We start from the raw sequence: 57,671 nt of genomic DNA on the forward strand, positions 1-57,671 counted from the left end.
TCTAATTCGAGCTGAAGAAATTATGGCTTAAAAAGTTAGGCAAGGATCAGTGCGTTTAACTTGACTGTGGGAGTCATACCAACGCCCGCATAAGTGGCGAAATAAAGCTTGGCTATACTAAACGAAGAATGAGCGCAGCCAAGCTTTTGCGCCCACCCTCAATGCGATTGTTATATTGCCTTGTAAACCATTGGCTCACAAGGCTTTGGTTTATATTCACAATACCGATATTCAATGGTTACAATGTGAGCGACAGCTTGCTCTTTAGATACTTGAGTAAATAAACCATTCTTTAATACATAAAATAGCTCATTTTTATTAGCTGCTATTTTAAGTTGATTCCATTGACCAGCATCAACCAAGTTTGAATTGTGATTGAAGCGATATTGTATAGTTGCATCTTCGGCTAATATAATTGAACTGTAGGCTCCAAAATATAGCTTACTATTAATGTCGTTAACTTTTACTTGTTGGTACGCACTCGGATCTTGGTATGCAACAGGAGATATTAGATATACGATTGTACTTTCGGTACTAGGCAGAATAGGAAATTGATACTCAGCTGATTTGGATTTTAAAATTTCAGCAGGAATTCCAACGCAAGATATTAGTGCTGAAGCGACTAAAATAATGATTAGATTACGCATAGCTCCCTGCAATATATCGCTTGCCGTAAACGGCACAAAATAGCAGGCTAAAATTGGCGACGAAGAAGCACAAGCCTGCTATTTTGCGTCCTTTGGTTTGGGCATTTGTTATGTACTTTTATTCAGATTTTAAGCCAGACAACTTAACGCTTTCACCTTTTGAAATTGATTTTGCTTGGTCTAAAGTAAACTGAAACCAAAATTCAGTGCGATTCTCAACGAAATAACTAAAGCAAAACTCCACTTCATCAGCGTCAAAGCCACCAACAAACGATGGAGACTGAAACATATCGCTCGACTCTATTTCAAGCCATTGATGAGTTGAGCAGTCTTGGTTAACTATCTAAATACAAATAGATTTTAATTCATCTTCAATTGGTGTATCCATCACCGACCTATTAGAGTCAAAGCCCGCATAATGGGCGGATTAAACAGGCTAAAATTATAGCGAGGAATGAGCGCCAGCCAAACTTTAGACGTCCCACACATAATTGACATGCTATATAGCAATATGTACCAGAGCCGCATCTCGGAATTCTTGGTAGTTGTCAGCATACTCCCAAATAGAAAATAAGTGCTCTCCATTTGAGTCGACTAAACAATACATTTGGCAATTAGCATATTCTTTCGAGTTTTTTAAATCACTCCAAGCATGGAATGATGATTGCCCGTTTTTACATAGAACGATTCCTTTAGAATCGAACGTAAAACTAAACTTTAAACTCCGAAGGAAACGAACCAATAGAAAAAAATATTTGCCACAAAAATAAACCAAAGCGCTACATAAGAAAAATAAAAAAGTTAAAGTTTGCCAATCACCATCCGCAATTCTATTGCTTGATAAGTAAATCATAGATAAAGGACCTAGTGCATAAACAGGCAAAAGTATGACTCCACAAATATAAGCCATTATTTGAACAGAGTTAGAATGTTGAACCATATTTCCCTTGGTATATAACAATTTTATAGTGCGCTCGTGCCGCATCTTTCTGCCGACGTTACGCGCATGTATTAATAAGTCTATTAGTAACAAATAACTTAAGGCATCGCCAACTCTAATTTTTATTGGTACTAAAGATATTCAGAAAAAAGAAAATGCGCTAGTCGCACATCTTGGGCCATAAATAAGTTACCCCAAACTCCCGTTCAATTACTTATCCATCTGTACTTCAAACTCCTTAAAAATACTGTTCACATTCACTTTTGCGCCTAGCTTTGCAGCGATTAAAAACAGGCCTGCTAGTTTTCTGTGAACGAACAAGGCATCTACTGGCGGTGCGTGCCAATGCTCTGAGGCGGTACTCATTTTTAGGCCGAGTTCTTTAATGCGTTTTGGCAAGTCGCTATTTGCAAAGTCATACTCTCCTTGGTGGCGCAGTGGCTCGCAGGCGAGGAGAAATATATCAACGACATTATCTATGTATTCTTGAGCAAGCCCTTGTTGAAAATAGCCGATTTGCTGTGCTGCTGTTGCAACGCCTGCTCTGTCGTTACTAATCGCACCAGATAATAACTGTAAGTAACCATCACTAATATGCTGAGGTAGTTCGCGGGTAGCGCCAAAATCTAAAAGTACTAAGCGTTGATTGTCGATTTGATATTGATAATTAGCAAAGTTTGGATCTGTTTGAACTAGTTTAAAGCTAAATAATTCACGTAAAAATAGGCTGAGTAACTGTTCAACCGCTTTATTACGTAGCGCTTGCTCTGTGTTTGCCAGTTCATCTAGCTCTTGTCCCTCAACAAAGCTCATGACTAAAACTTGAGAAGAACTAAGCGAATCTACCACATTTGGTATAAGGTAATTGTCGTCACCCTTTAAACACTCTCTGTAGCGTTTCAAAAAATTAGCTTCTAATTCGTAGTCAGCTTCGTTTATAAGCTGTTGTTTTGCTTCATCGATAAGAGGCTGTATTTCTACCTCTTTGGGTAATAAGCCACTGAGCTTCAGAAGGTAAGCTAAGTTATCAACATCACTGGCAATGCCTTTTGCAATACCTGGGTATTGCACTTTAACTGCTAACTTTTCGCCCGATTCTCGATAAGCAATATGCACTTGCCCTATTGATGCCGCAGCAAATGGTCTAAGTTCAAAATGCGATAATTGCTCTAACCACGCATCACCCCAATGCTCACGCATTACTTTAACTAGCTGCTTTTGCGGCATAGCTGTCGCTTCAGCACGCAGCCTTGCTAAAATTGCAGATAGTTCAGGAGTGAGTAATTCACCACTATCCATGGATAACAGCTGCCCCAATTTCATTGCTGCGCCACGCAAATTTGCTAGCTGCTCTGCAAAGCGCCGAATATTTTGGGGCTGTAACAGTAACTCTTGTCGTGATGTTTGCTTGCCCGTCGCCCATGCTTTTGTGCCTTCAAACAGCATATTACCCGCGACTTTACCAGCTAAAGAGCCAAGCCGAGCAGCGCGTGAAAACCGTGATGTTGGAACAGACTTTTGTTTATTACTCATATTGCTTCACACTATTAACTTAATGCTTTGAATACGTTGATTGTTCTGGTTTAGATCCACTTTGAGCTTACTATATCCAGCCTTTTCGCCAAAAGTAAAAAGCCGCATGGCTTCCCGATGCGGCTATTTATTTAAAAGCAAGTCAATGAATCGCTTTATTGAGTGTTATTGCTTACCAGACATCAACTGTTCCATTAACTGACTAAAGTCGAAGCTAGCCGCTTTTTGTAGTGGTGGATATTTTGATAATGACTGAATATGCTCACCAAGTAAGTGTTGTACGGGCTCATTTAGCCATTGTTTAGCTTGCACTATGTCTGAGCGGTCGGTTAAACCATCAAAGCTTTCAAACGGATCCATACGTATGTTATAGAAAATTGGGAACTTTTGCTTTTCATAAGGAGCATAATAATTTTCGCTCGTTTCAAAGTGCAGCTTCCATTGCTTGTAGCGAATCGCTTTTATACTTGATTCGTAATAGTAGAAAAAGTGATCACGGGCGCTTTGGTCAGTTTTGCCAAGCCAGTAATTCAGGTTATTTACGCCGTCAATCGGTTGCTTATGCTCTTTCAGTGCTTTTTTCGCGATATTTGGTTCACCTGCTGCTGCAGCTAGCGTTGTGTAAATATCCATGTGCGATTGAATACCGTTTAATACTGTATTTGCAGGTACTTTACCTGGCCAGCGAACAATCATAGGCACACGTAGACCACCTTCATAGGTCGTCATTTTCTCACCGCGAAACGGTGTTGTACCACCATGTAATCGAGCACTGTGCTCCGGGCCATTATCTGTAGAATAAACAACAATAGTGTTATCAAGCACACCCATATCATCTAGTGCAGCCATTAACTCGCCCACTTGTTGATCATGTTCAATCAGACCACTGCCGTATAAATCATGCTCTGTGGTGTATTCTTCTGCTAAATAACGGCTCTCATCACTTAAACGCGTGTACATATGCATTCGGCTTGGGTTAAACCAAACAAAGAAAGGTTTATCTGCTTTTTTCGCTCGTTTAATAAAGTCTATGCTTGCGTCCATAAACTCTTTATCAACGGTTTTCATACGCTCACGAGAAAGCTGGCCAGTATCTTCAATTTTTTGTTTACCCACTTTGCCAAAACGTGGGTCAACAGTTTTGTCATCTACATTAGTTGCGTAAGTGTGTAAAACACCTCGCGTACCATACTTTTTGAAGAATTCAGGATCTTTTGGGTAGTCTCGTTGCTCGAATTCTTCTTGGGTATTTAAATGGTATAAATTTCCGAAAAACTCATCAAAGCCATGCACGGTTGGTAAGTGCTCGTTGCGATCACCTAAGTGATTTTTACCAAACTGCCCCGTTGCATAACCCTGCTCTTTTAAAACCTCTGCAAGGGTATAAGAGCCTGCTTTTAAACCAAGCTCTGCGCCTGGTCGGCCCACTGTAGTCATGCCACTACGAATTGGATATTGACCTGTAATAAGTGCAGCGCGCCCTGCAGTACACGATGGTTGCGCGTAATGATCGGTAAACATTGCCCCTTCGTGGGCGAGTTTATCGATGTTTGGCGTTTTATAACCCATGGTACCAAGTCCATAAGCACTTACATTTTGCCAGCCAACATCATCGGGGAATATAATTAGAATATTGGGTTTGTCTTTAGCAAAAGCGACAGAGCTTGCTAAATATAAAGCAGCGGATGCTACGGCGAGTAGTCTTTTCATAACAGCAGTCCTTCGTGTATTTTAATAAAATACTATGTAGTTTAGTTTTTAAACTTGTAGTACTTTTTTTAGTCTACTAAAAATACTGTGTACCGCAATTATTATTAATGCTAGGCATAAAAAAACCGTATTTTCTGATCAAAATACGGTTTTTAAAACGTTATGAACTTAAACGTTATTTAATAACTTCTAAGCCACCCATGTAAGGGCGCAATACTTCTGGTACAACAATCGAGCCGTCTGCTTGTTGATAGTTCTCTAAGATTGCTACCAGTGTACGACCAACTGCTAAACCTGAACCATTTAATGTATGAAGTAGCTCTGGCTTTTTCTCACCTTGACGACGGAAACGCGCTTGCATACGACGCGCTTGGAAATCAACCATGTTTGAACATGATGAGATTTCACGATAGGTGTTTTGTGCAGGTAACCATACTTCTAAATCATAAGTTTTTGCTGCACCAAAGCCCATATCACCCGTACATAAAATCACTTTACGGTATGGAAGTTCTAATGCTTGTAAGATTTGCTCAGCGTGACCTGTTAGCTCTTCTAGCGCTTGCATTGAGTCTTCTGGTTTTACTAGTTGTACTAATTCAACTTTGTCGAATTGGTGCTGACGAATAAGACCACGTGTATCACGGCCATAGCTACCTGCTTCACTACGGAAACAAGGCGTATGCGCTGTTAAACGAATTGGTAAGTCGCTTTCATCGTAAATTTCGTCACGAGCACTATTCGTAAGCGGTACTTCAGCTGTAGGAATTAAGCTAAAACCTGGTTGTTGCTGACCGTCGTCATCCACTAAACCTAAAGTGTGAAATAAGTCACCAGCAAACTTAGGTAATTGGCTTGTCCCGTATAAGCTTGCGCTATTAACAAGGTAAGGCACATACATTTCTGTATAGCCGTTTTGCTCTGTGTGCGTATCAAGCATGAACTGCGTAAGAGCACGGTGCATACGTGCAACTTGACCACGCATAACAGTGAAACGCGCGCCACTGATTTTAACGCCCATTTCAAAGTCTAGGCCGTTTACGTCTTGACCAACATCAACGTGATCTTTTACTTCAAAGTCGTATGACTTAGGCGTACCCCAGGTTGAAATTTCAACGTTTTGATCTTCGTCTTCACCTACAGGAACAGACTCATCAGGTAAGTTTGGAATAGCAAGTGCAATTTGCTTAAGCTCTTCAAGTACTGCGTCTTGCTCTGCTTTTACGCTGTCTAGTTGATCGCCAAGGTTACTGACTGAATCAAGCAGCTGTTGTGCTTTTTCGTGCTCGCCTTTCGCTTTTGCTTGGCCGATAGCTTTGGAACTTGCATTACGCTCGCTTTGAAGTTCTTGCGTTTTTACTTGTAATGTTTTGCGTTTTTCTTCAAGTGCAGTTACCGCTGCAGTATCAAGTTCGTAACCGCGTGATGCTAAACGTGCAGCCGCTTGTTCGATATCTTGACGTAAATATTTAGAATCTAACATGTTCGATTTTTAACCTTTTTGCATTACCAGCTGAAGGCCCAGCCAAGCCATAAATATACACACCACCACGTTTAAGGTGATATTGAGGGCCATTTTAAAAAAGTGACCTTGTTGCAAGAGCAACAACGAATCCATTGAGAATGTTGAAAAGGTGGTCAATGCACCTAAAAAGCCAATACCAATTAAGGTTTTAGCGGGGCTAACAGCGATTATTTCTTTTTCAATCAAGCCGTATAAAATGCCCATTAACAATGAACCAAGAATATTAACTGTCAACGTGCCAAAAGGGAATCCCCTACCGAGCAGTTTTAGCATGGTTTCGCTAAGAAAATAGCGTAAACATGCCCCTGAAGCGCCACCCATTGCAATCATCATGTAAAGTTTCAAACTATTCATAACGTTTAATATCACTTTGCTCGTTGCGCTTGGTTAAATATTCCAGCTTTTGTTTTATTTTTTGTTCAAGCCCGCGGTCGGTTGGGAAGTAATACAGGCGATCATGAATTGCCTCTGGGAAATACTTTTCCCCTGCTGCAAACGCACCTTCCTCATTATGTGCATACCGATATTCAGCGCCATAACCTAAGTCTTTCATTAAGCTAGTTGGCGCATTGCGTAGATGCTCTGGCACCGGATGGCTCGGCTCATTTTTAGCATCTTGCATAGCTTGATTAAACGCCATATAAACTGCGTTACTTTTCGGGGCACTGGCTAAGTATATGGTGGCTTGTGCAATAGCACGCTCACCTTCACTTGGGCCAACACGTTGAAAAATATCCCACGCATTGAGTGCGACTTCCATGGCTCGCGGGTCAGCATTGCCAATATCTTCTGTAGCAATCGCTAATAAGCGCCTAGCCACATAAAGTGGGTCGCCGCCCCCTGCTAAAATGCGGCAGTACCAATATAAGGCGCCATCAGGTGAACTACCTCGCACTGACTTATGAAACGCTGAAATCAAGTCGTAAAACTCATCGCCGCCTTTGTCGTATTTGGCTAAGTGAGTTGGTAAAACTTGGCTTAACACATGTTGTTCAACAAGGTATTTACCCTGCTGCTCCGTGGTTAAATCGACGGCTTGTTCTAACAGGTTAAGCACTTTACGCGCATCGCCATCACTTGCTTGGCAAAGCGCTTGCTTAGCGTTTTCGGCAATTTCAATGTGTTTTTGGCTGAGCTCTACGTCTTCACGTAAGGCTCGCTCAATTACGTTAAATAAATCGGCTTGTTCAAGTGCTTTTAATACGTACACACGAGCACGAGACAGTATCGCGTTATTAAGTGCAAATGATGGGTTTTCGGTGGTTGCGCCAACAAAAATAAAAGTACCGTCTTCGATATGCGGTAAAAATGCATCTTGCTGAGATTTATTAAAACGATGCACTTCGTCAACAAACAATAAGGTGCGCTGTCCTCGACCAGCAAGGTTTGCTTTTGCTTCGCTTACGGCCTCACGAATGTCTTTTACACCTGCTGTGACTGCCGACATTTGAATAAGGCTGGCATCGGCATGGTTTGCAATAATCTGCGCTAACGTGGTTTTACCAACGCCTGGCGGTCCCCACAAAATGAGGCTGTGGCATCGACCTGCAAGAATCGCTTGGTAAAGAGGTTTATCTGGGCTTAAAAGGTGCTGCTGACCTATGTAGTCATTGAGTGTTTCGGGTCGCATGCGCGCCGCAAGTGGGCGCACATCAGGACCAAAATTAAATCCGAGATTACTCAAGCCTTAATCACCTTGGCTTTGGTCGTCAACTTCAACGCCTTCTGGAATGGTAAATTCAAAGGTTTGAGTTGCAAGTGCTTCGTTTACCTTGGCATCTTTAAAGGTAAATAAAGACTGCTGACCTGAGGTATCTAATACAGTCAGTGATGCTAGGCCTTGCTCTTGAGCGTTAAAGCGAATGTCTAACTTTTCAACTTGGCTCTCAACGCCTTTGTTTGGCGTGACGCTAAAGCCTGCATCCGTTGCCACAACTTGGTATTTAGCCCACTGCTCTGGATCTTTTGAGGTCAACAATACAAACGGTGTTGAATCAATCAGGCTGTGAGTATTCATAATCGTTACTTGCTCAGCAAAGCTGTCGAAGTAATACGTTTTGTCGCCATTAGATACAAACAAGGTATCGTCTGGGCTTTGCTGTTGCCAGCGGATCATCATAGGTTGCTGAAGGGCAATATTCCCCTCACCTTGCATGATAGCTTCACCTTGTGAATCCGTCACTTGCTGTGAAAACTCAGCTTTAAAACTTTTAATCGCAGCCAGTTGTTGTTGCAACGCTTCGCTGTCGTCAGCAAAACTTTGACCGCTTAATAAACAGCCCACAATTAGGGCTAGGTATTTAATTTTTTTCATTAATTTGCTCCACCATTTGGCACTAAGACTTCGCGGGCACCGTTGTGTCCTGGTGCGCTAACAATGCCTGATGTTTCCATTTGTTCAACTAAGCGTGCTGCGCGGTTATAACCTACACGAAGCTTACGCTGTACACTCGATACCGACACTTTGCCGGTTTCAATGACAAATGATACTGCTTCATCGTAAAGCGGATCTGACTCTTCATCACCGTCTTCACTGGTTTCTCCTGGTAGTAAAATTTCTTCTGTGGCATCGCCACTTAAAATTTCATCAATATAATTTGGTTTGCCACGTTTTTTCCAATCGTCTACAACCGCATGTACTTCGTGGTCGTCAACAAACGCACCATGCACACGCACTGGCACACTGGTACCCGGCGGTAAGTAAAGCATGTCACCCATACCAAGTAAGTTTTCAGCGCCTTGCTGATCTAAAATGGTACGCGAGTCAATTTTACTTGAAACTTGGAACGCCATACGGGTTGGAATATTCGCTTTAATCAAACCGGTAATTACATCAACCGATGGGCGTTGTGTTGCTAGCACTAAGTGAATACCTGCAGCACGGGCTTTTTGCGCGATACGTGCAATCAGCTCTTCCACTTTTTTACCCACGATCATCATCATGTCGGCAAATTCGTCAATAACCACCACAATACTTGGCAGTTTATCTAGCTCTTCAGGGCCATCGGCCATGCCGTCGGTGTCTTTAAACAGTGGATCTAGAATCGGTTGACCCGCTTCTTTGGCATCCAACACTTTTTGGTTGTAACCTTTTAAGTTACGCACCCCAAGTGCCGACATCAGCTTATAACGACGTTCCATTTCGCCTACACACCAACGCAATGCATTGGCTGCTTCTTTCATGTCGGTCACAACTTCACATAATAAATGTGGGATGCCTTCGTACACAGAAAGTTCAAGCATTTTCGGGTCAATCATGATCATACGAACATCATCAGGGCCCGATTTGTACAGTAAGCTTAATATCATTACATTAACGCCCACTGACTTACCTGAACCTGTGGTACCCGCAACAAGTAAATGTGGCATTTTGCCAAGATCAGCACATACCGGCTCGCCAGCAATGTCTTTACCTAACACCATAGTCAGTGGTGATGGGTTTGATTCGAACTTAGGCGCGTTAATAACTTCACTTAAGCGCACAATTTCACGGTGTTTGTTAGGCAGCTCTAAACCAACATAAGTTTTACCCGGAATAACTTCTACCACACGTACACTTACAGCAGACAGTGAACGTGCTAAATCTTTCGCTAGGCCAGTGATTTTAGCTACTTTAATACCCGGCGCTAAATCAAGCTCAAAACGCGTTACAACCGGACCTGGGTACACGCCCACAACCGCAGCTTGAATGTTAAAATCAAGTAGTTTGGTTTCAACTAGACGCGAAATACCATCAAGCTCTTCTTGAGATAATGGGTTTTTCGCTTTGTCTGGGCGGTCTAATAAATCAAGAGACGGTAACGGGTTTGCAGGCGGCTGCTCTTCAAGCAGTGCTTCGAACTTTTCTTTTGCCGTTGGCGGTGGCTGATACGCAGGTTTTGGTTTAGGCATAGGGCGCGCAGGCGAAACAACCGTTGTAACAGGTTTTTCTGGCTCAACAACTGGGCTCTGATCAAGCGCATTCAGTGCCGATACGGTATCGAATGATTCATCATCAAGGGCACTAAAACCAATTTCTTGGTCAAGAATATCGTCTAGTTCATCAAAGCCTTTAAAATCATCATCGGCTTTTTCAGCAGGCTTTTGCTTAGGCTTAGTAGGCTTTGATTCTTCTTCATCTGCATCATTAAAGCTAATTGCTGGCTCGTTTTCTGGCTCTACAAAGTTAGCGTCTGGCTCTGTAGTGGCAATATCTTTAACGGCTTCTTTTTCACGATGTAACCAAGCAGAAAATTGCTCACGTAAAAAGTAGAATGCTTTCATTACCCACTTGCCGACAAAATCGACAAATTGCACCCACGAAATACCGGTTAATAGGGTTAAACCAGCAAAGAAAAAACACAGTAGTAAAATTGAGGTGCCGGTAAAATTAAAGGTAGGCATCATTGCTGTCGCAATAACATCCCCCACTACCCCACCAGATGAGAAGTTATAAATATCATCAAAATTAATGCTGCTGATAGCTGTCGCTGAAGTAATAAACAACGCAAAACCAATAACACGTAAGGCAAGCGTGGTGTAATCAAGCTGGAAAATACGGTGTGGCTGTTTAAACAATAAATAACCGAACAATTGAATAGCAACAGGCACTAAATAAGCAAGCCAGCCAAAAGTGAGTAATAGGATATCTGCAACCCAAGCTCCCGCTGTGCCGGTAATATTCTTAACATTAACAAATTCACCGGTTTGCGACCATGAAGGGTCCGCAGGATCAAAACTGATTAATGCACATAAAATAAATACTGCAGCAAAGGTGCTGATGATTAGCCCCGTTTCTAACAGTCTTTGAACACCATTTAGGCGCATAGCTCCCTATTCCTTATTATTCTTTACTGATCGATTAGCAGTGAAATACCTTAGCAGGAAATGCCGTTTGATGCACTTTATCTTAGCCTTGATGGACTGATAATGAACAAGTTTTTGTTACTCAATGTGTATTTTAACAGTTTAGGCAATATATGGGCGAATAATGACCCCTTCTTCACCTTTTACTTCTTCCATTACCACATAAGTTCGGCTTTCACTAACATTTGGTAGTTTTAGTAGAATATCACCCAGTACATTTCGATATTCCGACATATCATTTACACGTGTTTTTAATAGAAAGTCGAAATTACCCGACACTAGATGGCACTCAATTATTTCGTCGTGCTTTTTAACTGCAGCGTTAAATTCTTCGAAAACATCTGGTGAGGTTTTAGTGATGGTTACTTCTACATAAACCGACAAACCTTGGCCAAGCTTAGCAGGATCCACTACTGCTTTATATCCAAGTATATACCCCTCTCTTTCGAGCTTTTTTACCCGCTCCAAACAAGGGGTGGCACTTAGTCCTACACGCCTTGCCAGCTCTACGTTAGAGATCCGACCATCGAGCTGTAATTCCATTAAAATTTTACGGTCTATTCTGTCGAGTAATTGATGCATAAGCCAAACCAGAGTTTTGCACTGTTTAAAATATATTTTTAGATTATATCACTAGAATACCACTTAAAAAAGGTGAGACACACTGGCTGGTCATGAATATAATAGTCAAAAATTTTATCCCGTTCTATTAAGGCGAAAAACTATGATTATTGGTGTACCTAAAGAAATCAAAAACCATGAATACCGTGTAGGTATGGTTCCTGCGAGTGTTCGTGAACTAGTAAACCATGGCCACCAAGTGTTTGTTGAAACTGATGCTGGTATGGGCATTGGCTTCACTAACGAAGATTATGTTGCAGCTGGTGCTGAAATTTTACCAACAGCAGCAGACGTTTTTGCTAAAGCTGAAATGATCGTTAAAGTAAAAGAGCCACAAGCTGTTGAGCGTGCAATGTTACGCGAAGACCAAATTCTATTTACTTACCTTCACTTAGCACCGGATCTTCCACAAACTGAAGACCTAGTTAAAAGTGGCGCAGTGTGTATCGCTTACGAAACAGTAACTGATTCACGTGGCGGTTTACCTCTTCTTGCTCCTATGAGTGAAGTTGCTGGTCGTATGTCTATTCAAGCTGGTGCACAAGCGCTTGAAAAATCAAACCACGGTCGTGGTATGTTACTTGGTGGTGTACCAGGTGTTGAGCCAGCTAAAGTTGTTGTTATCGGCGGCGGCATGGTTGGTCGTAGCGCAGCGCAAATGGCTGTTGGCCTAGGTGCTGATGTTGTTGTTCTTGACCGTAACATCGACGTACTACGTGCATTAGACGCACAGTTCGGTAATAAAGTTAAAGCTATCTACTCTACTGCTGACGCACTAGAAAAACACGTACTAGAAGCTGACCTTGTGATCGGTGGCGTACTAATCCCAGGTGCAGCAGCGCCTAAACTAGTGACAGCTGAGCACATCAAAGCAATGAAGCCTGGTTCTGCAATCGTTGACGTTGCAATCGACCAAGGTGGTTGTATCGCAACTTCTAAGGCGACAACTCACGCTGATCCTACTTACATTGTTGATGACGTTGTTCACTACTGTGTTGCTAACATGCCAGGTGCTGTTCCACGTACTTCTACGTTCGCACTTAACAATGCAACATTACCGTTCATCATCAACCTTGCTAACAAAGGTTATAAGAAAGCGCTTCTTGACGATGCTAACTTCTTAAAAGGCTTAAACGTAATCAAAGGCCAAGTTACTTATAAAGAAGTAGCTGAAGCTTTCAACATGGAATATGTTGACCCACGTACAGCAGTTGAAAATGCTTAATTAGCATTGTGAAACAAAAAAAGCAGCGAAATCGCTGCTTTTTTTATGCCTGTTTGCAAATAAATTAGTTTATCTGCAAACAATTATATTTCTGATTAACGACGCTTAGTTTGTTTAGCGCGTTGATTGTGCTTTTTAACCGCCTTACGGATTTGGTTAATTTTTGCACGTTTGTCTTTACGCTTTTCAGGAATAACCGACAGCTTAGTTTGCGTTTCGCGGCCTAGTTGTACTGTTTTGCGTAAATAGTTAACCGTGTCTAAATCAAGTTCAGCCCAACCACCTTGTGGCAAGCGCTTATCAAGCTCTAACTTACCGTAACGAATACGGATAAGACGCGATACTTCAACATCTTGTGATTGCCATAAACGACGTACTTCGCGGTTACGACCTTCTGTTAAAGTCACATTGAACCAACGGTTGATACCTTCACCACCCATAGGTTTGATGTTTAAGAATTTCGCAGGACCATCTTCAAGCTCAACGCCTTTTGTTAGAGTGCGTAGCGTTTCGTTAGTCACTTCACCAAACACACGAGCTGAGTACTCACGCTCTACTTCGTAGCTTGGGTGCATTAAACGGTTAGCAAGTTCACCGTCGTTAGTAAACAGCATTAAACCTGCGGTATTAATATCTAATCGGCCAACTGCAATCCAGCGTTCGCCATCAACACGTGGTAAACGGTCAAATACCGTACGACGACCTTCTGGGTCTTTACGCGTACATAACTCACCTTCTGGTTTGTTATACATAAGCACACGACAAATACGGTCGGCTTTGTCTTCAATTTTTACTACGTGCCCGTCAACGCGAATTACATCGGTTGCTTCAACACGGTCGCCTAAACGTGCCACTTTACCATTTACGCTCACACGGTTGGCATCGATGTATTTTTCCATTTCACGACGTGAACCCACTCCAGCACGGGCTAATACTTTTTGTAACTTTTCAGTTTCTACATTACTCATTCAGATAGTTCTCTCACAGAAGGATCGCTCAATAACTGGTTGATTTTACTCTCCTGAAGTTCAGGTAACGGCGGTAATTCATCTAAACCAGCTAATGAAAAATAATCTAAGAAAGCGGATGTTGTGGCATACAACGCTGGGCGTCCAGGCACCTCTTTATGGCCAACAACCCTAACCCACTCTCTTTCTAATAAGGTTTTAATTATTCCTGAGCCAACAGCAACCCCCCGTACTTGTTCAATTTCACCACGGGTAATAGGTTGTCTATAGGCAATCAAGGATAACGTTTCTAGTAGTGCTCGTGAGTATTTAGGTGCGCGCTCTTGCCATAAGTTTGCCAGCCAAGGCGCTAAACTAGCGCAGGCTTGAAACCTGTAACCGCTGCCTACTGCAACAAGCTTAATGCCTCGGGTTTGATAATGCGTTTGAATTTGTTCAATTGCATTATTAATGCGCGGCATAGATACGCTTAAATCAGCTAATACTGTCTCTTTTAAATGACGTTTAGACACAGGTTTTCCAGCAACAAAAATCGCGGCTTCTATGATTTCGACTAACTGTTCATCACTGATACGTTTTGTGGCCATTGCTACTAAAGGTCATTTTAAATCACTAACGCTCTATTATGACAGAAGTCGGCCAAGGTTGGAAAAATTATTGTAAAAAAGCCAGTGTAAAACACTGGCTTTGGGGGATATTTACGAATGAATTTTGAAATTAGCTATTTTTAACCATTTCAAGGGCATCATCTTCGGCAACGTCGCTGCCATATTTGCTAATGTAATTAACAAACTCAGTGCGGCTTATACGCTTATCTTTGTTGCTATCCATATAGCCAAAGTGATTTGCGATATCGTCGTCATCGGCTTCTTCAATTGAAACATAACCATTTTTGTCGTTATCTAACGATTTAAAATCATTTTCGATTGGGTCAAATTTAGCGATTTCAGCTTTAAATGCTGATTCAGATACCTCACTATCAGCTGCCACCTTGCCTGTATTTAATTGCATGTATGCATTAAATTCAGTACGGCTGATTTGCTCGTCCATATTGGTATCGATGTTTGAAAAATGCTCCCAAATTGCATCATCGTCAGCTTCTACCTTAGAGATATAGCCGTCATTGTCATTATCTAGACTGCCAAAATCGCTGTCGATTTTTGCTAAAGAGTTACTTGCAGAACATGCTGAAAGACTTAGTGCTGCTAAAATTGTAGATGCTAAAGTTAACTTTTTCATAAGACATTTCCTTGTAGTCGATTAGATTCAATTAGACTATTTCAAGTTGAATGCCAAAATGCCTTATTGACTAAAATCAAGCACTTACAATCTAGTTAAGTTACTGTTAAGCCTATGATTTAGCAAGCTTTTCATAGGTTGCTGTAATTTTTTCATAAAAAAAGCGCTCCGAAGAGCGCTTTTTACAAATAACAAAAATGCCGTTATTAGATAGCTGCGTTTTGGTAACGCTTAACGAAGTCTGTTACTGCTTCGCCATTACATTTTAACGTGTTTAAGTTGCCAATTTTTTCACGCACAGGTGTTAAACCTTTTTTAAGTGCAGTGATGCAAAGTTGAGTTTCTTTTTGCTCATTTTTAGCAAACACTTCAACCGCTGCTTTTACTACTTCTTGTGATTGTGCTTTTTTTGCAATTTCACGAATGTCAGTACCGTTACATAAAATGCTTTTTGAAAAACGTGACATTGAAATGCCATGCTTTGCTGCTTCTTTACGTGCAGCGGTAAACCCTTCGTTTGCACTTAAGCTACATAACTTCGATTCAATACTGTTATCAGCTGAAAAGTAGTGCGGGTTGCTTGCTAATGAGCCAAATGAGATACATGCAAGAGAAAGCATCACTAATTGTTTTTTCATGGTTTACCTTTAAATAGTACATAATATGAACGGGTGGTTTGCGCGCATTATATAAACAAAAATAAGCAGATCAACTGAATTATTTATTTAATTTAATAATTAATAGTGAGTTAACAATGTTTTTAAATTAAGCAGCAATTGATCAACATTTACCCAATTTGATTTTCGTAATTAGCTCATGAATAAGCCCTAGTTTGATGATAGAATTGCGCTAAACACTGAAACAAAAATAATAGGTGCACCATGAAGGTAATCTCATTTAACATTAACGGCCTGCGCGCTCGTTTACACCAATTGCAAGCCGTAATTGATAAACATCAACCAGATATTATTGGCTTACAAGAAATCAAAGTACATGATGAGGCCTTCCCTCTCGAAGATGTGCAAAAAATGGGTTATCACGTTTATTTTCACGGTCAAAAAGCACATTACGGCGTGGCAATGTTATGTAAACAAGAGCCAAAATCAGTTGTTAAAGGCTTTGCAACCGATACCGACGAATCACAGCGTCGTATGATCAGTGTTACCGTGACACAAGAAAATGGTCGTGACCTAACGGTGATGAATGGCTACTTCCCGCAAGGGGATAATATTGCCCACGAAACCAAATTCCCTTATAAGCGTCAGTTCTATAAAGATTTAATGACTCACTTAGAAGATAACCACACGGCTGATCAAGATGTTATTGTGATGGGCGACATTAATATTTCACCGACCGATCTCGACATTGGTATTGGTGAACCAAACCGTAAGCGCTGGTTAAAAACAGGTAAGTGTTCTTTCCAACCTGAAGAGCGTGAATGGTTAAGCACTTTATTAAACTGGGGCTTTAAAGATACCTTCCGTGAACTTTACCCAGAAAAAACTGAGCAATACTCGTGGTTTGATTACCGCTCAAAAGGTTTTGATGACAACCGTGGTCTACGTATTGATGTGATCTTAGCAACTCCAGCTCTTGCTGAGCGTTGTGTTGAGTCTGGTATCGATTACGAATTGCGAGGTATCGAAAAACCATCTGATCATGCGCCAATTTGGTCAACATTTAACGCATGATAGACACATTGCAATGGCAGCTCCCTTTGTGGAGCTGTGTGGCTATAATACTCTGGCTCAGCTTTGATAAGCAAAGCGCATCACAATTATTGGCAACGCCAATAAGACAAGTTGGTGTGCTCGCATGTGCTTTAGTACTTGCGGTACTGTGGCGCATTAAAGCGGGGATATTGCCAGGCCTCGAATTGCATATTTTAGGGGTTACTGCAGTGACCCTAATTTTAGGTTGGCGACTGGCTATTTTTGCAAGTACCTTGGCGAGTTTGTTGTTAGTGCTGGTTGCACAATTGCCAATCAGTTTATTGCCTGTGCATTTGTTATTTACAGCGTTCATTCCAATTACGTTGAGCTATCTGTGCTTTGTAATTTGCTATACCTATTTACCAAGACACTTTTTTATTTATATCTTTTTATGCGCGTTTTTAACCGCTGCTGTTATCGCCTGTATTAAAATACTTACCAGCGGTGTGTTTTATTACTTGCTTGGTGATTACAGTTTTATTGAGATTTCAGAAAATTATCTGATTCTGTGTGCCATAATTTGGTTTCCTGAAGCAATGCTCAATGGCATGGCCATTACCTTGATGATCACCTATCGCCCTCATTGGGTTAAAACCTTTTATGATAAGGACTATTTAGACTCATGAGTCTTCACTATCACTGCCCGCTTTGCAAACTTGAACTTACTCTAAACGACAAAACTTACCGTTGTGACAATAACCACAGTTTTGATATCGCCAAAGAGGGTTATGTCAATTTACTTCCCGTGCAAAATAAAAAGTCGAAACAACCGGGCGATAACCTTGAAATGGTGCAGGCTCGCCGCGCTTTTTTAAGTGCCGGACACTATTTGTTTTTACAGCAGGCTTTAGCTGAGTTAGTGGCATCTATCGAACCAAGTTCTGTTATTGATTTAGGCTGTGGTGAAGGTTTTTATACTCAAGCTATAGCTGCACAGTCGAGTGCCGATGTATATGGTGTTGATATATCTAAGCCCGCGGTCAAATACGCCGCTAAGCGTTACGAAAATGCGCATTTTAGTGTCGCGTCGATTAGCCAAGCCCCTTTTGCAGATGCGCAGGCTGATGTGCTTGTTAGTGTGTTTGCCCCTTTATTTGCACAAGAGCTTGCCCGCCTTGCCAAGCCGCAAGCTAGTTTAATTGTTGCAAGCCCTGGGCCTTGGCACCTTAAAGAGTTAAAAGCGTTTATTTATGCTGATGTGAAACCGCATACAGAGATAGAACCACCAGCAGGCTTTAGCAAAGAGTCGATAAACTTGTTAGAGCAACAGGTGCTGTTGTCTGTCGAAGAGATTAAACATTTAATTATGATGACGCCGTTTGCGTGGAAGTTTCGTCCAGAACATTGGCAACAGATAGAGCAGCAAGGCCCACAAAAAGTAACGTTATCGTTTTATGTGAGCCAGTTTATTCGCGATTAGAAGTGTTCTTTAGTGAAGGCTTTATCCATTTTTTCGAACATATCTTTTAATAATTGAGCTAAGTCAGTGTAGCGTGGTTTTTCAGTCGTTAATTGTGACTGATAACCATGCGCCTTCATTTTACTGTGCAGCTCGGTATACCAACTTAGCATTGCTGGCTCTAAACGGGTTTCTGCACGGCGGCCTAGCCACAACAAACCTTGCAGCGGTAGTGATAAAAAGAAAAGCGCGATCGTGATAGCTTGTGGAAAATAATCACTACCTAAGTAATTAACTTGCATAAATACGGTCAGCATTGCCAATATTGGCATCACTGTAATTGCCAGATCAGTGGCCTTGATCACTCTAAATTCGGCAAACAATGGAGCGAGCTCTTGTCGCATCGGCCATTTTTTAGCGTACTGACGACCTGTTTGCACTTGTGACATGACACCTTTTTGCATCATCACTCCTAGGGTTTTCAACTTGTTTCACAACCGAGTGTAACACACTCCCGGATACAATCCCTGCAAAACCTGTCCTAGTTTTAATACCAAATTAATGGTTAGGAGACTAACGTTTAAAGTCTAAATGAGATAAAATGTTATCGGCTTAAGTCAACCAGACTTTAGTATAATTACAGCCTAGCTTTGTTAAGTGTAGCAACAAAATACTTATTTACTATACTGGCAAAGAATTCTAATTATCAAGCCTTAATATACACTGACTGATATCGTACTTTTAGGACCTAGCTATGTCGACGCCCCTTTGCTCACCACAACATGTTTTAGTACTGAACTGTGGTAGTTCAAGTTTAAAATTTGCCATTTTAGATGCCGCCACTTCTGACGAAGTTATTTCTGGTTTAGCTGAGCGCCTTGGCTCAGACACGCCTTCAATCAAATATAAATATAATGGTGAAAAACAACTTATTGAGCTTGCAAAGGGCCAAGCCCACGATGCAGCAATTGCTGAGCTTGTGAAGCTAGTTAATGAGCTAGGCCTTGCAGATAATTTAATTGCTGTGGGTCATCGTGTTGTGCACGGTGGTGAGCATTTCACTGGATCTGTGCTTATTGACGATGATGTACTTGCAGCTATCGAAAAAACAGCCGCACTTGCTCCACTTCATAACCCAGCCAACTTATTAGGCATTCGCACTGCACAGCAAGCGTTCTCAGCGCTGCCACAAATTGCTGTATTTGATACAGCATTTCACCAAAGCATGCCAAATATTGCTTACTTATACGCCCTACCTTACTCGCTTTATAAAGAGCATGGTGTAAGACGTTATGGGTTCCATGGCACGAGCCATTATTATGTTGCAGGTGAAGCTGCAAAATTATTAGGCAAAGAGCGCGAGCAAACCAATGTGATCAGTGCACATTTAGGTAATGGTTGTTCGGTATGTGCGATTAAAGATGGTAAGAGTGTTGATACCAGTATGGGTTTAACACCGCTTGAAGGCTTAGTGATGGGCACGCGCAGTGGTAGCATCGACCCGGGTTTATTCACGTTTTTAACTCAGCAACTAAATTATTCAGTGCAAGAAATTGATGACTTACTTAATAAGCAAAGTGGCCTGTTAGGTATTAGTGAACTATCAAATGACTGTCGCACTATTGAAGAAGCCGCCGTTGAAGGCCACCCGCAAGCGAACCTTGCACTCGATATTTTTTGCTACCGTTTAGCAAAACAAATCGCCGCATTCTTAGTGCCTGTGCAGCGCCTTGATGCACTTATTTTCACCGGTGGTATTGGTGAAAACTCAGATATCATTCGAGACAAAGTGATCACCCAATTAGGCTTTTTAGGCCTTGAGTGTGACGAAGCTGCAAACTTAGCGGCACGTTTTGGTAAAGAAGGCTTAATTTCAAAAGGCCAAACGCATGCTAAAGCGTTTGTGATCCCGACCAACGAAGAATGGGTTATTGCTAACGATGCAGCCCGCATTGCAAAGGAGGGTTAAGTAAATGGCACGTAGAATTATGTTGATCCCTATTTCGACTGGGGTTGGTTTAACATCTGTTTCTGTTGGTTTAGTGCGTGCGCTTGAGCAAAAAGCGCTCAAAGTGAACTTTTTCAAGCCAATTGCACAGCCACGCTCTGGCGATACAGGCCCTGAAAAGTCGACGCAAATTGTCACCCATGGCTCGCCTATTAATCCACCAACACCATTTGAGCTTAGCTATGCAGAACAAATGATTGGTGATGGTAAAGGCGACGATTTACTAGAAGAAATCGTAGAGCGCTTTGAAAGCACTATTAAAGAAGACGAAATTGCTATTATCGAAGGTATGGTGCCAACACGCCGTCAGCCTTATGCAGGCCGTGTAAACCGTGAAATCGCGCAAACACTGGGTGCTGATATTGTTTTTGTTTTAACGCCTAGTAACGATAGCAACGACCAAATTGAAGACCGTTTAGAAATCGCCTCAGGCAACTATGGCGGTGTTAACCACCCTCGCGTGCTAGGCTGTATTTTCAATAAAGTAAATGCTCCTTTAGATGACGAAGGTCGCGCACGTGCAGACCTTGTTGAGGCCCATGAGCCTGAGCAACTTGAAAACGAATTAAACCGTTTAGCATCACTGCCTATTTTCAGAAAACACCCATTTAAGTTATTAGGTTCAATCCCGTGGGATTTCGACCTAGTGGCGCCGCGTGTGCGTGATTTATGTGAATACCTAAAGGCTGAAGTTATTAATGAAGGCGACATGGCTCACCGTCGTTTACGTCGCGTTACTTTCTGTGCTCGTACTGTATCGAATATTTTAAGCCACTTTACCCCAGGTGCACTACTGGTTACTCCGGGCGATCGCTCTGATGTACTCGTTGCCGCTTGTTTATCGGCTATGAATGGTACCAAGCTTGGGGCTATTTTATTAACCGGTGGTTTTAAACCTGAAGATCGCATAATGAAATTATGCGAACAAGCGATGGATACTGGCCTGCCAATTCTTGCTACAGAAGAAGATACATGGCGCACATCTTTATTACTGCACAACTTCAATATGGAAGTACCGTGTGATGATGACCAACGTATCGATAAAGTAAAAGATCACAACGCCAGCCATATTGACTCTGACTGGTTAGACAGCCTGGCACAAAGTGTTGGTCGTACTCGTAAAATGTCTCCACCAGCGTTTCGCTTCTTACTGACAGATAAAGCTCGTCAAGCGAATAAAACGGTTGTTTTACCAGAAGGTAATGAGCCGCGCACAATTAAAGCTGCGGCAATTTGTGGTCAACGTGGCATTGCAAAAACAATTTTACTTGGTGACAAAGAAGAGATTTTACGTATCGCTGAGCAACAAGGTGTTGAGCTTAACGATAACGTAACTATTGTTGAGCCAGGTGATGTGATCAACGATTACGTTGCACCTATGGTCGAAATTCGTAAAAACAAAGGCTTAACAGAAGTGGTTGCTCAAGAACAACTACTGGATAACGTGGTGCTTGGTACTATGATGCTTGAGCAAGGCAAAGTAGATGGCCTAGTGTCAGGTGCTGTTAACACTACAGCGAATACGATTCGCCCGCCGTTACAGTTAATTAAAACTGCACCAGGTTCATCGTTGGTATCGTCAGTGTTCTTTATGTTGTTACCTGATCAAGTTCTGGTTTACGGTGACTGTGCAATCAACCCAGACCCAACGGCAGAGCAACTGGCCGATATCGCGATCCAGTCAGCTGATTCAGCGGCTGCGTTTGGTATTGAACCTCGTGTTGCAATGATCAGCTACAGTACGGGGACTTCGGGTTCAGGTGCTGACGTAGAAAAAGTGCGTGAAGCCACTAAACTTGCCCAGCAAAAGCGCCCTGATTTAGTGATTGATGGCCCGCTTCAGTATGATGCTGCAATTATGGAAAACGTCGCAATTAAGAAAGCACCAGACAGCCCGGTTGCAGGTAAAGCAACGGTGTTTGTATTCCCTGATTTAAATACCGGTAATACAACTTATAAAGCCGTACAACGTAGTGCTGATTTAATTAGTATTGGCCCTATGCTGCAAGGTATGCGTAAGCCGGTAAATGACTTGAGTCGTGGTGCATTAGTAGACGATATTGTTTACACCATTGCCCTTACAGCGATTCAAGCTAAGCAAGTTGAAAGCTTAGAAAATTAACCCTTCAAAATTTAGGCTAATTTATAAAACCTTTATAAATTAGCCTATTACCTTCTTTATACTGACCTATTCCCATATTTATCCACAGAATCTGTGGACAACCTCAACAGCGATATTGGGCAAAACCTCAGCAATCAAAATTATTGCGCTTTATCTTAACTTTGTTTACCTATACTATAAATTCAAAGGCTTCAAAGATAGGATCGCAGATGTCAAAACAAACGTTACAACTTCATAGTGAAGAACTTACCATTCATAGTTTAGATGTCGATGCAACGATTGACCCTGCCTTACTCCAACAAGCTATTTTCTTTATTGCAAAAACGGCTGATGAGCTGTCTATTGTCTGCCCAAGTAGTTTCCAGCTCGACAGTCTAGACCAAGAAACCGACTGGCAAGCACTGGAAGTCATTGGCCCACTTGGTTTTTCATTAACAGGTATTATGGCGAACATTTCTGGCGTGCTAGCAAAAGCGTCAATTTCGATTTTTGCATTATCAACTTACGATACCGATTATGTATTGGTGAAAAAGCAAAGTATGGCCAAAGCCATTACAGCTCTGAAAAAAGACGGTTACCATGTGCTAGGTGATGTTAAATAAGCCATGACTAACGAAGTTCAATACTTACCCGAACGCAGCCTCAGAAAAGCACGCTGCATGGCCATTAAAAGCCCATTTACTGGGCGTGTAAAAAGCATTAGCGAGCACCCTGAGCCATTTTTTCGTTTTGCCACCCTTGGCCCAGGGATTAGTGTTGAACTAACTAGCCACAACATCATCGCGCCATTCGATGGCACCCTATTACAAGTTAAAAATGCCGGTAAAGAATACATTTTACAGGCAAAAAACGGTTTAAAAGTTTTATTAAACTTATCGTTTTCATCGGTTGAAGAACATATCAACCACACCAATATTGCTAAATTAAACGGCAGTAAAATTAGCAAAGGTGAACGATTAGCCTATTTTGATTTACGCGAGCTGAGCAGTCCTATGCTTGGCACACTGTGCGTTCTCAATAGCCAACACCTTGGACCCCTATATTATTCACTATCTCAGGTCACTGCTGGGGTAGACACATTACTCACTGTAACTAAAAAGTAGAATTTATGACTATCATGTACGGTATCAGCAACTGCGATACAATTAAAAAAGCCAAAAAATATTTAACTGATAACAATCAAGAATTTACTTTCCATGATTACCGTAAAGACGGCATTAGTGCTGAGCTAGTTAATGAGTTTGCAGCGCACATTGATTGGCAAGACTTAGTTAATAAACGCGGCACAACTTACCGTCAATTATCTGATGAGCAAAAGCAAAACCTAGATAAAGAATCTGCATTAGCATTGCTGGTTGAGCAACCTGCGATGATCAAGCGCCCGGTACTTGTGCATAACGGCCAATACCACTTAGGTTTTAAAGCCGCTCAATACGATGAGATTTTTGCCTAATGACTCACCCTGTTATTGAACTTGCTCAAGCGCTTATTCAGCGTGAATCAGTAACGCCTGAAGATGCTGGTTGCCAAGCGTTAATGAACGAACGCCTTGAAAAACTAGGCTTTAATATTGAATCACTGTTTTTCACTGATACCTTGAATACTTGGGCTCGTAAGGGAGATGCGTCACCGCATTTTTGTTTTGCTGGTCACACAGATGTTGTACCAACAGGTCCTGAAAAAAATTGGCAGCACCCTCCTTTTTCTGCACAGGTAAAAGACGGTATGTTACATGGCCGCGGTGCAGCCGATATGAAAGGCTCTTTAGCTGCCATGGTGGTTGCCACCGAGCGTTTTGTCGCTAAACACCCAGATCATAAAGGGTCAATTTCGTTTTTAATTACGTCTGATGAAGAAGGCCCGTTTATCAACGGCACAACCCGTGTTATCGATACCCTTGAAGCACGAGGTGAGAAGATTGATTTATGCCTCGTTGGCGAACCATCTTCACGAGATGTACTTGGCGATGTGGTAAAAAATGGTCGTCGTGGTTCATTAACTGGCTTTTTAACTGTGAAAGGTGTGCAAGGCCATGTTGCTTACCCGCATTTAGCGCAAAACCCAATTCATTTAGCTGCTCCTGCGTTAACTGAGCTGAGTCAAACTGAGTGGGATCAAGGTAACGAATTTTTCCCTGCAACGAGTTTTCAGGTTTCGAATATTAACGGTGGCACCGGTGCTGGTAATGTGATCCCAGGTGAACTTGAAATTCAATTTAACTTTCGTTTTAGCACCGAAGTAACTCACCAACAGCTACAGCAACGAGTGGTTGATATTGTTGAGAAACACAACCTCAATTACGAGCTAAATTGGATTGTTAATGGACTACCGTTTTTAACCGATCATGGCCCGTTAGTTGATGCCACCGTGCACGCTATAAAGCAAGTAACTGGACGCGACACCGCACTTGAAACCACCGGCGGTACTTCTGATGGTCGCTTTATTGCACAAACGGGTGCCAAAGTCATTGAGCTTGGTCCGCGTAATGAAACCATTCATAAAGTAGATGAATGTGTTAGCACCGATGATTTAATTCAACTTGCTGATATTTACGAAGTGATTTTAGAGCAGCTGCTTACATGAACCAAACAGAGCTTAAGCAATGCGCCACTGGGTTGAGTAGCTCACATTTAGTTGAGCTACAAAATCATCGCTTGCATCGTAATATTGTCGATGATTTTTTAGCTCTGCAGCAAGGGGCAAAAGAAGCAGGTATTGATCTGACAATTGCCTCAAGCTTTCGTGATTTTTATCGTCAAAGTGCAATTTGGAATGCTAAATTTCAGGGCCTTCGACCAGTTTACACCCTTGAGCAACAAGCAGTAGATTTAAAAAGCCTAAGTGATACTGAAAAGTGCCACGCTATTATGCTTTACTCAGCACTCCCTGGGGCAAGTAGGCACCACTTTGGTACCGACCTCGACATTTACGATACCCGCCCTATTGACGATGATTACCAGCTGCAATTAACCCCTGATGAGTATTCGCCCACAGGGCCCTTTGCCAAGCTTGCTGCATGGCTTGACGATAACCTAGAAAAGTATGGTTTTTATCGCCCTTACCAAGAATACAAAGGTGGAGTTGCCCCTGAGCCTTGGCATATTAGTCATATTGGTGCAGCTGCTAAGATGATGCAGTATTTGTCAGTTGCAACATTACAGCAATGTATTGAACAAAGTGAGCTTAGCGGCAAACAAGCGATACTAGCCGAACTAAACACCCTGTATGAACGCTACGTATTAAATGTTAATAAGCCCTAATCTAGACTCTGCGCTTTTTAGCCATTAAAAACACCAGTACAGCGCCAAGAATTAAGGCGCTGGCTACAACTAAACGCGCTGTTAATTGCTCATCTAATACCACCACCCCAGCTAATGTGGCAAGCACGGGCACGGTTAGCTGTACCACACCTGCTTGGCTACTTTTAAGCCTAGGTAGTGCAATGTACCAAATGCTATAACCAAGCCCAGATGCAAGCGCTCCTGAAGCTATCGCCAAATAAACGCCAGTTGCTGTGATACCCTGCCAATCAACCACGGCTAGAAAGACTAAAATTGGCACAAGTATTAAACTTCTTAGAAAGTTAAAGCTGGTTGCTTGCAAAGGTGAGCTGCATGATTTTCCGCGAATACTGTAAACACCCCACGCCACACCACTTAACGCCATGAGCATTGCCGGCATGAAAGAAGGCACCGTGGCTGAGGGTAGCATTAAGTATATAAACCCCGCAAAAGCGACAAACAAAGCCCCCCACTGCACTTTACTGAGTGGTTCTTTATTTAAAACACTATGGCCTATCATGGTTAACTGTACTGCTGAAAATAAGATAAGTGCGCCTGTGCCAGTGTTTAAATCAACATAGGCAACTGAAAAGCACAGCGCGTAAATAAATAAACTAAGCGCACTGATATTGCTACCTTTGTCGGTTAAAGGTTGTGCTGATTGTGATTTTGATCTCAATAATGTTGTTTGCCATAAAAGTATAACAAGCATCATAAACGCCCCACTCGCTAAGCGAATGACGGTAAAACTTAACGGATCAATATCACCACTTTGCAATGCCATTCGGCACAGCAAAGAGTTAGCTGCAAACGCACAAAGTGCAATAAAGGTATACAGTACAGTGCTTAACAAATGCGGTGTTCCTTTAACATAAAAAATAAAAAGACCAGAAAGTTGTCTATTAACTTACGATTTTTTACATAATTTATCATATAAGGTTAAGCCGCGTATGCTAATCTGAGTACATTGTTTAAAAGGAGTGTTCAGTGCATCGACGTTTATTTATTGGAGCTGCTTTACTGTTATCTGGTTGCAGTACCATAGGTATTACTGATCTATTCCAAGATTATGCGACGCAGCTAAGACCTGTGCGCCAAGCTGTTTCTCAAAATAACATAGCAAGTGCTCAGCAGCTTTTGCCAAGTAACAGCCGAGGCCATAGTAACTATTTGTTAAATCAGCTTGAAACGGCCCGTCTTGAGTTTTTGGCTAAACAAAATTCTCAGGCCAATGAGACCTTTGAAGCTGTTTATCAAAATATGGAAAAAAAGCGTCAAGCAGCCAAAGTACAGCTAAGTGCAGGCCTTGAGCAAACAAATTCATTATTAACCAATGACTCAGTGATTGGTTATGAGCCAGCAGCCTATGAAATGACCATGCTGCATAGCTACAAAGCACTGAGTTATGTATTTGATAAACAACTTGAATCTGCATTAGTTGAAGTTAGACGCGCTAATAAAGTGCAAGAAGATGCACTAAAAGATAATCAAGCTGTACTTGATGAACAAGCGGAAAACTCCGCTGAAGGCTACCCTGATATGGCCGAGTTAATTGGTAATGTCAAAAATGGCTTTCAAAATGCTTTTACGTTTTATTTATCGGCCGTACTTTATGAGGCAGATAAACAATTTGATGATGCCTATATCGACTATAAGAAAGCGCTCGAAATAAACAGTGAGAATAGCTACTTACAGCAAGCAGTGTTACGCCTTGCCAAAAAACAAGGTTTTGATCAGGACTTTGAAGAATTTAGCAAACGCTTTGGCAAATTAAAACAAGCTCAAGCAAACACAGGCCAAGTAATTGTAATTGCAGAGCAAGGTTTAATACCAGCAAGGCAAGAGTTTAATTTACGGTTACCTATTTATACTTCGCGTGGCGATGCACGCTTTTATAGTGTTGCCATGCCAGTTTATCGCGCTGCGCCCTATGCGGCCAGTGATAAAACAGTAACTCTCGATGGCGAAAATTTGCCACTGACGCCCATTGTTAGGCTCGAAGCGCTAGCGGCGAAGACATTAAAGGATCAAAGTGCTGGCAGAATAACCCGACAAGTAATGCGTCTGGTAGCAAAAGAAAAGGTACGTGCAGAGTTAGCAAGAAGTGGCGGCGATGTTGGTAACATTTTAGCCAACATTTATAACGTTGCATCTGAGCAAGCTGATACACGAAGCTGGTTGACTTTACCAAGCCAACTTAGCATTGCTCAGCACCCAATGCCCACAGGTCAGCACACTTTAACTGTGCCAGGGCATGGCGAAATAACTTTTACGGTTGGTAAGCAAGGGTTAACCTTGATTTTTCTAACCTCCATAAATAACTACTACGACACACACGTTGTACAACTCTAGGAGCAATGATGAAATACTTAGTGCCACTATTAACCATTTTACTTGTTGCGGCTTGCTCCTCACGCCCTACCACTTCTGGCATTGGTGTTGAGCAGGCATCACAACAGTATAACCAACAACTGATTGTTAATAACCCTGAACTAGGCAAGAAATTAGCCATTACAGATGTAAAAACACGCCAAACGAACGGCTTAACTGATGTGGTTGTGACACTGGCAAGCCAATATAAAAAGTCTCAATACTTACAATATCAATTTACTTGGTATGACGCTGATGGCTTTGTTATTCGTGGCAACCACTCACCTTGGCAACCTATTACTTTATTTGGATTTGCTAAAACTCAATTACCGGGCCTAGCCCCGACAGCAAATGCTGTCACCTTCTCGCTTGCAGTGCGTGAAGTGTCAACAGAAGCACAAGAATTTGAAGATTAAGGATACTACAATGAAATTACTTTCTGTTAAGTCGGCTGCGGCCGTTGCAATGACAAGCGCTTTGTTACTATCTGGCTGTGCTAATAAAGCCGTTGTTAGCTATGGTGATGCGCAAGCTGTTGAAACCACAGATATCAATTTTGGCTCAACGGATCTACAAAAAGTAGCAAGCCAAATGACAGACTCGTTACTTGCTTCACCTGTGGTTGGTACCATGACAGCAAATACTCGCCCTATCGTGTTTGTTGAGCGTATTAAAAACAAAACGAGCGAGCACATTGATACTGAATCAATTACCGATTCAATCTCAACTCAGTTATTACGTAGTGGTAAGTTCCGCTTTGTTGATATGACCCGTGTTGAAGCTGTGCGCGAACAACTTAATTTCCAAAACGTTGATCCACTTGTCGATCCAAATACCGCTATCGCTTTTGGCCAGCAAGTTGGTGCGCAATATATGTTATACGGCAACTTATCGAGCATTGTTAAATCAAATGCTGACAAGGCTGATGTGTATTACAAATTCACTATGCGTTTAATGGATTTAAAAAGCGGCCTAGTTGAGTGGGCTGATGAAACTGAAATCCGTAAAACACGTGAGAAATCAACCTTTGGCTGGTAGCCAGGAGGGTTTATGAAATACCTAGTAGCAATCTTAGCAAGCTGTTTATTACTGAGCTCACCTAGTTATGCTGACTACCAGCGTAACAAAGCAGTACCAGTACAACAGGTGTTATTTGGCTCAGTACAATCAGTACGAACCATTACCGAACAAGAACTGGTCAAAGACAGAACCAACGGCTGGGAAACCTTTGGCGGTGCACTTATTGGCGGTGTAATCGGTAATCAGTTTGGTGGCGGTAGTGGCCGTACTGTAGCAACCATTTTAGGTTCGATGATTGGTGGCTCTGTTGCTCACAACCGTCAACAAAACAGTCGCGTAATACAATATCAACTTGTTGAATTAATGATCAAAGTAGAAAGCGGCGAACAATTTATGGTTGTGCAAGATAAAGACAACCAAATGCTGTTTAGCCAAGGTGATAAAGTACGCTTGGTGTACCTCAATGATAACACGGTGCGTGTTGATAAAGCGTATTAAGAAAGCGAGCCTCGGCTCGCTTTCTTTAGCTTTGTCGATAATCAGCGAAAAATCGCTGCATCTTACTCATGGCTTCTGTTAAATCATCTTTGTTTGGTAAAAACACCAATCTAAAATGATCAGGATCAGGCCAGTTAAAAGCGCGACCATGCACTAATAAGATTTTCTCCGCTTTGAGTAAATCTAAAATCATGCGCTCATCGTTTTTAATATTAAAGTGCGCCGTATCCACTTTCGCAAATGCGTAAAGCGCCCCTTTAGGCTTTTTACAGCTAATACCATCAATTGCATTTAAACCACGCCATGCAATATCACGCTGAACGTAAAGCCGACCACCTGGGTTTATCAGGTTATCGATTGACTGCACACCACCTAAAGCTTGTTGAATAGCATATTGTGCTGGTACATTGGCACATAAGCGCATTGATGCCAGCATATCTAGGCCACGGCTTAAGTCGTCCATCATGCTAGTGCGACCGCTTAGCACCATCCAGCCCATTCGCAATCCCGCAGCGCGGTACGTTTTTGCTAGGCCATTAAAGGTGATAATTGGTACATCATCACACAGTGCGCCAATTGAGCTGTGGCTGACACCGTCGTACAAGATTTTCTCGTAAATTTCATCGCTCAATAACAATAATTTATGCTCGCGAGCAATGTTGATCAGTTCCATCAACAGATCATCGCTATATACCGCACCGGTTGGGTTATTTGGGTTAATAAGCACCAATGCTTTGGTCTTTGAGGTGATCTTCGATTTAATATCAGCAATATCAGGAAACCAATCTTGTTCTTCATCACAAAGATAATGCACAGGGTTACCCCCTGCTAATTTAACCGATGCAGTCCATAGCGGATAATCCGGTGCAGGAATAAGCACTTCATCGTCATTATCAAGTAGTGCTTGCGTGGTCATTTGAATGAGTTCGCTGACCCCATTACCGATATAAATATTATCGACATCAAGGTTATATAAGCCGCGTTGCTGATAGTGCTGATAGACTGCCACACGGGCTGAGTAGAGGCCTTTAGAGTCACAGTAGCCTTGGGCTGAATATAAGTTACGAATGATATCTTTGTGCATATCTTCAGGCATATCAAAGCCAAAGGCAGCTGGATTACCAATGTTTAGCTTTAATACTTTTTGCCCTTCGTCTTCCATTTTTCGAGCTTGTGCAAGCACAGGCCCACGTATGTCATAACAGACACCGTCTAGTTTGTGACTCTTTTTGATTTGTGACATGGTTACCTCTACTAATTAGCCTTAAGACTAACCTAGTAAGGGGCCACCACGCCAGAGGATTTTTGCGGTTATAACTGAAATAAATTCAAGTTTTTAGCGAGTAGCGAACCAAGCTTGTAATTTTTCTACAGAGCCAGAAACTTGCTGATCGATACTTGCACTGTTTTGCTGTGCTATATCAGCATTCCCTTCATTGAGTGCATGCTCAATTGATTGAGCGAGCTCAGATAGACTTTGGGCTCCAAATTGGGCAGCATTTGATTTTAAGCTATGAGCATGACGCGCTGCAGCTTCGTTGTCTGAACCAAGATTAGCGTGCACTTCAGAGCCTAACCTTTGAAACTCGCTACAACAAAAAGAAAGCGTGTCAGCAAATTGATCACCCAGTAGCGACTCCATTCCTTCAAGCGCACTTTCATCGATAGTGATAGTCGTCATCTTTATCCCTTAATAAAACCAAATATTTAAATCGCAATTTTAGCTGTCTGCTTTAAAAATGCAAAATTACAGCTCTAGCTCATGTATACTAAAGAGACTTCAAATGTATACAAGAGTATCTATGGCTAGAGAATTATGCTCACATTGTGGCTTTTCAATTAAAACCTGTTTATGTGATTCAATAAGCATAATCAATAATAAACTAAAAATCATTATATTACGCCACCCAAGTGAGGAAAAAGTCACTAAAAATACGGCCAATTTACTGAATTTAGGTTTAGAAAATTGCCAGATCATCGCTGGTGAGTCAGAGCAAGACTTTCTACAGCTTGCAACATTGCCAAAAGCAACAACAGCGGTTCTTTACCCTACTGAGGATGCCTTAAGTCTAGATGAGCACACTGCCACTACAGATGCTTTCAAACAGTCTTTAAATCATTTAATCGTAATTGATGGTACATGGAAAAAAGCCTACAAAATGCTGCAATTAACCCCTAGCCTCCGTGCATTTCAAACGGTGAGTTTTAAGCACATACCACAAAACAAATACGTCATCCGTAAAGCACCTCGAGCAGATAGTTTATCAACTTTAGAAGCTGTAACTCATAGCCTTAAATTAATTGAAGGCATTGATGTAACACCACTATACAGATTATTAGCAGCACTGGTCGATAAGCAAACTCAGCATATGCCGGATGATGTTAAGGCACGCTATCTATAATGCGTGTATCAAAACGACTAAGCGCAGGTTTTCATCGTAAGGGACCCGATTACCGCTTTGATGATCAGGTCGATTTTGACGATATTCGCGACACCTTTGGTTTTCGCACTATGGTGGTTGGTAATTGGGTTAATAAGCAAGAACGGCTATTAGCGGCGAATTTAATTTACGATGCTTTAGCCGATCTTGCGCAAATACTGACTTTACCGCCAACGGCAATTGGCCTTAGAGGGAAACTCAATTTTGCTTTTGGTCATGGCGGACAAAAAGGTGTGCAGGCTCATTATAATGCTCACAGCCAAACCCTTGCGCTGGCTAAAAATGCAGGTGGTGGCGCACTCGCCCATGAATGGTTTCATGCTTTTGACCATCATATTTGTCAGCACTTATTTAGCGGCAGAAAGAGCATGCAATTCTGTTCGGCGCTGTGGCTCGAACAGTCACCAGACTTGAGTCATCCACTTAATCAACGCTTAAATGAGTTTTATCATCAGGTATTTTTAGATAACTCTGGTAAAAATCCAAATGAATTCGTAAAACAATCTATCGCTTTTGATAAGCAAGTAAAGCAACTTTATATGAGTATGCCTGAGGAACTAGCTGCCCGCTGTTTTGAAAAGTGTATTAGCGTCCACCCTAACATCAAAAATAGCTTTTTAGTGAGTGGCTTATCGAAAAGTGGCTTAATCTACCCGGATGAGCAGCATACGATGAATTGTTTTGAAGCCTTGCTTAAATATTTTAATCAGCTAGGTTCGCTGTTGCATCAAGATTAAGGTCAAGTTTTTGCACCTTACTTATCCAGTCTAAATAATCATCTGCGGCAAGGGGTTTTGAAAAATAATATCCCTGTCCAAACTGGCAACCATAGCTTTGTAACATAGCGAGGCTTTGCTCATCTTCAATACCCTCAGCAACAACATGTGCACCTAAAGTAGTGGCGATATCACAGGTTGCCTTACAGATACTTTGATCATTAACCGAAAACGGCAGATTTAACACAAATTGTTTATCTATTTTGACTTCATCAAAACCAAGTTGGCTTAAATAGGCAAGTGATGAGTAGCCTGTACCGAAATCATCAATAGCGAGTTTTAGACCTATTAAACGGTAATCATCAAGCGTGGCTTTAATTTTTTTACTTTCTTCTAAGGTCGCTGATTCAGTGAGCTCTAACATCACTGATTCAGCCGCCACATTTTGCTCATTTAAAATGGTAATTAGCAGCACAGGTAAATTTTTATTTAATAAATCCTTTGCAGAAATATTGATGGAAATAACATGATCGGGTATCAGTTTGCAAAACTTCGCTTGCCATTCAACCCCCTTTTCAACGACCCACTCTGTTAGCTGATTGATCACCCCTGCTGACTCTGAAATTGGAATAAATATCTCAGGACTAACAATACCAAAAATTGGATGTGTCCAGCGCAGTAATGCTTCACAGCCAACTACTTTGCCCGTTTTCAAACATATCTGCGGTTGAAAGTGCAAACTTAGCTGGTTTTCATCAATCGCAATTTTAAGTGCTGCAGCAATGGATAACCTTTGTTCAGAAAGCCGCGCACTTTCTGAGTCGAACATACGCCAACGTTCACCTTGTAGGCGCTTTTCAGTCATTGCTTGTATTGCACATTGCAATATTTGTTTCGCGGTATTGCCATGCATCGGGTAATAAGCAACACCAATATCAACACGGTCGACTAAGTTAATTTCTTCATGAGTAAGGCCCTCTTCAAACACACCATGGATCATGCAGGCAAATTGCTCAATATGGCTTAATTCTAGTTCGCCCAAGATCAAACACCCAAATGTACTATCGTCAATATGAGCAAGCCATGTGCTTCTGGTGGCTTGAACTTCCAACTTTAATGTATTCATGGTCTGCATCTGAATGTTTAATATACTTAGTTTTTCATTGATACAAATATTAGCTTGCTCAAACCCAAAGGTAGAACGTGCATTTGAGAGTACATGAGGTTTAAATAATAAAACTGAAAAATGTTGCTTTTGCGACACTTTTTTCATCATTTGCGCGAGTAAAAATTGTTTATTTGGTAGCTTCGTATCCGCATCGTGCAGCATCGAATAACTAAATGCTGAAATTTGCTGACGGTCTTTTAATAACAGTACGGAGCAGATCGCCAATGATGTGAGCAATAAAATGGTGTTATGAATTCCATGGTAGCCAATACCAAATCCATTCCATAAAAACAGACTTAACACCTGAATAACAATAATTAGAAGCATAAAAATACGCAGATGAGTACGATTACCCTTACGCTTAATCAAACTATAAAATATTACAGAGGCAAAGCACAAAAAGCCCAAACAGCTGACTATAAATAACCACTGACGATTAAAATGAGGCAATAGTGATGACAATAAAGCTGCACTGAATAAACACAGCATCATTGCTTGCCAGGCCTTTTTAAACTTTGCTGTATAGGTATGGATCGCTAAAAAATGATATAAAAAATAGCTCACAAAACATAATGCGAACTCATTAACAGGCCATTTAGATTCCCAATTAAAACCACCAATTAGATAATTTATTAATCCGTTATCGATTAAAAACCCAATGGTGACCAATATAAAATAGGCATTTAGGACTAAGTATTTTGTTCGCTGGGATACAAAAAAGTAAACACCACAAACAAACATACACAAAATCAGCCCCCCTAAAATCGCACCGTAACTCAAAATAGTTTGATGTAAGTCAACTTCAAAACTTTTTGCTGTTTCGACACCTAGTTCTAATGTTAGAGACCTTTTGTGCACGAAGTTAACTAGCGCCCAGCGAGCTCCTTGGCTGTGCTCTATTAACCAATGAGGTCGCACATTCGATAAACTTTCTAGAGAAGCAAGCCGCTGATCATTGGTGGACTGATAATTTTCATCTAACAGATAAAACTTTGCCCACGTTAAGTTAGGCTCACTAAGATAAACAACATAGTTTTTATTTTCAGGCAATTGCTGTAAATCGATAATTAACCAATAGGAGGTTTGTGCTGCGAGGCGAACCGTATTGTTTTCTAAAGCATTTAAAGGCTCAGCATTTTGCAGTGATACTTCGAGGGTCTGACTAAGTTTGGCTAAAGGCTGTTCTGAATCAAGTACCCATACCGGTAAGTTATTGCTTGCAGCATTAATACTGGCACTATGAAGCGATACGCAGCCCAGTAAAACGAGCAAAATTTTTATAACCTGATGGATCAGCTTGCCAATAAAGTGCATTTTAGCTCCGTGCTTTAAACACCAGCTAAAAGTATGGGATGAATACGCTTAAATTGCCAATTTATGAGAATGCAAATAAGTAAAAAGTTTAACAAATAATGATATGTGGCCCAAAGACCACATGTTGAAGGATTATTTATTATCGTCACTAATGCGGCTTGCTACTGCCGTATTTTGATCTTTATATTTAGCATCTTTACGCGTGTTATAAGGGTTCTGTGCTGGGCTTGTCATGGTTTCAAAACTCATGGCACCAATTTTCATCATTGGACGAAGCGCAAGTGGCAGCTTGCCTGAGTTATAAAACTCTAAAACGATATTACCCGACCAACCTGGATCAATACGATGCGCTGTTACATGTACCATCAAACCAAGGCGTGCTAACGACGAGCGACCATCTAACCAACCAACAATATCTGCTGGTAAAGTAACTTTTTCATGAGTAATAGCCAATGCTAATTCACCTGGATGAAGGAAAAAAGCTTCTTCTTCATCAAGCACAATTTCATCACTCATGATTGATTCCATTGCCTTATTAAGCTGATCTTTAGGGCCACTTAAATCAACATACGCAGCAGTATGATCTTGGAAAACACGAAACTTATTGCCCAAACGCAGGTCAACCGTGACACCCGAGATCATTTCATTACTTGGTGCTGGCTCTATAACAATGCGGCCTTCGTCAATATATTGCTGAATATGGGTATCTGATAATCTCATTTATTATTCTACCTAAACAACTTAAACATTTGATTTAAAGTTGGAAAAAACGATAACTTTAACAAAAAACACAAACCTTTTGCGTCTACGAAAAGCTAATTATAGTGGACTTAGTGAGGCATATATTACACAAATCAACTGTGCGTTGCTTCAATAATTATTAATTAATTAAAATAGATAATAAAAAGCCGCTCAACGAGCGGCTTTTGTTCCTTTTGAGATCACATATTAAAAGCTATAACGGGCACCGATTGTGTAACGTGGTCCATATTGACGAGCAAATAAGAACTGCTCTTCGTAACGGCCATAGCCACGCTCAGTTTCGTTGTTAAGGTTTATACCTTCAAAGAAAACAGTCATGTTTTCGTTAATGTCGTAGTTAACACTCAAGTCCCACTGACCATATGTATCGCCAAATTGTGGCGGCGCATCAGATGAGCCTTGTGCTTGACCAACACCAATTAAGTAAGAGTCACGCCATGCGTAAGTCACTTTCACAGATAAACCATCTTTATCGTAAAAAGCTTGGAAGTTAGCTGAGTCACTTAAGCCTTCTAAAGGAAATTGCGGTTTGAGATCATTTGCATCAAATTCAACATCTCCATCAACAAATGTGGCATTAACACCTAAACCAAAACCACTTTCACCAAATAAGTGCTGTACAGCAAGTTCAAAGCCATCAACTGATTTACTATCCGTGTTTTGTGGTTGAGTAATATCCCACACCATGAGAGGATCAGAACTCGTTGGTTCAATAGCACCATCCGCATTACCATAACCTAATGCCAGCATCTCATTGAAAATTGCATTTGTTGTAGCTTGTTCACCACGGGCTTCAATTGACGCAACAGCCTCTTGATATCGCGGACCATCTAAAATATCGTATAAGCCGTCAATGGTTATTTGCTGTGTCGTGTTTGAAATAAAGTTATCAACATCTTTTTTGAAGTAACCAACCGACGCGTAGCTACCTTCGCCGTAGTAATATTCAAGGGATAAATCAAGGTTTGTTGACTCAAATGGCAGCAGATCAGTATTACCTTGACCACCTGTGCGTGAATCCGGTTTAGGGCTACCCGTTAGGCTTCGGCCACCAGCCAAATTACCAAGCGGGGCGCGAGCCATGGTTTTACCCCAAGAAACACGACCTACAAGCTCATCTGTAATTTCAACTTTTACGTCGATATTTGGTAACCAGATATCATAGTTACCTTCTTCTTGATAAAAGTTATCTGTACCGCCAGTTTCGTACTGCATGATCCATTCCGACGCGGCTACCCAGTTGACTTGTTTTTCAATTTTTTGGCGAACCGTGCTGGTCACATCCGTTTCTTCGTAACGAAGCCCTGCGTTGATCTGCACAAAATAATCAGCAACATCAAATTCCCACAAGCTATTCACATAGAAGCTTTGCGTTTTCTCTTCTACGTAGCTTTCACTGTCGATACCATCAAAGAATGGATCAATTGAGTATTGATTATCACCCAATAAGTCTTCATTCAAATAAGCAAGTTGACGCGCTAACGCTTCTTCAAAGCTATAGGTGTAATAGTAATTTGGTTCAAGGGCACTACCACCACCAGAGAATTGATCTAGCATGTCGCCTGTATCATTATAAGTGAACATGCCATCAGGGAAGATTTCGGTGAATGATGGGTTAAAACCAGGGCCGCCACGTAAGCCACTCCATGCAGTAAAACCACCCATAGTTTGCTTAGTATTGGCAGCACCGAATTTCACTTTAACAAGTGGAATTTCAAAGCTTTCATTGAACCACGTAGCATGAAGCTGTGCCTGCTCAACATTAGACTCACCTGGCGAGTAAATAAACTGACTGAAGTTTGAATCAATCTCACTTGGATCAAGTACCGTCGTACCATTATTCCAATTTACGTAGGCGTGCGGAATTTCACCAGTGCGGTAATCATACACTTTGCTCTGTAACTGATCCGAACCAAGAATGATTTGACCATCAGAACCTAAGCCATCATCTGCGCCGTTATCTGTTTCGTTTTTCGAATCATGATAATCGAACTCAACTTCCCACTGGTCATTGATTTGCCATTCTAGGTTTAAACCAATTGAACGTGCTTTTACTTCTGTGGTGCCACGGCTTGCTGTAAATGAACCATCATTACCACTAAAATCGGCATAAAGCGCTGTACCATTTTCATCAAGCTCATAGCTATTAATATTTGTACTAAAATCGTTCCAGATACCCCAACCAACAGTATTCACACCTGTAATTGCACGACTTGCTGTGTAATCAACCGTTGCAGTAAAGCTTTCAATTGGCGAGTACTGTAAAGTTACTTGGCCATTAGTGCGCTCACGTTCAACATCAGCAATACTGTAATTCATGTCTTTCGGGAAGAAATGATTACCTACACGGTTGCCTTCGCTATCGACTGCACGTGGGTCAATATAGTCACCTTCATCAAGGGTCGGTAAATCAACATTGGCTTGCCAACCTTGAATATTGGCGTTTTGCTGTTGAAAATCACGTTCTTGATGTGAGAATGATGCCGCAAAACCAAATGTATCATCAGCATAAGTATTGCTGTACATTGCTGAAAACTCTGGGGTTACATCATCACCGGCTTCATTAGATGAATCGTGAATAGCCTTAATAGACGAGCTAAATTTCTCGCCTGGGCTATTTAATGGGCGCGTAGTAATAATATTTACCGTAGCACCTAGACCACCACTTGGTACATCTGCTTGCCCTGATTTTGCTACTTCAAGTGCACTGACACCATCAGCGGCAATATTCTCAAGGGCGTAAGAACGGGTGTAACCCGTACCTGGCATTTGACGGCCATTCAGCATTACGAGGTTAAACTCAGGACCAAAACCACGTACCGTAATTTCGCTACCTTCGCCGTTTGAACGGCTCACTGATACACCGGTAATACGTTGTAATGATTCAGCTAAGTTAGTATCTGGGAATTTACCCATCTCTTCTGCTGAAATCGCATCTACAACACCTGTTGCATCACGTTTCATATCCATGGCGCGGATCATACTGCCACGAATACCTTTAATTTCGATAACTTCAATATTGTTATCAGCTTTCTCTTGTTCATCTTGTGCATAAGCAGACATAGTGCCCAGCCCTGCAGTTAAGATCATCGCAACTGACGCTGCAAGAGGTGTTTTAATAAATTTTGTGCTTTTCATGATTTACCTGCTTTTGCAATATGTTGTCATGGATACTGGGTGCCATATTCAGCACCCATCACTTGTTGCCAATGTTAATTACGGGTTTGCAATTACTGCATTATCAATACGGTAAACCGCACCTTCACCCATCCCCCATGACGGGAACACCATGACAACGTCGATTGCACTAATATCAAGACCTGCACTGAGTAAGTCAGCAAGTGTAAACGTATAGGTTTGCCACTCACCCACAACTGGCTCGACACCTTCTTGGCTTGCACTTAACGCAAGCTCCACAGCTTGACCTGCATCGTTTGATTCAATTTTGAATAACCACTGAGCATCTTGGTTGCTGGCGTTTGAAACGATCTTCATTTCAAAACGAACCACACCTTCAGATAATAAGTGAGATGCATCAAAGCTCACGCCATCATCAGCTAAGAACCCCATTACCGTAGCGGTAGAACCAATTTGAAATTCTGCCACTGAGCCATGGGTTTCGTCATCCGTTTCGACTGTTGGTGTACTCCCTGCACAACAATCCCAAATGCTCCACAGATCTGCCACGTTTTCGGCAAATAGCGTTAGCTCTGATGCTGTAGATTCTTGCTCTGGTGCATAGATCCGAGCATTGTCAACACGGTAAACAGCACCGTCACCTTGACCCCATGCAGGGAAAATCATGATGACATCAATCGCACTTACATCTAAACCTGCGTTTAATAAAGTACTGATCGGGAATGTATAGGTTTGCCATTCACCCGCTACAGGGTCAGCGCCTTCTGTGCTTGTGTTTAGGTTAACTTCAACCGCTGTTGCACCTTCATTTGACTCAACTTTTAACAGCCAAGGCGCATCTGGCGTTGATGATAAAGAGGTGATCTTCATCTCAAATTGCAACATGCCATCATCAACCAGTGCTGATGCATCAAACTGCGTACCACTACCACCTGATGAAGTACGGTTAATAAAGCCCATTACGGTAGGTGTTGCACCAATCGAGAATTCAGCAGTCACACCATGTTCTTCGTCGTCGACTACTTCAACAGGTGATGAACCACCACAACAATCCCACAGCGGCCAATCAAGATTCGTTTCATCGGTGAATAAGGTTAATGAAGGCAATGTTGTTGTGCCGCCATTGGTAATTTCAACATTATCAACACGGTATACTGCACCTTCACCTTGACCCCACGCTGGGAAAATCATGATCACATCAATCAGCGATACATTTAAACCCGCATCAGCTAATGTTTGCAGTGGGAAGGTATAAGTTTGCCACTTACCAGCTACAGGGCTAACACCTTCAGTGCTAGCACTCAGGTTTAGCTCAACGGCTGTCGCACCTTCATCACTTTCAATTTTGAAAAGCCAAGGTGCATCTGGAGTAGAAAGTAATGAAGTCACTTGCATATCAAAACGCACATAACCGTCTTCTAGCATAGCGCTTGCGTCATAAGGAGTGGCTTCACCGTTTTCATCGGTAATAAAAGCATCACGGCTAATAAAACCATTTACCGTAGGCTCTGCACCCACACTAAATTCAACTACATTACCACGGTCGGCATCTTCAACTAACCCAGGCGTTGTGCCACCACAACAGTCCCATGCCGGCCAGTTAGGGTTAAAGCTGCTATCAAAAATAGTCAGCGGCGTAACAGTGCCATCACTTGGTGGTGTTGGAGCCGGAGCTTTGCCTTGCACAAGTGCATCTTCTAAGTTGTCGTAACCCGGGCGCACGGTTTCACAACCTTTACCTGTGTCAGGGTCTTGCGCACACTCATAAACACGAACATAGTCCACTTCAAAAGTTTGACCATTTTCGAATGCAGTTGCATCAATACCGGTTGCATTAACGTTTTCAGGCCAATCACCACCTACCGCAAAGTTTAAGATTAAATAAAACTCTTGATCGTAAGGAGATGCATCCCAAAAAGTCGTTAACTCTCCGGTTATTTGATCAAAGTACTCTGTGTACCAACCCTTATGTTTAAGAGCTAAAGCTTCACCATTTGCATTGTAAAGTAACTCTGATTGGCGCTGTGTTGCATATAAATAGTCATCTACGTACCAACGAATTTCACCTTCTTGCCATTCAATAGCATAAGTATGAAAATCATCAGCAGGATTAGAATCTTGCGAAAAGGTATACGCTTTACCACTGCTATCATTATTTGGCCACTCTTGGCCGTAATGTAACGTGCCGTAGATATTTGACTCTACACCGTCATCGGTTGGTACTTTTAAATTAACCGACTCAACAATGTCGATTTCTCCTGAACGAGGCCATCCACCATAAACTTCATCGGTAGGCATCATCCAAAACGCAGGCCAAGAACCTTGCCCACTAGGCAGCTTTGCTCGTACTTCAAAGCGACCATATTTAAAATCAGCTTTGTAACGAGTATTAATACGCGCAGAGGTATAAGGCTTATCAGCACCGTCTTCTGCAGGCAATGCAACGATATTAAGAATACCGTCTGCAATAAAGGCGTTTTCTTCACTGTCGGTATAACATTGTTTTTCGTTATTACCGCCACCCACACAGTTTATTTCGAAACTCCATTTTTTGTCATCGATAGCATCGCCATCAAAATTATCTTCCCAAACCATCACCCAGTCTGAAACAGGCTCAGTTGGGTTGACAGTATCAATTTTCGTATCTGTGGCAGAGCCGCCGCAGCCAGCTAATGTCGCTACTGAAAGCGCCATTGTAAGTTGTGTTAAGTGTGTTTTGAATCTGTTCATTGCATTGAACCCTAACATTATGTGTTTGTTAGTACTCAACTGATTTATATGAATATTATTCTAACCAGTCAATTGTAAGCGCTTACATTTAAAGACAAATAAAAAGCCCCGTAAATGTAAGCGCTTTCATTAGACTATGACAAGGTTATTAAAACGTCAATAAAATATTAACATTTGTGGCGATTTTGTTTTTAGACATATTTGACGAAAATGTAGGCTATATACGGCTAAATGAGGGGTTAAGAGCAAAGTTAATGATAAAGAACCACCCAAGATTTTGTTAATAAGAAAAACCCATTAACAAAATCTTTGCAACAATCAATCTTCAGTAATGACTATTTCAACTGCGCTTGTGTGCGCCTGTTGATAATACAAGCTACTGGCAAGTACACGGGCAGCGGTTTTGTAGGTTTCGCTTATTTGAGCGGCGTTGTCTTTGGCAATTAAATCGCCCTGCTCTGAGCTTTCACGAATTTCAATGGCCAGTGGAATATTTGCCAGCACAGGCACACCATGACGATGTGCTAATTTTACGGCACCATCTTTACCAAATACATGATTAGGCTCACCACAATGACCACATAAGAAGTAGCTCATGTTTTCAATTAAGCCAAGCACAGGCACGTTCACTTTATTGAACATGGCAATGCCCTTTTGTGCATCGGCTAGGGCTAAATCTTGAGGCGTGGTGATGATCACCGCACCACTGGCTGGCACTTTTTGGCTCATGCTTAATTGAATATCACCCGTGCCTGGAGGCATATCAACGATGAGATAATCAAGCTCTCCCCAAGCGGTCTCGTTCATTAATTGATTAAGTGCACCTGATGCCATTGGTCCGCGCCAAACGGTTGCATCATCGCTTGGTACTAAAAAGCCAATCGATTGCGCTTTGAGGTTATGCGCCTCAAAAGGAAGTAAGTTTTTATTATCGGCTGTTTTCGGCTCAGCCCCTTGTAGGCCAAGAAGCAGTGGAATAGATGGGCCATAAATATCGGCATCGAGAATACCCACTTTGGCACCTTCTTGCTCTAAAGCTGAGGCAAGATTCACTGCTGTGGTTGACTTTCCAACGCCCCCCTTTCCTGAAGCAACGAGCACAATATGTTTGATTTGCTTAAAACTAAATGTGCTTGGTAATTTCACTTTAGCGCTAATTGACACAGGCACTGATAGTTTATCGGCGACAAATTTTTCAATGTCGTTGATTTCGCCCAAGCCTGCAAAAGGGAGGTTTAATTTGACTTGCCAGCTTTTATCGCTGTTTTGATTAAGCTCTTCGAGCCAATCTTGCTCAATACCAATGGCAAATGCGCTACTACGATAAGCGGCTAAGGCAGCAATGATAGGTGCTTTTTCAGCCGATTTACTTGAGAATAGTTTTGACAGTCCAAACATAGCAATAAATTAGCGTTTCTTTGATGAAAAGTGCTGCGGAATTATGTAACATTCAAGCCATTAAAACCAGACAATTAGATAATATCATTGCTTTAGGTTGCATATAAGCAACTCACAATGAATTAAATAATGATATTCGAGCATATTTGCATCGAACTAATCTCAACTCGGAATGATTATGGCACAGCGAAAGATCCTGATTACTAGCGCATTACCTTATGCCAATGGCCCGACTCACTTAGGTCATTTACTAGAATATATCCAAACTGATATTTGGGCGCGTTTCCAAAAACAACAAGGTCATGAAACCTATTACGTTTGCGCGGATGATGCTCACGGCACACCAATTATGCTTAATGCGCAAAAGCAAGGGATCTCGCCAGAAGAGATGGTTAAAAACGTGAGTGTTGAACGTCAACGTGACTTTGCTGATTTCAACATTGAGTTTGATAACTATCACAGCACGCACAGTGAAGAAAACCGTCATTTCAGCGAGTTAATCTACAACCGTTTAAATGAAGCAGGTCACATTAAAAAGCATACTATTTCTCAACTTTTCGACCCAGAGAAAGGTATCTTCTTACCAGATCGTTTTGTAACAGGTACTTGCCCAACGTGTAAGTCAGAAGATCAAAACGGTGACAGCTGTGATTCTTGTGGTGCAACTTACAGCCCAACTGAGCTTATTAACCCACGCTCTGTAATGTCGGGTGCTGAGCCAATTTTAAAAGATTCTGAGCATTACTTCTTCGACCTACCTGCTTTTGAAGACATGCTTAAAGAGTGGTTACACTCAGGCACGATTCAACAAGAAATGGCGAACAAGCTTGATGAATGGTTTGCAGATGGCCTACAGCAGTGGGATATCAGCCGTGACGCACCTTACTTTGGTTTTGAAATCCCTGGTGCACCGGGTAAATATTTCTACGTGTGGCTCGATGCACCAATCGGCTACATGGCAAGCTTTAAAAACCTGTGTGATAAAAAAGGGATTGATTTTGATGCATTCTGGCGCGAAGACTCAGATGCAGAGCTTTACCACTTCATTGGTAAAGATATCATCTATTTCCACAGCTTATTCTGGCCTGCAATGTTAGATGGCGCAAAATTCAGAAAGCCAACAAATGTATTTGCCCATGGTTTTGTAACTGTGAATGGCGCGAAGATGTCTAAATCAAAAGGCACTTTTGTTAAGGCGCGCACTTACCTTGATAACCTAGATCCTGAGTATCTTCGTTATTACTACGCAGCAAAACTAAACAACGGCATCACTGACCTTGATTTAAACCTTGAAGACTTTGCACTACGTGTAAACTCAGACTTAGTAGGTAAAGTGGTTAATATTGCAAGTCGTTGTGCAAGCTTCATCACCAAGAAGTTTGACGGCAAGCTTAGCGACACCGTAATGGACGAAGCGCTATTAGGTGAGTTCCAAGCGGCTTCTGCAAGCATTGCAAATCACTACGAAAACCGTGATTACAGCCGTGCAATTCGTGAAATCATGGCCCTTGCTGATAAAGCAAACCAATTCATCGACGCTAAAGCGCCATGGGTGTTAATTAAAGACGAAACAAAACAACAAGAAGCACACGATGTATGCTCACTTGGTTTAAATATGTTCCGTGTACTTATCACCTACTTAAAACCTGTTCTACCTGGTATGGCTGCAAACGTTGAAGCCTTCTTAAACGACGGTTTAACATGGCAAGGCGCGCAAACAGCGCTGGTTGGTCACGCAATTAATAAGTTCAAACCGTTAATGCAACGTGTTGAAATGGATAAAGTAAACAAAATGATTGAAGAGTCAAAAGAAAGTCTAGTTGCTGAAAAAGACAAGATTGATCCAAACAGCCCACTCGCAAAAGAACCTATCAGCCCAGAAATCGAATTTGATGATTTTGCGAAAGTTGATTTACGCGTAGCAAAAATTGCTAAAGCAGAACACGTTGAAGGCGCAGATAAGTTATTAAAACTAACTTTAGATTTAGGTGGCGAAACGCGCCAAGTATTCGCAGGTATTAAATCGGCGTATGCACCAGAAGACATCGAAGGCAAGCTAACGGTAATGGTAGCAAACCTTAAGCCTCGTAAGATGCGTTTTGGTATGTCTGAAGGCATGGTATTAGCAGCAGGCCCTGGCGGAAAAGAAATTTATATTCTTAACCCTGATGAAGGCTCAGAGCCTGGCATGCGTGTAATGTAATTACACAATTGCTAGTTAATATAAAGAACCGTTGTGTTTCAGACACAACGGTTTTTTGTATTTAATGAATGCTTTAGATTAATGTTGTTAGCTTAAGAGCTGGGGCATGCAGGATATTCAGCAAGCACTTGTGTAATTATTTGCCCAAACTGCTGGTGTTGCTGTTCGGTAATCGCAAAAGCAGCATTGTAAGCTAGGGTATCTGCAAGCTCACCTGTTATAACTTCATAAAAAGTCATCGCGGTCAGTAAGTGCCCTGCGTTTGATGCATGATTACCATCTGCGCTGTAAAAATTAAGCTCAGGTAATGCGGCGATTGCTTTGTCCCAAACTAAGCCGATTGGTGCAACACAGCTTGCCTCTTTTTCGCTAATCGACAAATGCAATTGATAAACAAGCTCCCCTTCTTTGCTATCACCTCTTTGCGGATGCTCAGGAAACAAAATAGGTGTAATTTCCAGCTCTTTTGCACTGGCAATTAATCGCTCAGCCTCACTTGTAGAATAATTAACAGAGCCAGACTGAGAATACTTTTGACCTTGAAAAATAGCATGGCTCCAATTGGCTTGCTGTAGCTTTTCAACATTGCCCGATGTGTTCACTATTTCATCTAAAAAACGACCACTGACGGTAAGCGTTGAAACTTGAGCGTTGGTTAACTCACTGGAAATAAGCTGTTCAAGCAAATCCCCTAATCTAGCACTATGGCTATTGCCATAAATAATAATTTTATAGTCAGCACTACCACTGTTATCGACAAGCTCAACACCTGTATCCGGTGTTGAGCTGTTAGTGTCATCAACTTTTGTAGATTCGTTTTTTGAGCTCGAACCACATGCAACTAGGCTAATTGAAAAGACGAGTAACAAAAAAGATCGAATTAATCTCGCACACTTATCATTTATCATACTTTACCTTTTGGCTTATTATTTTATGTCGTTAATATTGAAACATAAAATTCTAAATTACCAATTTTGTACGATTTTTATCTAGGGTGCTAAGTACAAATCATGCAAGAGTCGCTCTTTTCGAGGTAAGTAATAATCATCATAATCAAGTGACACTATGACTCTTTTAGCTTTGCCTAATAACTCACTGCGAGGCACTAGCCCAATCACTCGCGAGTCTGCACTGTGATCGCGATTATCGCCCATCGCTAGATACATATCATTTGGAATAACGACAGGTGCAAAATGCTGCATCACCGAGGGCGTTTTTGATACCTGAATAGCGTGCTGAACACCGGCAAGATTTTCAATGAGTGTTTGCTGCTCTTGCTTATCATCAGTTAATGCGTAATCAAGTGCTTTACCGTTAATGATCAATTTATTATCGACTAAAGTCACTGTATCGCCCGGCACGCCAATAACACGCTTTATCAAACGGTTATTTGCAGCCTTAGAATCAAATACAATAATATCGCCGGCTTTTGGCTCATCAGTACGCATTAGCGAAATATGACTAAATGGTACACGCAGATCATAAGCCATTTTATCCGTTAAAATACGGTCCCCTTCAACGATGGTCGGATTCATAGAACCTGTTGGCACTTCATACCAATCAGCCACTGCACTTCTAAACACACTCATCAAGCAGATAAATAAAATCAATGAGCGGTTATTTTTCCATACCTTTAAAAGCCAGTTCATATTCGTTCCTTATTTATTGTTTGTGTCATTAGGAGTCTGAGCGGTACAAATTAGTTCTTAACTAAATGTAACGAAATGCGTCAATGATAAAAATACCATACATGATGTTAAAAATATTTGACACAGCAAGTAATGAGTAGTTTACTTAACACTAAGTCAAATATTTTTTACATAGGGTGGAAGAAAATGAGCTACAAAGAAATGACAATTTGGGGCACCTTGGTGGTAACCATAGGCCTGTTAAGCTATTACCTGTTAGGTATTAATTCACTACAAGCCGCGGGTGCTCTAAGCCAAGAGACCATGGTGTCTTATTTGTATAGGGTTGTCGTAGTTGCGGTGATCCTAGAGATAATTATGCAATCTGTACTTGCTGGTATTAAACACAAAGAAGCAGACTTAGGGGATGATGAGCGTGATAAGCTCATTGACCTAAAAAGCACCAAGCTTGGTCACTGGTTTTGCTCTGCAACTATCTTAATATGTGTATTTTTAGCGACGCAAATTGAGCGCGTATCTGGACGCATGCTGTTACCTGAGGTCTCAGATCTATATAATATTATGCACTTCCTTATTATTGGTTTTTTAGTCAGTGAAATTATTACTATTGCCAGCAAAGCGTATTTATATCGAAGAGACAGCTAGATGACAAAACAGCTCAGTAATACCATTCGGGAACTTCGATTTCATCACAATGAAATGACGCAGCAAGCATTGGCAGAGGCTGTTGGAGTTTCAAGGCAAACCATAGTAGCGATTGAAAAAGGTAAATACTCCCCCTCTCTTGAGGTGGCTTTTAAGATTGCTCAACTGTTTGATAAGAAACTAGACGACGTGTTTTCGTATCAGTAATAAACAAAAAAGGTTAGCCAAATAGCTAACCTTTTTTAAATTCGTATCATTTAATTTTATGACTGCTGATTTTTGAACTGCGCTTTGGCTTGCTCAACTTCATCATCACTGATACCCACTGATTTAGCCGCTTCTTTAATAAGGTGTGGCTGTGTCATCACTAATGCCATCAATTGTTGAAGCTTTTCTGGTGGGATACCTAACTGTTGGACCAGACCCATTGCCATCATTGGGTTTTCCATAAACGCTTGAAACAGCTCACGCACTTTCTCGTCACTTACATTGTGCTCTTTGAGCATTGCAATAATAGGGTTCATATTAACCTTTACTTTTAACTACTAATAAAACCAATAATATGGGCAAATTGATGTTATTCAACTAACATCACCACTTTTCCCGAGTTTTCGTTGTTATCTAAAATACGGTGAGCCTCATTCGCTTCTTGCCAATTTAAGGTTTTATAGATATTGCAATCGAACAACCCGTTGGCCAAGTCATCATAAAAACGCGAAATAAACTGCTCTTTTAAATCACGTTTAAATTCAATTGAACGGTTACGCAAGGTTGATGCATGAAAGGAAATACGTTTGCTAAGCAGCCTTGCAAAGTCAACCTCAGCAAAGCGCGCATCTAAAAAGGCTAACATCACAATTTGGCAATCCATTGCTGCAACGGCAGCATTTTTATTTAAATAGCGTCCTGAGACAGGATCAACAATGGTATTGGCCTGTAAATTATTGGCTTTGAAGTACTCTACAAAATCAGTGGTTTTATAATTAATGGTGTGATCTGCACCAAGCAGTTTGGCATGCTCACACTTTTCATCACTACCTGCGGTGATCACCACTTGAGCACCCGCGCGTTTTGCCATTTGAATTGCCGCCCCACCGACACCACTAGCTCCCGCATGGATCAGTGCCGTTTGCCCCGCTTTGAGCAGACCAAATTGAAATAAGGCAGAAAAAGCCGTTAAGTATACTTCACTGATAGCAGCGCCCTCTGCCATTGTCATTTCATCTGGTAACGGCATTACTTGCGCAGCATCAACGGCAACATACTCGCTGTAAGCACCGCCCGCACACAAGGCAAAAACGCGTTTATTAAGCCAGTCACCGGATACTGCACTACCTTGCTCAACAATGGCACCGGCGCATTCTAACCCTAGAATCTCACTGTCACCTTTGGGCGCAGGATATTTACCTTGTCGCTGTAAACAATCTGCGCGATTAACGCCGATTGCTGCAACAGCAATAAGAACTTCGTTATCTTTTAGGGCTGGTTTATCTGTTTGCGCAAAATGTAACTGTGAGTCTTCGTGCTTAATATAACGCATATCACCTTCTATTTAATTCGTTGCCAGATCTCAGCTTCGACTAATTTGCCATTTTCATACAAGGTGTGGTGCCACAAGTCACCTTCTATTTTGTAATCAAATTCCATGGTCTTACCAAGTAGTGAAGGTACATTACCATAGGAGAAAGTTTCGATAAATTGCTGGTCTTGCAAAACATATTTGCCGCCACCAGCATAATGAAAGTTGCCTTGCTTTTGGGTGATATAGCTAAAATGACTGGGTGTAATTAGTTTAACTGAGGTTATTTCTGGCGCTTTTGCCGTCACATAGCCGTCATTGGTTGCATATTTGCCTTCAACAAATTGCCAGCTACCTAATAACGGATTGGCGCTTACCATAGACGAAATAAATAAACTCGATAATAACAGTGTGTTTTTCATAGTGCGTTCCTTAGCAATTTTTTAATAGCATACGCTAACACTATGTTCCTATTAAACAGTTATAGGTTGAGATTTTTTCATTTGAGCTCTCATCGAAGAAAAGCGCCAAGACTGCTTATAAGGATAAACATCAAGCAATTGCCCATCGTTTATCGCAGTTTGTAATTGCTGCCACATTGTGGCGGTGAAAATATCTTGATGCGCAGCATTGAAGTGATCAAACGCTCGCTTATTAGCGCTAAAAAATACTTTAAACTGGCTCGGAAATACGTCGTTTTCTGCGATATCAAAGTAGCTTTCGCTACTGAGTTCATCTAATGAGTCATCGGTTTTTGGCAGTTCTCTAAATTGACACTCTGTCATTGGGCAAATCTCATCGTAGTCATAAAACACCACTCTTCCCCAACGGGTTACACCAAAGTTTTTCATCAGCATATCACCGGGGAAAATATTAGCCCCCGCAAGCTCTTTTATTGCTTTACCGTAATCAACCATTACTTGCTGCAGTTTTCGCTCATCACAGTCGTTGATATACAAATTAAGCGGCGTCATTTTGCGCTCTACATACACATGACGCAAAATAAGTGCATTACCCGAAATCACAAGGCTGTCACCAATTTGCTGCTGCATTATTTGTATAAGCTCATCACTAAATCGGCTTAAATCAAACGCTAAATAACGAAATTCATGGGTATCGACTAGCCGGCCTACTCGGTCGGCTTGTTTCACAAAGTCGTATTTGGCCATTACTTGTTGTTTGGTGGCCGTTTTTGGCGCACTAAATTTATCCTTTATTACCTTGTAGACATAATCTGAGCCTGGGGTGGTAAATACCAGCATCACCATGCCCGGCGTCCCCGGCGCAAGTGTGTATTTATCGTCAACGGGGCTATTACGGGTGGTATCAACTTTGTAACGATAAAACTCGGTTTTCGCGTGTTTGATAAAGCCTATTGCATTAAACAACTCAAAGCGTTGCTTATGAGGCATTAAAACACTGAGGTAATCTACGTAACGGGCGGGTTGGTCAGTGTCGACCATAAAATAAGTACGCGCAAAGCCAAACAACAAGCTGAGTTGATCAGCTCCCATCATCACAGCATCAATGTGCAACCCTTTTTCACTATTTAATAATGCAATCGCAAATGGCATGTTATCGCCGTTTTTAGCAATACAGCGGCCTATGATGTAGCAAGCTTTATTTCTGAAAAACAATGAATTAGCGTATTCAATATAACCGTCGTTAAGTGCAAGCAACTCATAAACTTGTGGGCATTGTTGTTTTGCTCCAGCAATCAAGGTGCGCTGTAACATGGCAACATCATCATTAAAATCAGCGTATTGCGAGCGAAACACATGGCGCTTGATCAAGCTACTAATCGCACTTTCAAAGCCATTTTGCAGGGAAATGCGACTAACCAGTGAATCAAAGGGCCTTGGCCCCAGTTGATAGCGCGCTTTTAGCACAAACAAGTGCACATTGCGGATTTTTCGTGAGTCCCAAATTGCGCCGAAGGTTGAATTAAAAAACGTATGAGCAATGGGCTGGTTTTCGTGGCTTTGCACCATTTCTGCGTATATTTGTTTGGCTAATAACCAAAGCGCTGGGTCGTCTACTTCGCTATAAGCAATAATTTTTACCGCTTGGCTTACCTTTTTGACTTGCCCTTCGTAAACTTGCAATCGCGATTTCATAGCCCCTTGAACTTGATGCCATTGGCGCTGCTCAAAGCGACTTTGAGCGCCGAGAGTTATATTTAAAAACTCTGCAAACATAGCCTCAAAGCCAGCATACACCGCACGGGCAAGCTTAGTCGCTACGACCTGATTTAACTGTTCGCTGTGTGATTTAACAGCCAAATGTGAACTTTGCTGTGGCATTATTTTTATCGCTTATGCTGATTATTTTAGTCGCCTTGTTTACACACAATAGCAAGCGCGCTTTAATTTAGGTAATTAATAAAGATAATAAATAAGATTGATCAAATGAATATTAGGCACGTCGACCTCAACCTATTAGTGTATTTAAATGTACTCATTGATGAACAAAGTGTGTCTAAAGCCGCCAATAAACTAGCTTTGACTCAACCTGCAATGAGTAATGCCCTTAAACGTTTGCGTGATTTATTTGATGATCCATTATTAGTGAGAGCCGCTGGCACAATGACGCCAACGGCAAAAGCGCTCAGTCTTAAACCAGAGATAGAATCACTGTTAAAAATGGCTGAGGAAATTACTCAGCCAAGTGAGGTATTCGACCCGAGCACCGCGAATATTACGTTTCGGATCATGGCAAACGACTACCTTGAATCAACGCTTATTGCGCCGTTTATCACTCAGCAGCTTGCAAAAAATCCGGGGCTTAATTTTGATATTTTGAGCCCAAGCGATGTTAACCTTCAAGATATGGAAAAAGGCACCATCGACCTTGCCATTAATCGCTTTAACGGCCTGCCCCGCTCATTCCACCAAGCCAGTGTGTGGCGAGACAATTACTGCTGCTTAACACACCCAGACAACCCTTACTTACAACAGCAAAACCTTGAAGGCTACCTTGCACAAGAACACATTTGGGTAAATCGGGCTGGTTGGGGCGTAGAAGCCGCAGTAACAAATAAATCAGGCAGCCAAAAACTCGGCTGGGTCGATGAGGCATTATGGCAATTAGAACAAACCCGCAATATTCGCGTATTCACCCGCCATTACATGGTTGCGAGCCTCCTTTGCCAATCACCTCAACTCATAGCCACATTGCCCCGCCGCCAAGCCATGTTGCTTGCAAAACACACTGATTTGGTAATAAGTCCAGTGCCATTTCAAATAGTTCCTATTGAAGTAAAAATGTTATGGAGCCCTTTGCTACATCACGCAAACCCGCATCAGTGGCTGCGTAGAGAGCTACTCGCCTTTGCCAGTACTGTGGCTGATCGCTAAAATCAGCATAATATTGATAAAATCAATATCAGTTATTGAAAACAACAATTTCATTAATAATGAGTGAAGGGCTAGAGTGAAGTTAAGCACATAAACAAAGAGAAAATGATTATGGAAACTTCAGCGCAATTCACTCAACAGGACGGCCTTTACATCAATGGTCAATTACACTCATTCATCGAGCAGCAGCTTTGTAAAAAAAGCGATTTAGCTTGCGAAGAAATTTACCAAACACTGGCAACCATGGTTGATGAGTTTGGTTGCCAATGTCGTAAAACCAAACATCAAGATGATGATGTTTTACAAGCAGACACACTGTTAAAAGCATATAGCACAGTACGTACTCACCCTCATTGCCATGTTGATGCACAAACAACAACTGCGGTGCTCGATGAATACTGCTGCCAAGTACCAGCTATTTTAGTGGTTGCGTTAATGGATACATTAACAGGCATGACAAGCAATGAGCCAGGTGCAGAGCACATTTATCAACGTGCAGCACAGTTAACAGGTAAACCATGTGTCTACGCAGTTAAAAGCGCCAATGCCGCTTAATATGGTTCATTATTTGAGTTACTTATTCGCGCGATGATGCTTGTTGCAAAATCACTGCAACTAAGCATCGTCGCATCGGCTACTAAGTTAGCCAAATCAAACGTCATTTCATTTGCTGTAAGCGTCTCTTCTAGGGCTTTCTCTATTTTATTCGCCGCTTCGTGCCAACCCATCAAACGTAGCATCATGACCGCGCTTAAAATACTGCTTGTTGGATTTGCACTGTCTTCCCCGGCGATGCGATTAAATGTACCATGAGTCGGTTCAAAAAAGGCCACTTCATTATTTAAGTTTGCCGCAGGCATAATACCTACCCCACCAACTTGTGCGGTTAGCATATCAGCTAAGTAATCGCCGTTTTGATTGGTTGTTACCACCACATCAAATTGCTCTGGGGTGAGCAGTGCTTGTTGAAGCATATTATCAGCAATCACTTCTTTAATGATTAAATCATCTTGTTCGTCTCGTTTGATCACCAACCAACGACCATTTTCATGCGCTTCAGCGTTGAACTCTTGCTCTGCTAGGGCAAATGCCCAACGTTTAAAGGCTCCATCGGTAAATTTAAGTACATTGCCTTTGTGCACCACCGTCAGTGATTCACTGTGCTCTTTAAGGGCAAAGTTAAGGGCGTAACGCATTAGTCGCTCTGCCGCCTCTTTCGAGCTATTTTTAATACCAATGCCACATTGGTTATCAAAACGAAGTCGGGTGACACCCATTTCTTGGCATAAGAAATCAAGCATACGTTCGTTGTCAATACTGCCAGCCTGCCACTCAATGCCCGAGTAAACGTCTTCTGAGCTGTCGCGTATTACTGTGATTTGGGTTTTTTCAGGCTCTTTTAATGGCGATGGTAAATGCGGATAACTGCGAATAGGCCGCATGTTAACGAATAAATCCATCTCATGACGAAGAGCCACATTTAATGAGCGAAAGCCTCCGCCAAGGGGGGTTGTTAACGGCCCTTTTATGGCAATTTTATACTGTCTAACGGCATGCAGGGTTTCTTGCGGGAACCAGTCGCCGTCGTATAATGCTGCCGCTTTTTCGCCATTGAACACTTCCATCCAATGTATTTGTTTATCACCTTGATAAGCATGACTCACCGCAGCATCGACAATATCTCGCATCACCGGGCTAATATCTTGACCCACACCATCGCCTTCAATATAAGCAATAACCGGGTTATCAGGAATATGCCATTGGCCCTTACTATCAATCGTAATTTGCGCGCCGTTCGAGGGGACTGAAATATGTTGATACTGCATCATGCCTTCTCAGCAAAGAGTTTTAACAATATTAATATCAAGAAATAGCTAATTTGTCTGTGCTTACAAATAAATAGCCGCTATTCAAACAATCAATGAGTTACCTTGGTAAATTCATTTTCCATCGCATTAAATAATGAGCCAATTAACTGGGTATCCAAGGTTACAGTATCCTCTTTTAAGGCCGTATCGACAGCCACTGCTTTTACATACAGCATTTCACACTCAAACATATTAGCTGCACCTTTGAGCATATGCACATTTTTGCTGAACCCTTCTAAATCCATTTTTTTATATTGTTCTAGCATTTCTTTGTACTGTGTCTCTAACCCTTTTATATAATCATTTTTTAATGCCTGAAACTCTTTTTCAGGCAACTTTATATCTGCTAACTCATCGCATTCTAAATAACTGGCAATTTTATGACTAAAGGCATTTCTATCGATTGGTTTAGCAATCAAATCATTAAAGCCCTGCTTCATATAGCGCGTCACTTCATGCTTCATAGTATTCGCTGTTAGCGCAATGATAGGCACGCTTACTCCGGTTGCTTGCATCATTTTTAAAGCTTCTTGGCCGTCCATAATCGGCATTTGAATATCGAGCAAAATAAGGTCAAAGCTGTCTTCGAGGGTTGCTTGTACTGCGTCTTTACCATTTTCAACAGTGGTCACTGTCAGCCCCATACGCTCTAGTATTCGCGCAATTAAACGTCGGTTGTCTGGGTGGTCTTCGGCAAGTAATACCCTGCCCTTTAAATTCTCTGGTGCATCAAGCTTACTAAACGGTGAGGTTTCAACAAGTTTCACTTCGCTCATATCATTGAGCCAACGAGTGTTGTCTGTGGTGTACACCGACATAGTGAAAATAAACTCACTGCCAGAGCCGACATTACTTTTAACGCTGATATCCCCATCCAATTTCTGCGCAAGGCTCTTTGAAATATTAAGACCAAGACCCGTGCCACCATACTGCCTAGAAATACTCGAATCAGCTTGATAAAAAGCACTAAATAACAACTGCTGCTCTTTTTCAGTCATACCAATGCCAGTATCTTTTACACTAATTGACAACTTATCGTTGTGACAGCTCACAGTTAAGGTTATACGCCCCACTTGCGTGAACTTAAGGGCATTGGTTGTTAAGTTTAATAAGATTTGCCTTAATCGACTCGGATCGGTAATCAAGTAGTCTGGTAATGGGAACTGATAATCGACACTGAACTTTAAGCCCTTATCGCGAATTTGCTTGCCAATGAGCGACTCTATATTGGCAATCGTGGCAAACAAGTCTGTTTCGACTAAATCAATTTCGAGCTTGTTAGCTTCAATCTTCGACATATCGAGGATATCGTTAATTAATCCAAGAACATGACGACTATTTTGCAAAATAACCCCAATTCCATGGTTGCGCTCATGGGGCTTAATATCCCCGAGCATAATGCCATCTGCATAACCAATGATTGACGTCATTGGGGTGCGAATTTCATGACTGATATTCGCTAAGAAACGGCTTTTAGCCTCATTTGCATCGCGAAGCTCTGAGGCGAGTTCTTCAAGCTCCAACGTTCTTAAATGGACTTTTTCTTCTAGATTTTTGTTGAGCTCTACGTTGTCATCGTGAAGCAGTCTAAACTTATCGGCCACAGCAAACGCCAGCAACATAGCGTCCATAGCGGTGCCTATCAAACCCAATAAATATAAATTAATGGAGGTTGCTGGCAGCAAGCCTAAATTAGTTAAATTACCTACCATATTCGGTAGCATCATGGCTATGTAAGCAAGCACAAAATATCGCGCTGGCTTAAAGCCAATAAGCATACAGCGAATACCTATGTATAAGCCTAAACATAAAGCAACGCCCGTCACTAACGTTGACCAATAAAAACCAAAGCTTGGCCATAAAATACAAAACGGTATACCCAAGGTCGCGATCACACCCACCATCAATGATAATTGCGCCAGTTTTGGAAATGCCTCTTTGAGTTTAAGCAAGTTGTTGTAAAACAGAATATTGGTTAATGGCGTGAGCGCAAAGCCAAGCCAATGAAGGTGAGGATTATAGTAACCAAATAGCTGATCCGAAATATGGAAAAAGTGGCTCCAAGCAAACACCCAAGATGCAGTAAATAATGCATAGTAAAGATGTGTCACATCACGGGAAACCAAATAAATTAATAAGTTATATAAGCCAAGCGCAATACCCACCCCAAAGCAGAGCATCATGACCATATTTTCAACGGTTATATTCTGAAAATAATCTTGGTATGGCGTTAATACTAGCTTTGCAGGGGTATAAAAGTAGTCACTTTCAAAATAGGTAATTAGCGTATAGCGCTTGCCTTTCTCAAGAGACAAACGATTACCATAGTGGAATGCAAACTGATTTGGCTCTTTACCACCCGTTACAAAGTGCTGTATGGGGGCTGTTGGATCAGTGATATCGTAAATGCGGCTTTCTATTTTTGAAACCAAGGTGTTATACGGATAGAGCACTAGATCTTCGATATCACTTCGATTTTCAATTTCAACAATTAACCAATAACTACCACCAACCGAGCTTATTCGAGATTGTGGCTTTTTGCTGGCTCGCCAAGTATCAATTTCAGCCACCGATTGCGGGAACATATTATCGTTCGCCGTAAACACATCACCGACATCATGAAGATTTTGATCAGCCACAGCATCGGTGTAGACAAACGTCTCTTGTGCATTAGCCGAAACACTTAATAACAACAAAAACAGCAGAGTACTAAAATACAGCTTAAACCGCATTCACAAAACCCCTGTACCAGTGTGGAGATGGCAACGACTAGAATTGCAGTGAAACATCAAAGCCATAGCGACGCCCTTCCCCTTTAAAGTCTTCAAGCATGCCTAGGAACGAGCTTAAATCGAACTTTAACTGACTGTATTCAGTATCAAATAAATTTTTGCCCCATAAAGTAAATGACCAATTTTCAACATCGTATTTTAGATGCGCATTAACAATGCTAAAACCGTCTTGGCGGGCATATGGGTTCATGTTCTGGTCAAAATAAAACTCAGACTGATAATCGTAAATAATGTTGGCCGATAACGGATACGACGCCAAGCTGGTGTCGTATTTTAACCCCGCTGATACATTCCATTTAGAAGTAAATGGTA

Annotated in this window: 55 protein-coding genes (1 of these 55 running past the window's edge); 22 read left to right on the forward strand and 33 right to left on the reverse strand. The window is 41.6% G+C overall.

Annotation, left to right across the window (positions count from 1 at the left end; translation table 11 throughout):
• Nucleotides 1–170 precede the first annotated feature (170 nt).
• From BIZ38_RS11490 to lrp, 11 genes are all read right to left on the reverse strand, one after another.
• Nucleotides 171–647 carry a hypothetical protein gene (locus BIZ38_RS11490; RefSeq protein ID WP_187490307.1) on the reverse strand — a complete coding sequence of 159 codons (477 nt, stop codon included), beginning with the start codon at nucleotides 645–647 and terminating at the stop codon, nucleotides 171–173.
• A gap of 118 nt (nucleotides 648–765) precedes the next feature.
• Nucleotides 766–936, reverse strand: a complete 171-nt coding sequence (locus BIZ38_RS11495; RefSeq protein WP_187490308.1) for a hypothetical protein — start codon at nucleotides 934–936, stop codon at nucleotides 766–768.
• A gap of 210 nt (nucleotides 937–1,146) precedes the next feature.
• Nucleotides 1,147–1,587 (reverse strand): hypothetical protein, encoded by a 441-nt coding sequence (locus tag BIZ38_RS11500; protein WP_187490309.1) that lies wholly within the window; start codon nucleotides 1,585–1,587, stop codon nucleotides 1,147–1,149.
• Nucleotides 1,588–1,797: 210 nt separating this feature from the next.
• Entirely contained in the window at nucleotides 1,798–3,120 is a 1,323-nt protein-coding gene (locus BIZ38_RS11505) for an ABC1 kinase family protein (protein ID WP_187490310.1), read from the reverse strand.
• Between the two features lie 165 nt (nucleotides 3,121–3,285).
• Nucleotides 3,286–4,830 (reverse strand): arylsulfatase, encoded by a 1,545-nt coding sequence (locus BIZ38_RS11510; RefSeq protein WP_187490311.1) that lies wholly within the window; start codon nucleotides 4,828–4,830, stop codon nucleotides 3,286–3,288.
• Nucleotides 4,831–5,005: 175 nt separating this feature from the next.
• Nucleotides 5,006–6,310, reverse strand: coding sequence for a serine--tRNA ligase (gene serS, locus BIZ38_RS11515; protein ID WP_054552975.1), 1,305 nt, complete (start codon nucleotides 6,308–6,310; stop codon nucleotides 5,006–5,008).
• 9 nt (nucleotides 6,311–6,319) lie between these two features.
• Nucleotides 6,320–6,706, reverse strand: coding sequence for a fluoride efflux transporter CrcB (crcB, locus tag BIZ38_RS11520; RefSeq protein ID WP_082389253.1), 387 nt, complete (start codon nucleotides 6,704–6,706; stop codon nucleotides 6,320–6,322).
• On the reverse strand, nucleotides 6,699–8,036 hold the full coding sequence (locus BIZ38_RS11525; protein WP_187490312.1) for a replication-associated recombination protein A: 1,338 nt from the start codon (nucleotides 8,034–8,036) through the stop codon (nucleotides 6,699–6,701). The genes crcB and BIZ38_RS11525 overlap by 8 nt, the downstream gene beginning before the upstream one ends.
• Before the next feature lie 3 nt (nucleotides 8,037–8,039).
• Nucleotides 8,040–8,666 carry an outer membrane lipoprotein chaperone LolA gene (gene lolA, locus BIZ38_RS11530; RefSeq protein WP_187490313.1) on the reverse strand — a complete coding sequence of 209 codons (627 nt, stop codon included), beginning with the start codon at nucleotides 8,664–8,666 and terminating at the stop codon, nucleotides 8,040–8,042.
• A complete protein-coding gene (locus BIZ38_RS11535; RefSeq protein WP_138615744.1) occupies nucleotides 8,666–11,158 on the reverse strand; it encodes a DNA translocase FtsK in 2,493 nt (830 codons plus the stop codon). The genes lolA and BIZ38_RS11535 overlap by 1 nt, the downstream gene beginning before the upstream one ends.
• A gap of 141 nt (nucleotides 11,159–11,299) precedes the next feature.
• Nucleotides 11,300–11,779 (reverse strand): leucine-responsive transcriptional regulator Lrp, encoded by a 480-nt coding sequence (gene lrp, locus BIZ38_RS11540; RefSeq protein WP_054552971.1) that lies wholly within the window; start codon nucleotides 11,777–11,779, stop codon nucleotides 11,300–11,302.
• Nucleotides 11,780–11,921: 142 nt separating this feature from the next.
• Here lrp and ald point away from each other — a divergent pair, with 142 nt between their 5' ends.
• Nucleotides 11,922–13,043, forward strand: coding sequence for an alanine dehydrogenase (gene ald, locus BIZ38_RS11545; protein ID WP_054552970.1), 1,122 nt, complete (start codon nucleotides 11,922–11,924; stop codon nucleotides 13,041–13,043).
• Between the two features lie 95 nt (nucleotides 13,044–13,138).
• Here the strand turns inward: ald and rluB are convergent, their stop codons facing one another.
• The 4 genes from rluB to BIZ38_RS11565 form a co-directional block, all read right to left on the reverse strand.
• The gene (rluB, locus tag BIZ38_RS11550; protein WP_055198703.1) at nucleotides 13,139–14,011 is read right to left on the reverse strand and encodes a 23S rRNA pseudouridine(2605) synthase RluB; all 873 of its coding nucleotides are present in this window, start codon (nucleotides 14,009–14,011) and stop codon (nucleotides 13,139–13,141) included.
• Nucleotides 14,008–14,598, reverse strand: a complete 591-nt coding sequence (scpB, locus tag BIZ38_RS11555; protein WP_054552968.1) for an SMC-Scp complex subunit ScpB — start codon at nucleotides 14,596–14,598, stop codon at nucleotides 14,008–14,010. Before scpB ends, rluB begins: the two co-directional genes overlap by 4 nt.
• A 130-nt stretch (nucleotides 14,599–14,728) precedes the next feature.
• The gene (locus BIZ38_RS11560; protein ID WP_138600085.1) at nucleotides 14,729–15,250 is read right to left on the reverse strand and encodes an EF-hand domain-containing protein; all 522 of its coding nucleotides are present in this window, start codon (nucleotides 15,248–15,250) and stop codon (nucleotides 14,729–14,731) included.
• Nucleotides 15,251–15,456: 206 nt separating this feature from the next.
• Nucleotides 15,457–15,888: an exonuclease III gene (locus BIZ38_RS11565; protein ID WP_187490314.1), complete on the reverse strand. Its 432-nt coding sequence runs from the start codon at nucleotides 15,886–15,888 to the stop codon at nucleotides 15,457–15,459.
• Nucleotides 15,889–16,131: 243 nt separating this feature from the next.
• Here BIZ38_RS11565 and xthA point away from each other — a divergent pair, with 243 nt between their 5' ends.
• Genes xthA through BIZ38_RS11580 form a run of 3 tightly spaced genes read left to right on the forward strand, consistent with a single transcriptional unit; the run spans nucleotide 16,132 to nucleotide 18,382 of the window.
• Nucleotides 16,132–16,941: an exodeoxyribonuclease III gene (gene xthA, locus BIZ38_RS11570; protein WP_138615750.1), complete on the forward strand. Its 810-nt coding sequence runs from the start codon at nucleotides 16,132–16,134 to the stop codon at nucleotides 16,939–16,941.
• Nucleotides 16,938–17,588, forward strand: coding sequence for an energy-coupling factor ABC transporter permease (locus BIZ38_RS11575; protein ID WP_152967138.1), 651 nt, complete (start codon nucleotides 16,938–16,940; stop codon nucleotides 17,586–17,588). The genes xthA and BIZ38_RS11575 overlap by 4 nt, the downstream gene beginning before the upstream one ends.
• Nucleotides 17,585–18,382 carry a putative RNA methyltransferase gene (locus BIZ38_RS11580; protein ID WP_187490315.1) on the forward strand — a complete coding sequence of 266 codons (798 nt, stop codon included), beginning with the start codon at nucleotides 17,585–17,587 and terminating at the stop codon, nucleotides 18,380–18,382. Before BIZ38_RS11575 ends, BIZ38_RS11580 begins: the two co-directional genes overlap by 4 nt.
• Here BIZ38_RS11580 and yfbV read toward each other — a convergent pair.
• The gene (gene yfbV / locus BIZ38_RS11585) at nucleotides 18,379–18,825 is read right to left on the reverse strand and encodes a terminus macrodomain insulation protein YfbV (RefSeq protein WP_054552963.1); all 447 of its coding nucleotides are present in this window, start codon (nucleotides 18,823–18,825) and stop codon (nucleotides 18,379–18,381) included. The two genes, BIZ38_RS11580 and yfbV, sit on opposite strands and share 4 nt — an antisense overlap.
• A 290-nt stretch (nucleotides 18,826–19,115) precedes the next feature.
• Between yfbV and BIZ38_RS11590 the strand changes: the two genes are divergently transcribed.
• The 7 genes from BIZ38_RS11590 to BIZ38_RS11620 all read left to right on the forward strand — a co-directional run bounded on the left by BIZ38_RS11590 (nucleotide 19,116) and on the right by BIZ38_RS11620 (nucleotide 25,751).
• Entirely contained in the window at nucleotides 19,116–20,330 is a 1,215-nt protein-coding gene (locus BIZ38_RS11590; protein ID WP_187490316.1) for an acetate kinase, read from the forward strand.
• Between the two features lie 4 nt (nucleotides 20,331–20,334).
• On the forward strand, nucleotides 20,335–22,491 hold the full coding sequence (gene pta, locus BIZ38_RS11595) for a phosphate acetyltransferase (RefSeq protein WP_187490317.1): 2,157 nt from the start codon (nucleotides 20,335–20,337) through the stop codon (nucleotides 22,489–22,491).
• Between the two features lie 209 nt (nucleotides 22,492–22,700).
• Complete coding sequence (locus BIZ38_RS11600) at nucleotides 22,701–23,093, forward strand: ACT domain-containing protein (protein WP_054552960.1); 393 nt, start codon at nucleotides 22,701–22,703, stop codon at nucleotides 23,091–23,093.
• A gap of 3 nt (nucleotides 23,094–23,096) precedes the next feature.
• The gene (locus BIZ38_RS11605) at nucleotides 23,097–23,594 is read left to right on the forward strand and encodes a PTS glucose transporter subunit IIA (protein WP_054561267.1); all 498 of its coding nucleotides are present in this window, start codon (nucleotides 23,097–23,099) and stop codon (nucleotides 23,592–23,594) included.
• A gap of 5 nt (nucleotides 23,595–23,599) precedes the next feature.
• Nucleotides 23,600–23,944, forward strand: coding sequence for an ArsC family reductase (locus BIZ38_RS11610; RefSeq protein WP_054561266.1), 345 nt, complete (start codon nucleotides 23,600–23,602; stop codon nucleotides 23,942–23,944).
• A complete protein-coding gene (gene dapE / locus BIZ38_RS11615) occupies nucleotides 23,944–25,074 on the forward strand; it encodes a succinyl-diaminopimelate desuccinylase (RefSeq protein ID WP_054552957.1) in 1,131 nt (376 codons plus the stop codon). Before BIZ38_RS11610 ends, dapE begins: the two co-directional genes overlap by 1 nt.
• Nucleotides 25,071–25,751, forward strand: coding sequence for a M15 family metallopeptidase (locus BIZ38_RS11620; protein ID WP_187490318.1), 681 nt, complete (start codon nucleotides 25,071–25,073; stop codon nucleotides 25,749–25,751). Before dapE ends, BIZ38_RS11620 begins: the two co-directional genes overlap by 4 nt.
• A 1-nt stretch (nucleotide 25,752) precedes the next feature.
• On the opposite strand, the gene BIZ38_RS11625 is transcribed toward BIZ38_RS11620, so the two are convergent.
• The gene (locus tag BIZ38_RS11625) at nucleotides 25,753–26,625 is read right to left on the reverse strand and encodes a DMT family transporter (protein ID WP_262387602.1); all 873 of its coding nucleotides are present in this window, start codon (nucleotides 26,623–26,625) and stop codon (nucleotides 25,753–25,755) included.
• A gap of 134 nt (nucleotides 26,626–26,759) precedes the next feature.
• On the opposite strand from BIZ38_RS11625, the gene BIZ38_RS11630 reads away from it, so the two are divergent.
• From BIZ38_RS11630 to BIZ38_RS11645, 4 genes are read left to right on the forward strand one after another with little or no spacing between them, the layout of a single operon-like run.
• Nucleotides 26,760–28,124, forward strand: coding sequence for a COG3014 family protein (locus BIZ38_RS11630; protein ID WP_187490319.1), 1,365 nt, complete (start codon nucleotides 26,760–26,762; stop codon nucleotides 28,122–28,124).
• An 8-nt stretch (nucleotides 28,125–28,132) separates the two neighbouring features.
• Complete coding sequence (locus tag BIZ38_RS11635) at nucleotides 28,133–28,558, forward strand: YcfL family protein (RefSeq protein WP_054552954.1); 426 nt, start codon at nucleotides 28,133–28,135, stop codon at nucleotides 28,556–28,558.
• Between the two features lie 10 nt (nucleotides 28,559–28,568).
• A complete protein-coding gene (gene lpoB / locus BIZ38_RS11640; RefSeq protein ID WP_054552953.1) occupies nucleotides 28,569–29,180 on the forward strand; it encodes a penicillin-binding protein activator LpoB in 612 nt (203 codons plus the stop codon).
• A 12-nt stretch (nucleotides 29,181–29,192) separates the two neighbouring features.
• A complete protein-coding gene (locus tag BIZ38_RS11645) occupies nucleotides 29,193–29,660 on the forward strand; it encodes a glycine zipper 2TM domain-containing protein (RefSeq protein WP_187490320.1) in 468 nt (155 codons plus the stop codon).
• Nucleotides 29,661–29,685: 25 nt separating this feature from the next.
• Here BIZ38_RS11645 and BIZ38_RS11650 read toward each other — a convergent pair whose 3' ends face one another.
• Together BIZ38_RS11650 and BIZ38_RS11655 are read right to left on the reverse strand one after the other, a co-directional pair.
• On the reverse strand, nucleotides 29,686–30,903 hold the full coding sequence (locus tag BIZ38_RS11650) for a pyridoxal phosphate-dependent aminotransferase (protein ID WP_187490321.1): 1,218 nt from the start codon (nucleotides 30,901–30,903) through the stop codon (nucleotides 29,686–29,688).
• 93 nt (nucleotides 30,904–30,996) lie between these two features.
• Complete coding sequence (locus BIZ38_RS11655) at nucleotides 30,997–31,341, reverse strand: Hpt domain-containing protein (protein ID WP_054552950.1); 345 nt, start codon at nucleotides 31,339–31,341, stop codon at nucleotides 30,997–30,999.
• 121 nt (nucleotides 31,342–31,462) lie between these two features.
• Here BIZ38_RS11655 and BIZ38_RS11660 point away from each other — a divergent pair, with 121 nt between their 5' ends.
• Nucleotides 31,463–32,062: a tRNA-uridine aminocarboxypropyltransferase gene (locus tag BIZ38_RS11660; RefSeq protein ID WP_187490322.1), complete on the forward strand. Its 600-nt coding sequence runs from the start codon at nucleotides 31,463–31,465 to the stop codon at nucleotides 32,060–32,062.
• On the forward strand, nucleotides 32,062–32,838 hold the full coding sequence (locus tag BIZ38_RS11665) for a CLCA_X family protein (protein ID WP_138600098.1): 777 nt from the start codon (nucleotides 32,062–32,064) through the stop codon (nucleotides 32,836–32,838). The genes BIZ38_RS11660 and BIZ38_RS11665 overlap by 1 nt, the downstream gene beginning before the upstream one ends.
• Here the strand turns inward: BIZ38_RS11665 and BIZ38_RS11670 are convergent.
• The 5 genes from BIZ38_RS11670 to apbC form a co-directional block, all read right to left on the reverse strand.
• A complete protein-coding gene (locus BIZ38_RS11670) occupies nucleotides 32,804–35,299 on the reverse strand; it encodes an EAL domain-containing protein (protein ID WP_187490323.1) in 2,496 nt (831 codons plus the stop codon). The genes BIZ38_RS11665 and BIZ38_RS11670 overlap by 35 nt on opposite strands.
• A 132-nt stretch (nucleotides 35,300–35,431) precedes the next feature.
• Complete coding sequence (dcd, locus tag BIZ38_RS11675) at nucleotides 35,432–36,019, reverse strand: dCTP deaminase (protein ID WP_138615771.1); 588 nt, start codon at nucleotides 36,017–36,019, stop codon at nucleotides 35,432–35,434.
• A 228-nt stretch (nucleotides 36,020–36,247) separates the two neighbouring features.
• Entirely contained in the window at nucleotides 36,248–39,199 is a 2,952-nt protein-coding gene (locus tag BIZ38_RS11680) for a TonB-dependent receptor (RefSeq protein WP_187490324.1), read from the reverse strand.
• A 78-nt stretch (nucleotides 39,200–39,277) separates the two neighbouring features.
• Nucleotides 39,278–41,929: a glycoside hydrolase family 16 protein gene (locus tag BIZ38_RS11685; protein WP_187490325.1), complete on the reverse strand. Its 2,652-nt coding sequence runs from the start codon at nucleotides 41,927–41,929 to the stop codon at nucleotides 39,278–39,280.
• A gap of 318 nt (nucleotides 41,930–42,247) precedes the next feature.
• On the reverse strand, nucleotides 42,248–43,327 hold the full coding sequence (gene apbC / locus BIZ38_RS11690) for an iron-sulfur cluster carrier protein ApbC (protein WP_187490326.1): 1,080 nt from the start codon (nucleotides 43,325–43,327) through the stop codon (nucleotides 42,248–42,250).
• Nucleotides 43,328–43,505: 178 nt separating this feature from the next.
• On the opposite strand from apbC, the gene metG reads away from it, so the two are divergent.
• Entirely contained in the window at nucleotides 43,506–45,530 is a 2,025-nt protein-coding gene (gene metG / locus BIZ38_RS11695; protein WP_054552942.1) for a methionine--tRNA ligase, read from the forward strand.
• Between the two features lie 92 nt (nucleotides 45,531–45,622).
• On the opposite strand, the gene BIZ38_RS11700 is transcribed toward metG, so the two are convergent.
• Complete coding sequence (locus BIZ38_RS11700; protein ID WP_262387603.1) at nucleotides 45,623–46,438, reverse strand: hypothetical protein; 816 nt, start codon at nucleotides 46,436–46,438, stop codon at nucleotides 45,623–45,625.
• Between the two features lie 81 nt (nucleotides 46,439–46,519).
• A complete protein-coding gene (gene lepB / locus BIZ38_RS11705) occupies nucleotides 46,520–47,179 on the reverse strand; it encodes a signal peptidase I (protein WP_187490327.1) in 660 nt (219 codons plus the stop codon).
• Nucleotides 47,180–47,365: 186 nt separating this feature from the next.
• On the opposite strand from lepB, the gene BIZ38_RS11710 reads away from it, so the two are divergent.
• Both BIZ38_RS11710 and BIZ38_RS11715 read left to right on the forward strand, forming a co-directional pair.
• The gene (locus BIZ38_RS11710; protein WP_187490328.1) at nucleotides 47,366–47,824 is read left to right on the forward strand and encodes a hypothetical protein; all 459 of its coding nucleotides are present in this window, start codon (nucleotides 47,366–47,368) and stop codon (nucleotides 47,822–47,824) included.
• Complete coding sequence (locus BIZ38_RS11715) at nucleotides 47,825–48,031, forward strand: helix-turn-helix transcriptional regulator (protein WP_054552938.1); 207 nt, start codon at nucleotides 47,825–47,827, stop codon at nucleotides 48,029–48,031. It abuts the gene before it with no gap.
• Nucleotides 48,032–48,087: 56 nt separating this feature from the next.
• On the opposite strand, the gene BIZ38_RS11720 is transcribed toward BIZ38_RS11715, so the two are convergent.
• From BIZ38_RS11720 to aceK, 4 genes are read right to left on the reverse strand one after another with little or no spacing between them, the layout of a single operon-like run.
• On the reverse strand, nucleotides 48,088–48,348 hold the full coding sequence (locus BIZ38_RS11720; protein ID WP_054552937.1) for a DUF2999 family protein: 261 nt from the start codon (nucleotides 48,346–48,348) through the stop codon (nucleotides 48,088–48,090).
• Between the two features lie 53 nt (nucleotides 48,349–48,401).
• On the reverse strand, nucleotides 48,402–49,364 hold the full coding sequence (locus BIZ38_RS11725; RefSeq protein ID WP_187490329.1) for a zinc-binding dehydrogenase: 963 nt from the start codon (nucleotides 49,362–49,364) through the stop codon (nucleotides 48,402–48,404).
• An 8-nt stretch (nucleotides 49,365–49,372) separates the two neighbouring features.
• Nucleotides 49,373–49,765, reverse strand: coding sequence for a hypothetical protein (locus BIZ38_RS11730; RefSeq protein ID WP_187490330.1), 393 nt, complete (start codon nucleotides 49,763–49,765; stop codon nucleotides 49,373–49,375).
• 51 nt (nucleotides 49,766–49,816) lie between these two features.
• Nucleotides 49,817–51,646 carry a bifunctional isocitrate dehydrogenase kinase/phosphatase gene (gene aceK, locus BIZ38_RS11735; protein ID WP_187490331.1) on the reverse strand — a complete coding sequence of 610 codons (1,830 nt, stop codon included), beginning with the start codon at nucleotides 51,644–51,646 and terminating at the stop codon, nucleotides 49,817–49,819.
• Nucleotides 51,647–51,751: 105 nt separating this feature from the next.
• On the opposite strand from aceK, the gene BIZ38_RS11740 reads away from it, so the two are divergent.
• Both BIZ38_RS11740 and BIZ38_RS11745 read left to right on the forward strand, forming a co-directional pair.
• Nucleotides 51,752–52,699 carry a LysR family transcriptional regulator gene (locus BIZ38_RS11740; RefSeq protein ID WP_055021137.1) on the forward strand — a complete coding sequence of 316 codons (948 nt, stop codon included), beginning with the start codon at nucleotides 51,752–51,754 and terminating at the stop codon, nucleotides 52,697–52,699.
• A gap of 111 nt (nucleotides 52,700–52,810) precedes the next feature.
• The gene (locus tag BIZ38_RS11745; RefSeq protein ID WP_138602318.1) at nucleotides 52,811–53,254 is read left to right on the forward strand and encodes a hypothetical protein; all 444 of its coding nucleotides are present in this window, start codon (nucleotides 52,811–52,813) and stop codon (nucleotides 53,252–53,254) included.
• Here BIZ38_RS11745 and icd read toward each other — a convergent pair.
• The 3 genes from icd to BIZ38_RS11760 form a co-directional block, all read right to left on the reverse strand.
• Complete coding sequence (gene icd, locus BIZ38_RS11750; protein WP_187490351.1) at nucleotides 53,251–54,525, reverse strand: NADP-dependent isocitrate dehydrogenase; 1,275 nt, start codon at nucleotides 54,523–54,525, stop codon at nucleotides 53,251–53,253. The genes BIZ38_RS11745 and icd overlap by 4 nt on opposite strands.
• Nucleotides 54,526–54,617: 92 nt before the next feature.
• Nucleotides 54,618–57,299: a 7TM diverse intracellular signaling domain-containing protein gene (locus BIZ38_RS11755; RefSeq protein WP_187490332.1), complete on the reverse strand. Its 2,682-nt coding sequence runs from the start codon at nucleotides 57,297–57,299 to the stop codon at nucleotides 54,618–54,620.
• A 37-nt stretch (nucleotides 57,300–57,336) separates the two neighbouring features.
• A protein-coding gene (locus BIZ38_RS11760) for a TonB-dependent receptor (RefSeq protein ID WP_187490333.1) crosses the window boundary here: on the reverse strand, nucleotides 57,337–57,671 show its 3' end. 1,930 nt of this gene lie beyond the right edge of the window; the window shows 335 of its 2,265 coding nt (coding positions 1,931–2,265); its start codon lies beyond the right edge, outside the window — the gene reads right to left on this strand; it ends in the stop codon at nucleotides 57,337–57,339.

It is taken from the genome of Pseudoalteromonas sp. BZK2 (assembly GCF_014349195.1).
Taxonomy (GTDB): Bacteria; Pseudomonadota; Gammaproteobacteria; order Enterobacterales; family Alteromonadaceae; genus Pseudoalteromonas; species Pseudoalteromonas simplex.

What these genes read in the sequence shown, in the direction of transcription:
- BIZ38_RS11645 (WP_187490320.1), top strand. Translation starts at nt 29,193, where the DNA reads ATGAAATACCTAGTAGCAATCTTAGCAAGCTGTTTATTACTGAGCTCA.
- BIZ38_RS11560 (WP_138600085.1), bottom strand. Translation starts at nt 15,250, where the DNA reads ATGAAAAAGTTAACTTTAGCATCTACAATTTTAGCAGCACTAAGTCTT.
- BIZ38_RS11660 (WP_187490322.1), top strand. Translation starts at nt 31,463, where the DNA reads ATGGCTAGAGAATTATGCTCACATTGTGGCTTTTCAATTAAAACCTGT.
- BIZ38_RS11730 (WP_187490330.1), bottom strand. Translation starts at nt 49,765, where the DNA reads ATGAAAAACACACTGTTATTATCGAGTTTATTTATTTCGTCTATGGTA.
- BIZ38_RS11755 (WP_187490332.1), bottom strand. Translation starts at nt 57,299, where the DNA reads ATGCGGTTTAAGCTGTATTTTAGTACTCTGCTGTTTTTGTTGTTATTA.
- BIZ38_RS11655 (WP_054552950.1), bottom strand. Translation starts at nt 31,341, where the DNA reads ATGACGACTATCACTATCGATGAAAGTGCGCTTGAAGGAATGGAGTCG.
- xthA (WP_138615750.1), top strand. Translation starts at nt 16,132, where the DNA reads ATGAAGGTAATCTCATTTAACATTAACGGCCTGCGCGCTCGTTTACAC.
- BIZ38_RS11495 (WP_187490308.1), bottom strand. Translation starts at nt 936, where the DNA reads ATGTTTCAGTCTCCATCGTTTGTTGGTGGCTTTGACGCTGATGAAGTG.
- BIZ38_RS11700 (WP_262387603.1), bottom strand. Translation starts at nt 46,438, where the DNA reads ATGATAAATGATAAGTGTGCGAGATTAATTCGATCTTTTTTGTTACTC.
- BIZ38_RS11505 (WP_187490310.1), bottom strand. Translation starts at nt 3,120, where the DNA reads ATGAGTAATAAACAAAAGTCTGTTCCAACATCACGGTTTTCACGCGCT.
- BIZ38_RS11740 (WP_055021137.1), top strand. Translation starts at nt 51,752, where the DNA reads ATGAATATTAGGCACGTCGACCTCAACCTATTAGTGTATTTAAATGTA.
- serS (WP_054552975.1), bottom strand. Translation starts at nt 6,310, where the DNA reads ATGTTAGATTCTAAATATTTACGTCAAGATATCGAACAAGCGGCTGCA.
- aceK (WP_187490331.1), bottom strand. Translation starts at nt 51,646, where the DNA reads ATGCCACAGCAAAGTTCACATTTGGCTGTTAAATCACACAGCGAACAG.
- BIZ38_RS11745 (WP_138602318.1), top strand. Translation starts at nt 52,811, where the DNA reads ATGGAAACTTCAGCGCAATTCACTCAACAGGACGGCCTTTACATCAAT.
- BIZ38_RS11610 (WP_054561266.1), top strand. Translation starts at nt 23,600, where the DNA reads ATGACTATCATGTACGGTATCAGCAACTGCGATACAATTAAAAAAGCC.
- BIZ38_RS11575 (WP_152967138.1), top strand. Translation starts at nt 16,938, where the DNA reads ATGATAGACACATTGCAATGGCAGCTCCCTTTGTGGAGCTGTGTGGCT.
- lolA (WP_187490313.1), bottom strand. Translation starts at nt 8,666, where the DNA reads ATGAAAAAAATTAAATACCTAGCCCTAATTGTGGGCTGTTTATTAAGC.
- BIZ38_RS11715 (WP_054552938.1), top strand. Translation starts at nt 47,825, where the DNA reads ATGACAAAACAGCTCAGTAATACCATTCGGGAACTTCGATTTCATCAC.
- dcd (WP_138615771.1), bottom strand. Translation starts at nt 36,019, where the DNA reads ATGAGATTATCAGATACCCATATTCAGCAATATATTGACGAAGGCCGC.
- BIZ38_RS11665 (WP_138600098.1), top strand. Translation starts at nt 32,062, where the DNA reads ATGCGTGTATCAAAACGACTAAGCGCAGGTTTTCATCGTAAGGGACCC.
- BIZ38_RS11720 (WP_054552937.1), bottom strand. Translation starts at nt 48,348, where the DNA reads ATGAACCCTATTATTGCAATGCTCAAAGAGCACAATGTAAGTGACGAG.
- rluB (WP_055198703.1), bottom strand. Translation starts at nt 14,011, where the DNA reads ATGAGTAATGTAGAAACTGAAAAGTTACAAAAAGTATTAGCCCGTGCT.
- BIZ38_RS11535 (WP_138615744.1), bottom strand. Translation starts at nt 11,158, where the DNA reads ATGCGCCTAAATGGTGTTCAAAGACTGTTAGAAACGGGGCTAATCATC.
- apbC (WP_187490326.1), bottom strand. Translation starts at nt 43,327, where the DNA reads ATGTTTGGACTGTCAAAACTATTCTCAAGTAAATCGGCTGAAAAAGCA.
- BIZ38_RS11590 (WP_187490316.1), top strand. Translation starts at nt 19,116, where the DNA reads ATGTCGACGCCCCTTTGCTCACCACAACATGTTTTAGTACTGAACTGT.
- BIZ38_RS11600 (WP_054552960.1), top strand. Translation starts at nt 22,701, where the DNA reads ATGTCAAAACAAACGTTACAACTTCATAGTGAAGAACTTACCATTCAT.
- BIZ38_RS11680 (WP_187490324.1), bottom strand. Translation starts at nt 39,199, where the DNA reads ATGAAAAGCACAAAATTTATTAAAACACCTCTTGCAGCGTCAGTTGCG.
- yfbV (WP_054552963.1), bottom strand. Translation starts at nt 18,825, where the DNA reads ATGCAAAAAGGTGTCATGTCACAAGTGCAAACAGGTCGTCAGTACGCT.
- BIZ38_RS11620 (WP_187490318.1), top strand. Translation starts at nt 25,071, where the DNA reads ATGAACCAAACAGAGCTTAAGCAATGCGCCACTGGGTTGAGTAGCTCA.
- scpB (WP_054552968.1), bottom strand. Translation starts at nt 14,598, where the DNA reads ATGGCCACAAAACGTATCAGTGATGAACAGTTAGTCGAAATCATAGAA.
- BIZ38_RS11500 (WP_187490309.1), bottom strand. Translation starts at nt 1,587, where the DNA reads ATGGTTCAACATTCTAACTCTGTTCAAATAATGGCTTATATTTGTGGA.
- ald (WP_054552970.1), top strand. Translation starts at nt 11,922, where the DNA reads ATGATTATTGGTGTACCTAAAGAAATCAAAAACCATGAATACCGTGTA.
- BIZ38_RS11605 (WP_054561267.1), top strand. Translation starts at nt 23,097, where the DNA reads ATGACTAACGAAGTTCAATACTTACCCGAACGCAGCCTCAGAAAAGCA.
- lpoB (WP_054552953.1), top strand. Translation starts at nt 28,569, where the DNA reads ATGAAATTACTTTCTGTTAAGTCGGCTGCGGCCGTTGCAATGACAAGC.
- pta (WP_187490317.1), top strand. Translation starts at nt 20,335, where the DNA reads ATGGCACGTAGAATTATGTTGATCCCTATTTCGACTGGGGTTGGTTTA.
- metG (WP_054552942.1), top strand. Translation starts at nt 43,506, where the DNA reads ATGGCACAGCGAAAGATCCTGATTACTAGCGCATTACCTTATGCCAAT.
- dapE (WP_054552957.1), top strand. Translation starts at nt 23,944, where the DNA reads ATGACTCACCCTGTTATTGAACTTGCTCAAGCGCTTATTCAGCGTGAA.
- BIZ38_RS11510 (WP_187490311.1), bottom strand. Translation starts at nt 4,830, where the DNA reads ATGAAAAGACTACTCGCCGTAGCATCCGCTGCTTTATATTTAGCAAGC.
- BIZ38_RS11725 (WP_187490329.1), bottom strand. Translation starts at nt 49,364, where the DNA reads ATGCGTTATATTAAGCACGAAGACTCACAGTTACATTTTGCGCAAACA.
- BIZ38_RS11710 (WP_187490328.1), top strand. Translation starts at nt 47,366, where the DNA reads ATGAGCTACAAAGAAATGACAATTTGGGGCACCTTGGTGGTAACCATA.
- lepB (WP_187490327.1), bottom strand. Translation starts at nt 47,179, where the DNA reads ATGAACTGGCTTTTAAAGGTATGGAAAAATAACCGCTCATTGATTTTA.
- BIZ38_RS11650 (WP_187490321.1), bottom strand. Translation starts at nt 30,903, where the DNA reads ATGTCACAAATCAAAAAGAGTCACAAACTAGACGGTGTCTGTTATGAC.
- lrp (WP_054552971.1), bottom strand. Translation starts at nt 11,779, where the DNA reads ATGCATCAATTACTCGACAGAATAGACCGTAAAATTTTAATGGAATTA.
- icd (WP_187490351.1), bottom strand. Translation starts at nt 54,525, where the DNA reads ATGCAGTATCAACATATTTCAGTCCCCTCGAACGGCGCGCAAATTACG.
- BIZ38_RS11670 (WP_187490323.1), bottom strand. Translation starts at nt 35,299, where the DNA reads ATGCACTTTATTGGCAAGCTGATCCATCAGGTTATAAAAATTTTGCTC.
- BIZ38_RS11635 (WP_054552954.1), top strand. Translation starts at nt 28,133, where the DNA reads ATGAAATACTTAGTGCCACTATTAACCATTTTACTTGTTGCGGCTTGC.
- crcB (WP_082389253.1), bottom strand. Translation starts at nt 6,706, where the DNA reads ATGAATAGTTTGAAACTTTACATGATGATTGCAATGGGTGGCGCTTCA.
- BIZ38_RS11565 (WP_187490314.1), bottom strand. Translation starts at nt 15,888, where the DNA reads ATGAAAAAACAATTAGTGATGCTTTCTCTTGCATGTATCTCATTTGGC.
- BIZ38_RS11490 (WP_187490307.1), bottom strand. Translation starts at nt 647, where the DNA reads ATGCGTAATCTAATCATTATTTTAGTCGCTTCAGCACTAATATCTTGC.
- BIZ38_RS11685 (WP_187490325.1), bottom strand. Translation starts at nt 41,929, where the DNA reads ATGAACAGATTCAAAACACACTTAACACAACTTACAATGGCGCTTTCA.
- BIZ38_RS11580 (WP_187490315.1), top strand. Translation starts at nt 17,585, where the DNA reads ATGAGTCTTCACTATCACTGCCCGCTTTGCAAACTTGAACTTACTCTA.